Genomic DNA, 56,262 nt, shown 5'->3' with positions numbered 1-56,262 from the left:
TTGCTTTGCAGTGTGCGGATGTCTTCTCCCTTGTAGGGCCCAATGTGGACGGCCTGGCGATTGGCCATCGGGCTGTATTTTGGGTGGACGGCCGCTGCGGCGGCGATCATTTCTTCTGAACGGGTGTCGCGAAATTCGGGATCGAGGTCGGGCACGATCTTCTTGATCGGCACTTCCGTCAGTATCACCTTGCCGGAAGAGTTGGTTGTGAATTCGAAGGCCCGCATCGTGTCGTAGTTGACCACATAGCCGTACAGCTTCTTCTTGCTGCCCTTGAGGACGAAGGTCGAATTTTCCGTCTCCAGCGCGGTGCCGGAAATCGAGAGCGCGTCGCCTTTCTCGAAATAGTCGGTGATCTTAGTGGCTACCAGCTTGCCTGCAATCGAATGCGCGACCATCGAGCGCGCATTGGCATGCTGGGCGGCGAAGCTTTTCTTCACCGATTCTACGGTGCCGATGTCGATACTGTTGGCCGGCTGGATTTCCTGCGCCATGGCGGGCGAGGAGGACAGTGCGGCGAGAAGAATCGTCAGTGTTTTGCGTGTGCTCATATCGCTTTCCATAAAGTTTTCACTTCGGTTAAAGAACGATAGCTACGCGGCCCCGACTTGCATGGAGGGCCCTTCCGGTGTTCTGATTCCGGAAGGGACACGCTAACACGGTGGGAGAAAAAATGGTTTGCCAATCATGCGCGGCGCATCCGGCAAACCAGCTGATTTATGCAAGCGGGCGAGAGCCGGCGCGAGGTGCGGAGAAGTATAGGATCCGGCCTTGCTCATTGGCGATGCGTAGCCGGGCGAAGCGGTTCACGCGCAGCTTGCCGGCCAGCGTTGCAGCAAGAACCTCGCCGAGCATGTAAATGCTGTGGGTGCGCAGTGCGTCTTCATCGACCAGCAAGGTGAACTCTGTTCCGTGCATGTGGAGCCGCCCCATGCGGTGCTCGAGCCAGGCAGTAGAAGGTTTCGCAGCAAGGCTTTTCAGGCTTTGGGTGTAAGGGCAGCCGTGCAGCTGCAGCAGCTTGCGCAGGTCTGCCAGATTCGCATCCTGCGCGTACAAGCTGTCGCATAGATCGCGGGGGGTGGAAGGGTGGCGCGGGCTGGCCGGGCCTTGGATGAAACGTATTGGAAAGCCGCCGGCACTCGCCTCCGTGGTCAACCTGCTGCCTGGCTTCGACGGTTCCTCATTCGTGCATGAGAGCTGTACTGAAATCGTTCCGGTTTCGAGCTTGGCGGGGCGCTGCTCGCGGTCTACGAAAGCAAGGGCGAAGCCTTCCTGCTCGTCCGGTTTCCAAAAGGGTCCGCTCGCCGTGTGCGCGGTGGCGTGGAAAGGCGGCAGCACGCGGTCGCCGTTGCGGCTCATGAGCGAGACCTTGTCTATGCTGTAGATCTTGCATCCTGGCTGGGCCGGTGTGACGGGGTAAGGTTCGCTGCGACCATCCAGGCGGATCGCGGCGGCAGCCTGCGGGAAGAGGTTGATGACCGGTGTGCATGAGAGGTGGAAGTTTGCTGCGCCGGCCTGGCGCAGTTCGGGTTCGCAGCCGGGGAGAACAATGTGCAGCGTAAGCTTCTTGCACTTGGGCGGGCAACTTTCGGCGATGGCTTGCAGGTCGATGTCGATGAAGTCGAACTTCTGCGGCATATGGAAGAACTCCGTCAGGAGCCGCGGGCTTTGCAGGCCGGGTCTGTGAGGCAGGAGGGAGTCTTCGAGGCTGGTGCCGACCGACTTGAATGGTGATCCCGGCAATAAGCGCCAGGTCGATTCGGCTTCGATGCAAACGCATTGGCTGTGCAAGAAGATGGCGTCGAGCAGGCTGGCGCGCAGCCTTGCTTCGCCGCTTACCCACAGCCGGAGCTTGGCCACGGGTGGCCGGTCGAATGTTGCGCTGCTGGATGTGGCTTCGAGGCTGATGCAAAGGGCGGATGTCGCTTCGCTTGGGAGTCGCAGCGTTGCGGGCAGGTCGATTGTGGCTTGGAACATGGCGCTGGCGATAGCGATGGGCGCAATGCAAACATCGTAGGCAGTGGCGAACTTGCTGGAACCGGAACGCAGGATCGTTCCGCTGGGCAGGCGGCTGACCGTACTGATTTCATTGGGGCGGGATGCCGAGGTGTCGACCTGGATGATGCCGCATGCGGGGACCGCGCGAAGGTAATGTGGCTGCAGCGTTTGCAGGAGGGCTTTGTGGAAGTCGCTGCGGCCGTCCTCGATTGATTTCTGCATGCTGGCGTTGAGCAGTGCGACCGATTGCAGCAGCCGTTCCACCTCGGGATCGGTACTGCCGTCCGCCTCCAGTTCAAGCGCGGCGGCGGTAGCGGGATGGGCTTCCGCATACCGGCGGGTGGCTTGGCGCAGGCGAGCCAGTTCTTGCTGGTAGTGGTGCAGGAGGTTGACCATGATCAGCTCCCGCTGTGCAGGTGGACGGCGATCTTCACGCCTGTTTCGCGTTCGAACCGGTGCAGGCGGAAGACCCACAGGTACGCGTGCACCACCATCCGGGAGAATGCGTGCATCGCCATCGGCGTGGTGGCGAGAGCGCAGAGCGCGAGGCTGCCGCTGGCGCGATCGTAGTCGATGTTGGCCGCGAGGATGGGCGCGCCCGCGGCGACGGCGGCGATCATCGACCATCCGTCGATGCGGCTTGGTTCCGTAGCTTGGCGGCCGACATGGTTGAGCAATCCGGTGAGTGAACTGGCGTGGATGGTTCCGCCTCTCAGGCGTTCGGCCAGGCAGGTTTCGAAGCAGTGGCCGGTGTTCTTGTCGGTGGCGGTGCTCCAGAGCCGCAGCAATGCCAGGGCAACGCCGCATGCAATCATGATGGCAATGGTCGTCCGCCACGCATCGGAATGCATCGCGTATGCCGCCAGAACGATCACGGGGGCGGCGAGCATGCAGAGCGGGACGACGTAGATGAAGACCAGCGTGACGATGGCGATGTCGATCAGGCGCTCGGGATTGCCGCGCCTTCCAAGGCGCCACATGTAGAACACGCCCCCGAGGTGTGCGGCTGTCAGGCAGAGTTGCAGGCGCATGCCCAGCGGGTTGACGCTGATGGGCATCGCAAACAGCGACAGCAACAGGAGCGAAGTGCCCCAGACCAGGGCGGAGAAGTGCCAGAGATTCGGGCCGAGCTGCGCGGCGGATTGTGGTTTGGACATGAGGTCACCATTAGTCAGGGGCAGGCCCTGCCAATGGTGGCACTCAAGAGTTCGATAGCGTTTGAGGTGAAGCAAAGATGCAGCGATCTGCATTCCAGAAAAAAATGTCCACTTCGTTCCTGACCCCGGGGGGACAAATTTTTCAGGCGAGCATGTCGCTCCAGATGTTTTGGGCCCAGCTGTTGGCGTAGTGGGCTTCCACCTCGCTGGGGGCGGGGCTGACGCCGCCGCTGCCGGGAACAATCAGCAGTGTTTTCTTTTCGGCGTTGTAGGTGTGCACGCTGGCGACGTGGATCACGTCTTTGTCGCTTACATAGCTGTAGCAGGTGTTGGTGAGGATCGGCGTCTGTTCCGGCGTGCGGCCGCTTAGCAGGTCGACGACTGCGGCGGCGCAGACCTTGGCGTGCTGGTTGGCCATGTGGCCTGATTTTGGCATCAGGGGGGATACCTGGATCGCGTCGCCGATCACGTGGATGTTCTTCGCTTGCGTGGATTCGAAGGTGGTGAAGTCGACTTCGCACCAGCGTTTGTTCATGTTGGCCAGCCCGGTCTGCGCGGCAATTGCGCCGGCGCGGTGGGGCGGCACGACGTTCAGCACGTCGGCCTTGACCTTGTCGCCCAGTTCGGAGATGGCTGTGCGTGCGGCTACGTCCACGTCCACCGTCTTGAAGCTGGGGCGGTATTCGATGATGCCGGCGTAACGGTCTTTCCAGACCTTCTTGAATAGCGGCCCTTTGCTGACCACGTCCTCGTTGGCGTCGAGCAGGAGGATCTTGGATTTGGGCTTGTGCTGGCTGATGTAGCGGGCCACCTGGCATACGCGTTCGTACGGGCCGGGTGGGCAGCGGTAGGGGGCGGGCGGTACGGTCATGACGAACACGCCGCCGTCGTGCATGGCTTCGAGCTGGGCGCGCAGGGCTGTCGTTTGCGGGCCGGCTTTCCAGGCGTGCAGGATCTTGTCTTGTGCGCCTTCTACGCTCATGCCGGGCAGTTCGCTCCACAGGAACTCTATGCCGGGGCTGAGGATCAGGCGGTCGTAGGCGAGCACTTCGCCACTCAGTAGCTTGATGGTGCGCTTTTCGGCGTCGATGCTGGAGACGCTGTCGTGCAGGATCTTTACGCCATGCTTGCGTTGCAGGTCGTCATAGCTGCGGGTCAGGTCTTGCAGCTTGCGCGAGCCGCCCAGCACCAGGTTGGAGAGCGGGCAGCTGACGAAGTTGGCGTTGGGTTCGATCAGGGTGACGTCGATGCTGCCTTGGCTCCACATGCGCACGTATTTGGCGGCGGTGGCGCCGCCGTAGCCACCACCTACCACCACCACATGCGCCTGGGCGCGGCCGATGGTGGCACAGCCGGTGCTTGCCGCCAACACGGCGGCGGCTTGCAGGAAGTCGCGGCGTTTCATTTGCCACCTCCTTTGTTCTGGGCGGCGAAGTAGGCCGCCAGCATTTCCAGCTGGTCGTCAGTGTAGCCTTTGGCGAGCTGGGTCATGATGGTGGCGGGGCGCTTGCCGGTCTTGAAGTCTTTGAGCGCGGCCAGGAGTTGGTCTTGGGGCTGGCCTGCCAGCGGCGGTAGTGCGTTGCCTTGGGTGGCGCCATTGGTGCCGTGGCAGCCGGTACACGTGGCGGCGAGGCGGGCGCCGTTCGGGATGGGTTCCGCTGCAATGGCGGGTGGCACGGCGGATAGTGCGAGCATCAGCGCTGCGATTGTCTTCATGGGCGGACTCCTGGGGTTTCAAGTGGCATGCCTTGGGCGCGCAGGGCTAGAAAGGCTTCGAGGTCTACCAGGTCGGGGGCGCCGTAGGGCGGGACGTCGGCCCGTACGCCGCTCATGCAGTTGCGTAAGCGGCGTTGCAGGCTTCCCACGCCTTGCCATTCGAGGCGGTAGATGGGGTAGGCGTTGGCGTGGCCTTGGGGGATCGGTGCGCCGGCGAGGCGTTTGCCGGCGTTGTTGTCGTGGCATTGGGCGCAACTCAGGTTGAGCTGGCCGATGCGGGTGGTGAAGAGTTTCTGGCCGCGTTCTGCTGCTTGCTTGGTTTCCTTGTCGACGGCTGGCGTTAGCGGGAGGCCGCGGCTTTGCAGGGCGATGTAGGTTTCCAGGGCTAGCAGATCGGGCGATTCGGGTTTCAGCGGCGCGGCTTGCAGGGCGCCGGTGCGGCATTGCTCGATCTGGTCCGACAGCGTGATGACCTTGCCGGCCGCTTTGCTGAAGCGCGGGAACTTCGTGGCTGCGCCGCGCATGCTGGCTTTGGCGTCGGTGTGGCAGGTGGCGCAGGATTTGCCGTTGCCGCCTGTTGGGGCGGTGCGCCAGAGTACTTCGCCGTTGGCGACCCAGAGCATGGCGGGGTTTTGGGTGTCGTCGGCTTGCATGGCTTGGGTGGCGGGGGACATGTAGGCGGCCCCGGATTTGCGGGCTGAAGCCGGTAAACCGGTGCCAGCGGCGGTGGAGCTTATCAGCGCTAGAAGGAGTGCAAGCCTCATGATTGCACCGCTAGCTGCTTTGTTTCGGTTTGGGTGAAGCCGTTGTCGCCGGTCCAGGTGAATTCGAGAGTGCCGCTGGTGCTTGCCTTGATGAAGAAGGCGATGTACGGGTTGGCGCTCATGGCGGGGTGCAGTTCGGCGCTGATGACCACCTTGCCGTTGTAGCGGCATTCGAACTTGCGGAGGATGTCGCGCGGGAGGGGCTTGCCGTCGGGGCCGGGGCGGAAGCCGGTTTCCATCGTATGGGCAATCAGGGCGCGCACTTCGATTACCTCACCGGGCTTCGCGCTTGCGGGCATGTGGATCAGGGCGCTGGCCATGTCAGATGGGCTCCCCTTCTACGCAGGCGGCCAGGGCGACAATCACATCGACTGTCTGTTGCCACCATTGGCCGTCGCTGGTACGGGCTATCGCGGTGAGCGTCTGGCTGGTGGCGAGGCGGATGCGGGTGCTGATTTCGGCCTTGCCGGCCAGGGGCGTCAGCTTGAAGCGGACCACGTCGGGCAGCGGGTTCTTTTCGTTGAAGATTGCAATGTCCGTCACGTGGTCTTGCTCGGTCATCGGGCTGTCGATCCGCACCGTGATCGGGACTGCGTTGCCGTTGTCGATCAGTTGGGCGATCTCGATCTGCACGCGGCCGCGCTGGATGTTGGCGTTATTCGTGTACGCGGCGATGGCGGCTGTCATCTCGGTGGGCGTGGCCTGGGCGGGTCGGATCAGGGCCAGCAGGGGCAACGCGGCGAGGAGTTGGCGGCGGGTGGTCATTTCGTCTCGGCGCGCAGGGTGGTAAGGTAGGCGACGACGTCTTCGACCTGCTGCGCGGTGAAGATTGGCTTGTCGCGGTAGGCGGGGGCTACGCGCGTCAGGCCGGTGGTCTTGGCGTACGAAGGCATGATGGTGCCGGGGTTGATGGCGCTGCTGTCCATGATGCGCTGGCGGAGCTCGGACCTGGTGTAGCGGTCGCCGACGCCTGCCAGGTCGGGGGCCAGGTTGCCTTGGAAGCGTTCCTCGGGGATGGGGGCCTGGTGGCAGAGCAGGCAGAGGCCTTGCTGGCGGTTGGCGACGAGAGTGCGGCCGCGGGCTGGGTCGCCGTCCTGGGCTTGGGCGGTTGTGGCGATCAGCGTGGCCATCAAAAACCGGTAAACCGGTGTCAGACCCTTGGGTCTGGCACCGTCTGCTCGCGGGCCGCGGGCGGGGGACATGCTTACGCTTTCTTCAGGCTGTGGTTCTTCAGCGGGAGGTCGCGGATGCGTTTTCCTGTGGCGGCGAAGATGGCGTTCAGGACTGCGGGGGCGGCTACCGCAATGGTGGGTTCGCCGACGCCGCCCCAGAATCCGCCGCTTGGCATAACCACCGTTTCAACCTTCGGCATCTCGTCCATCTTCAGCACGTTGTAGGTGTCGAAGTTGGTTTGCTCGGCTGCGCCGTCCTTGATGGTGATTTCGCCGTATAGCGCTGCGCTCAGGCCGTAGACGAAGCTGCCTTCCACCTGCGCTTCGATCTGCTGCGGGTTCACGGCGTGGCCGGGATCGGTGGCGGCGACGATGCGATGGATCTTCAGCTTGCCTTCCTTGCTGACCGAGACTTCCGCCACGGCGGCGACGTAGCTGCCGAAGCCCATCGTTTGTGCGATGCCGCGGTAGATGCCTTTTTTCGGCGGCTTGGACCAGCCGGCTTTCTCGGCCGCGGCATTGAGGACTGCCAGGTGTTTCGGGCTGTCCTTCATCAGCTTGCGGCGCAGGGCCAGCGGGTCCTGCTTCGTGGCATGGGCGATTTCGTCGAGGAAGCATTCGATGTAGATCGCGTTCTGGTTCAGGTTCACGCCGCGCCAGAAGCCTGGCGGCACGGCGGGGTTGCGCATGGCGTGGTCGATCAGCAGGTTCGGGACCGTGTAGCCGAACGAGGCTTCAGGGCCGGGCGGGTTCAGGCCCTGGAATACCGCCGGGTCCTTGCCCTCCTTGACGTTCTGCGGGAACAGCGCGGCGAGGATCGATTGGCCGGCGATGCGCATGTGCAGTGCGGTCAGCTCGCCTTTTGCGTCCAGGCCTGCGGTGAGCTTGCATTGGCTGACCGGGTGGTAGCGGCCGTGCTGCATGTCCTCTTCACGCGTCCAGATCAATTTGACCGGCGTGCCGGGCAGCTCCTTGGCGATCTTTACGACCTGGGTCACCCAGTCGTGCGTAGCGCCGCGCCGGCCGAAGCCCCCGCCGAGGTGCAGCTTGGTGACTTCGCATTTCGCAAGCGGCAGGCCGGCCGCTTCGCTGGTAGCGGCCAGGGCGGCTTCGCCGTTTTGCGTCGGGGTCCAGACGTCGCAGCGCTCCGGCGTCCACACGGCGGTGGCGTTCATCACCTCCATCGTGGCGTGGTTCTGGTGCGGGTAGCTGTAGACGGCTTCGATCTTGCGGTGGGCGCCGGCCAGGGCAGCCTTGGCGTCGCCGTTCTTGTTGCCGACTGCAGCTTCGGGTGCATCCAGGCCGTTCTTGATCCAGGCGGCGGTGTCCTTGCTGTTCATGCCGGCGTTGGGGCCTTTGTCCCATTCGATCGGCAGGGCGTCGAGAGCGCTGCGGGCGCGCCACCAGGTGTCGGCCACCACGGCCACGGCGCTGTCGCCTACCTGGATTACTTTCTTCACGCCGGGCTTGCCGACGATGGCGGCCGCGTCAAAGCTCTTCACCTTGCCGCCGAAGACCGGGCAGTCCTTGATGGCTGCGTTCAGCATGCCGGGCAGCTTGAAGTCCATGCCGTAGACCTGCTTGCCGGTAGTCTTGTCGACCGTGTCCAGGCGCGCCAGGCGCTTGCCGGCCAGCTTCCAGTCTTTCGGGTCTTTCAGCTTGATGTCGGCTGCGGCGGGTGCTGGCAGCTTGCCGGCGGCGTCGGCGACCTTGCCGTAGGTGAGCGTGCGGCCGGATGGGGTGTGGGTGATCACGCTCTTGGAGGCCACGCATTCGGCGGCTGGCACGCCCCATTGCGTTGCGGCGGCTTGAACCAGCATGGTGCGGGCGGCGGCGCCGCCCTTGCGGACGTATTCGTGCGATTCGCGCACGCCGCGGCTGCCGCCGGTGGAGAAGCTGCCCCACACGCGGTTGCGTGCGAGCTGGCGGCCGGGCGACGGGTATTCGGTGGTGACCTTGCTCCAGTCGCCGTCCAGTTCCTCGACGACCAGTTGCGCCAGGCCGGTCAGCGTGCCCTGGCCCATTTCGGAGCGGGCGATGCGAACCACGATGGTGTCGTCCGGCTTGACCACGACCCAGGCGTTGATTTCGGGCGCATCAGCAGCAGCAGCGGCAGCAGCAACGGCGGCGGTGGCAGCCTGCTGCGCTTCCGCGAACGGTATATGGAAGCCGAACATCAGGCCTGCGGTGGCGCCCAGCGAGCGGCCGAGGAAACCGCGACGTGTCATGGCGCTCATGCTTTGCTCCCTTCCACGATGTCCAGGCCTGCGGTCTTCACGTCGCCGCCCTTGGCGATCACGTGGATCGCCTTGCGCACGCGGTTATAGGTGCCGCAGCGGCAGATATTGGTCATGGCGGCGTCGATGTCCGCGTCGGTCGGGTTCTTCTTCTGTTTCAGCAGCGCGGCGGCGGCCATGATCATGCCGGACTGGCAGAAGCCGCACTGCGGCACGTCGAGCGCGGCCCAGGCTTTTTGCACCGGATGGTTGCCGTCCAGGCTCAGGCCTTCGATGGTGACGATCTTCTGCTCGGCGGTCACGGTGGAAACAGGGCGCACGCAGCTGCGCGTCGGTTCGCCGTCAATGTGCACGGTGCAGGCGCCGCATTGCGCCACCCCGCAGCCGTATTTGGTGCCGGTGAGTCCAAGCTGTTCGCGGATCACCCACAACAGCGGGGTATCTTCTTCGGCCTCGAACTCGCGTACCTGGCCATTGACGTGCAATTTCATTTCCTGCCTCCGGGGGATAGGGTGGGATGTGAATTCGCGTGATCTTACTCCCGTTTTAGCTAACTTGTGTTCGTTCCGGCAATTTTGACTTAGGTCAAAGATTTTGCTGCGTCGCATCAATAGACTTTCACATACCGAATATCAATGACCAAGCGAAAGAGGCAGTGAAATGAAGAAAGCGATTTTGGCAGTTGTCCTGGGTGGCGTGGCGCTGGGTGCAATGGCACAGGAAACGCCGTGGCAGCTGCGTGCACGCGCCGTCCACATCAACCCGGCAGACAAGTCCGACCCGATTGCCGGCGTAGGCCCGTCCGACCTCATCACCGTCAGCAGCAAGACCATTCCGGAAGTGGATATCTCCTACTTCTTGACGCCGAATATTTCCGCTGAACTGGTGCTGACCTACCCGCAAAAGCATGATGTCTACCTGGATGGCGCGTCCATCGGTACTTTCAAGCACCTGCCGCCGACCCTGCTGGCGCAGTACCACTTCACCCCGTCGTCGCCATTCAGCCCTTACGTGGGCGTGGGTGTGAACTGGACGACCTTCTCCAAGAACAAGATCCTGGGCGGCCAAGGCAGCCTGGAGCACGACAGCCTCGGCCTGGCCCTGCAGGCTGGCGTGGACTACAAGCTGGACAAGAACTGGTCGCTCAACCTGGATATCAAGAAAGTGCAGATCCGCAGCGACGTGATGCTGGCGGGCGTGAAGGTCAGCAAGGTCAAGGTTGATCCTGTGCTGCTGGGCGTGGGTGTGGGCTACCGCTTCTGACAGCTGACATCTAATCGCTGAACAAACCGCCCTGCACTTCCGCGCGCAGCTCCCGGGCCAGCGCGCGGCGGCGCGGGTCGGTGGCGAAGTAGCCGATGTCGACTGCGATGCCTTTCGATTCAAGGTGAATCAGCTCGCCGTAGCGGGCGGGCATTTGCAGCCGCAGGAAGTAGAGTTCGAGCTGCGTCACGCTCATTTTGCCGGCGGAGACCTGTTCCACCAGCAGCTTGCCGTTGGCGAGCACGATGTGTTCATAGTCCGTGGCATGGCGGGCGAAGTAAAGGAAGGCGGCCGCCACGGCTGTCATCTCCAGCACGGTGAAGAAAAGAACCTGCCACATGCCCACCATCACGAAGCCGGTAGCCACCGCAAACGAGAACAGGCACATCAAGGCATAAGCCATCCCCATCTGCTGGGGCGACAATGAGCAATTGCGCCGCAGAAGCCATTCCCTGCGTTCCCTGAGCAAGTCCCGGTTCATGCAACATTCTAGGCACAACTTGCCGGCAAAGGCAAAATCTCCTTGCTTGTTCCCGGTCCCGCGGTGGACATTTCGTCGGCGCGGGGCAACGTGAAGATGAAAGTGGCGCCTTCATTGGGCTTGCTGCGGCAGGTCAGGCTGCCGCCGTGCGATTCGGCGAGCTGGCGCGAGATGTAGAGGCCCAGGCCAAGACCGGCCGGCATGCCTTCCATCTTTCCGCGCTCGAAGGGTTCGAAGATTTTCGGCAGCACTTCTTCGGGAATACCGACGCCCTGGTCGATCACTTCGATGCGGGCGTTCTGGCTGTCGGCGTGCAGGCGCACGTCGACCGGCTTGCCGCCGCCGTAGCGCAGGGCGTTGTTGATCAGGTTGACGATTACCTGCTCCACGCGGAATTCGTCCCAGCATCCGGCCACGGGCTGCAAGATCGACAGGCGCAGTTCACTGTGCATGTCGGCCGCATGGTGCGACAGGTCGCCGACGATGCGCTGCAGGAGCGCTTCCAGGTCGACCCGCGCGGGTCGGATCGACAGCTTGCCGGCGCGGATGCGCGATACATCGAGCATGTCGTCGATCAGGCGCACCATGGCGTGGATCTGGCGCATGTCGCGCGCCACCATGCGCTCCAGCTGCTCCGGCGCGAAGTGGTCCATGTTGCCGCGCTCGAGCTGCAGCTTGCGCATCTGCGCTTCCAGGTAGAGGGTGTTCAGCGGCGTGCGCAATTCGTGCGCCACCATGGACATGAACTGGTCGCGCATTTCCAGCGCGCGCTGCAGCTCCTGCTGCACGGCGTTCAGCTCGCGCACCGTGGCTTCGCGCTGTTCGACGATCTGCCGCACTTCCTGCTTCTGGCGGAACAGGTCGACGAAGACATTGACCTTGCTTTTCACCGCATCCGAATCCAGCGGCTTGTAGAGGAAATCCACCGCGCCCGCTTCGTAGCCTTTGAAGGCGTAATTCAGTTCCTTGCCGGCCGCGCTGACGAATACGATGGGGATATGGCGGGTCTTGCCGGTGCCGCGCATCAGCTCCGCCAGTTCAAAGCCATCCATGCCGGGCATCTGCACGTCCACAATGGCGAGGGCGAATTCGTGTTCCAGCAACAGGGCGAGCGCTTCTTCGCCGTTTCTGGCCTGGTAGATCATGCGATCGTCGGCGCGCACCAGGGCCTTCAAGGCGCGCAGGTTTTCCGGCAGGTCGTCTACCAGCAGGACATTGGTTGGTTCCATCAGTGCTTCTCCAGCATCAGCAGTAGTTGCTTGATTTTTTCCAGCGGCAGCACCAGGTCCGGTTGGCGCAGGCGAATTGCTTCCAACGGCATCACGCCGACATTGGCTTCTTCCGGATCCTGGACCAAGGTCAGCCCGCCGGCCCTGCCGATGGCGGCCAGGCCTTGTGCGCCGTCGTTATTGGCGCCGGTGAGCAGGATGCCTGCCAGGTTGGCGCCAAAAACGTCCGCCGCTGTTTCCATGGTAATGTCGATTGCCGGTCGCGCAAAGTGAACCGGCGCATCGCAGCTCAAGGCAAAACTTCTTTCATCTTCAAGCAACAGGTGGTAACCGGCTGGCGCAAAATACAGGGTACCCGGGATCAGCTCGTCCTTGTCGCCCGCTTCACTCACCGGTATCTGCAGCCTTTGCTGGAACACGTCCACCAGCTGGTTATGCCTACCACTTCTTACATGCAGAACCACCACTATCGGTAAGCGATAGCCGCGCGGCAGTGCCGGCAGCACCTGCATCAACGCATTCACACCGCCGGCTGACGCGCCGATAACGACCGCCTCCGTGGTGCGGCCTTGGATGGCCAGTTCCAGCGAAGGGTCGGTTGGCATTATTTTTTCCTGAACAGGCGATCGCGTTTGGCGAGCACGTCAAACTTCGGGCCGAAGGAGGAGAAGTCGATGCTTTCCTTGCTCCCCAGCCCAAGGAAGCCGCGGTGGCAAAGCGATTCGTGGAACAGCCCGAGCGCTCGCTCCTGCAGCTTCTTGTTGAAGTAGATCATCACGTTGCGACAGCTGATGAATTGCGTTTCGGCGAACACGGAATCGGTTGCCAGGCTATGGTCGGCGAAGGTAACGTTCTCGCACAGCGAGCGGTCGAACAGGGCGGCGTTGTAGGCTGCCGTGTAGTAGTCGGAGAAGGCACGCTTGCCGCCGGCAGCCTGGTAATTGGCGGTGTAGTTGCGCATGTTCTCCAGCGGGAAAACGCCTTTCTTGGCCTTTTCCAGGGATTGCGGGTTGATGTCGGTGGCGTAGATGATGCTGCGTTCCAGCAGGCCTTCTTCCTTCAGCAGGATGGCGAGAGAATACACCTCTTCGCCGGTACTGCAGCCGGCAACCCATATCTTCAGCGAGGGATAGGTGCCCAGCACCGGCATGACGTGCTCGCGCAGCCCGATGTAGTAGGTCGGGTCGCGGAACATCTCGGTCACCGGTATGGTCAGGTATTGCAGCAGCTGACTGAAGGCGCTGGGTTCGTGCAGCACGCGCGACTGCAATTGCGAGATCGTGGTGCAGCCCATCTCGTTCATGGCGTGCAGCACGCGGCGCTTTTGCGACGCGCCCGTATAGTCGCGGAAGTCGTAGCTGTAGCGCAGGAAGATCGCTTCCATCAACATGCGCAGCTCGATTTCGACGCTGCTGATCGGGGCGCCGTCGTTCATCACACCGTGTCCATGGCCGGCATCCACACCCGCAGCAATGAGTACAGGCGGGACAGGTCGATCGGTTTGGCCAGGTAGTCGTTGGCGCCGGCTGCCAGGCATTGCTCCTGGTCGTCCTTCATGGCCTTGGCGGTGATGGCGATCACCGGCAGGCGGGCAAAGCGCGGATCTGCGCGCAGGCGGCGCGTGGCCTCCAGCCCGTCCATGCCGGGCATCATGATGTCCATCAGCACCAGGTCGATGTCGGGCACGGCATCGAGCTTGTCCAGGGCTTCCTGGCCGTTGCGGGCGATCTCCACCAGGGCTCCTTTTTGCTCAATGGCGCTGGTCAGGGCGAAGATGTTGCGCACGTCGTCGTCCACCAGCAGGATGCGGCGGCCTTCGAACACTCGGTCGCGGCTGCGCACTGCCTTCAGCATGGTCTGCCGTTCGCTGGAGAGCTGGGACTCGACCTTGTGCAGGAACAGGGTGACCTCGTCCAGCAGGCGCTCCGGCGAGCGCGCGCCTTTGATGATGATGGAGCGCGAATACTTCGACAGCTCGGCTTCTTCGGCGCGCGTCATGCTACGTCCAGTATAGACAATCACCGGCGGGAAGCTGGCGATCTCCTGCTGCGACATCTGCTGCAGCAGTTCGCTGCCCTGCATGTCGGGCAGCTTCAGGTCCATGATCATGCAGTCGAAGATGGTGGAGCGCAGCTGTTCCAGCGCTTCGGCGCCGCTGGCGACGGGCGTGATGGCGATGTCTTCGTCCTCGATCAGCCTGACCATGCTTTCGCGCTGGCGGGCGTCGTCCTCCACCAGCAGGATGTGCTTGATCTTTTGCGTGAAGCGGCGCTCCAGGCGCTCGAACACCGTCAGCAGCTGGTTGCGCTCGGCAGGCTTGCGCACGTAGCCGATGGCGCCCAGGTGCAGGGCCGCTTCGCCGCTGTCGGCGGCACTGATCACGTGCACCGGGATGTGGCGGGTTTGCGGGTTGTCCTTCAACATCTGCAGCACCGACAGGCCGGAGCGGTCGGGCAGGCGGATGTCGAGCATGACGGCTTGCGGCTGGTGTGCTTCGGCCAGCTGCAGGCCTTCCTCGGCGGTGAAAGCGACCAAGGCGCGGTAATTCGCTTCGTGCGCCAGGTCGTACAGGATGCGGGCGAAGTCGGGATCATCTTCCACGATCAGGACTTTGCGCTCAGGCGGCGGCGGGGCAGCGCGGTCGTCCTCGAAGGGGCGCAGCGTGGCGCCGCTGTCGTTCGCACCGGCGGGCGCCGTCCCGCTGCGGGCTTCCGCTCGCGCCGCCGGCGCCGGCACCGGCGCTGGCGAGGCAACTTGGGCGGCCGTGGCTGCGGACGGGTCGATGGACGGCGCTTCGTCCTGCGGCGCGGCGGCGGCCCATTGCGTCGGCAGCAGCAGGGTAAACGTACTGCCCTGCCCTTCAACGCTGGAGACCTCGACCTCGCCGCCCAGCAAGCGCGCCAGGTCGCGTGAAATCGACAATCCCAGCCCGGTGCCGCCGAAGCGCCGGCTCGGCGTGCCATCGCCCTGCTGGAAGGCATCGAAGATCGCACCCTGCTGCTCCGCCCGGACGCCAACGCCGGTATCGATCACCGCAAAGCGCAGCAAGCCCGCTTCGCCCGGCGACAGGCGCAGGATCACCTTGCCGCGGTCGGTAAACTTGACCGCGTTGGAGAGCAGGTTCTTGAGGATCTGCTCCAGGCGCTGGCGGTCGGTGTAGATCTTTTCCGGCAGTCCGGGCAGCAAGTCAACCACGAACTGGAGCTGCTTCTCCTGCGCCAACGGTGCGAAGATCGCTTGCAGGTTGTCGATCATCGACTGCAGCGCCACGTCTTCCGGCGCCAGTTCCAGCTTGCCCGCCTCCACCTTGGAGATATCCAGAATATCGTTGATCAGCGCCAGCAAGTCGTTGCCGGCGTTGTAGATGGTTTGCGCGAAGCGCACCTGCTCCTCGTCCAGGTTGCCCTGCGCGTTATCCGCCAGCAGCTTGGCCAGGATCAGGGAGCTGTTCAAAGGCGTGCGCAGTTCGTGCGACATATTCGCCAGGAACTGCGACTTGTATTCGCTGGCCCGCTCCAGGTCGCGCGCGCGCGCTTCCACATCGACCCGCGCCGCGGCCAGGGCGGCATTGCGCTGGTCCAGCATTTCCGCCTGCATGGCCAGCTTTTCATTGCTTTGCTCGAGCTCCAGCTTCTGCGTTTCCAGGCTGGCCTGCGAGCGTTCCAGCACGCGCGATTGCTCTTCCAGTTCCTCGTTGGCGGTGCGCAGTTCCTCCTGCTGCACCTGCAACTCCTCATTCAGCGACTGCGTTTCCGCCAGCACCTCGGCCAGGCGCTGGCGCGCCACCGTCGCCTCGATCGCCATGCCGACGTTGCCACCCACCAACTCGAGGAAATCCAGCTCGCGCCGGCCCACCTCGCGCAGGAAGCCCAGTTCCACCACGCCATTCACACGGCCGTCGCTATGCACCGGCAGCAACACGATCTGTTGCGGCACGCCATCGCCCAGCGACGACGACACCTTGATATACCCCGGCGGTACTTGCGCCATATGCATTGCCCGCCGCGTGCGCGCCGCCTGGCCGACCAGGCCTTCACCGGGCATCAGCTGCCGGCCTTTTTCCTCGTCCTCCTGGCTGAAGCCGTACGCCGCCGTGCGCTCCAGCGCGCCATCCGGCTGCACCACGTAGAACGAAGCCACCGCCACGTCCAGGTAGCGCGCCATGAAATCCAGCAGCGTCGACGACAGCAGCGGCAGCGCCATCTGCCCGATCCCCTGCTCGGCCAATTGGCTCTGGCCTTCGCGCAGCCAGGCCTGGTGCTGCAGCTGGTAGGCATGCGTATGCTGCTCCTGCAAGGCATCGCGATAGACGGTCGACAGCCGCAACAGGTCGCGCCGCCCGAGCCACGCCAGCAGGCTGCTCACCGCCAGGCTCACGGCCAGGAAGATCGCCACCGTCCAGAAACCCACCACGCGCACCGCCTCGCCGCGGTTGGCACGCTGCCGCTCCTCATGCGCAATAAAGGCGCGGAATTGCTCGCGCAAGTCTTCCAGCGCCACCTTGCCGGCGCCGGCACGCAACATGCCGAGGTAATCGCGCTGCGCGCGGCGTGCCGCGATCATCTGGTCGGCAGCCTGCAGCCAGGCCTGGTGCTGGGCGCGGATCTGGCGCAGGCGTTCAACCTGGGTGGAGTCATCCTCCACCAGTTCGCGCAGCGAGTCGGAGGAGGCTTCGAAGCGCGGGCGCGCGGCGATGAAAGGGGCCAGGTAGGCGTCATCGCCCGTCAGCAGGAAGCCGCGCATGCCGCTCTCCATGTCGACCGTCAGCTTGCGCAATTCCTGCGCATTGCCGATGGCGCGCTCGGTGGTCTCGACGTCGCTCCAGGTGCTCATCAGGTAGGCGAACAGCACCACGAAAATGGCGGCAGCAACAATCCCGCCAAGCAGCGGGATCTTCACGTTGCGGTTCAGGATTCGGCGAAACCCGTGGTCGTCGATGGTCGAACTTCTTTGCATGGAATTGTCGGACTGTCATCGGGAAGATTCCAGTGTACCCCTACGGCGGAGCTTGCGCGGCAATCGTGCGCGGGGGCTATAATTGCTTTCAAACCAATCACGTCCCATCGCCCATGCGCAAAATCCTGACTGTCGTGCCGCTGTTTTTTCTGGCTGGCTGCGTTGATGATTCCGCAACCTTTTATGCGGACGGCACGCGCGAACACACGCTGACCGTGCGGCGGCAGCAGGAGTTTTTCTGGAAGGATGACGCGCAATACACGCTGATGGCTGCACGCCTGCCGGAATGCCAGCGTGCGATTTTCTTGGGCGAAATGCCGCTGGACGGGTTGGAGTTCGAACTGTTTGCCAGCGGCGATAACGTCTGGAGCCTGCGCGCCGGGAAGTACGTCTGGCAGGTGGAGACCCAGGGCTGCACCCTGGTCGCCGAAGGCGGCGATACCACCGCCACCGGGACCAAGCTGGGCACCTATGTGGCGGAGAGCAAGAAAACGAAGATGACCTTCGATGCGGAGGCCGTCCCCGGGGCGGCGCCGGCTGCCGCCCCGCCCGCGCCCCAGTAGCCCCGGCTCAGGCAATATCCACCACCACTTTCCCGCCACCGAGGGCTGCGTGCGCCTGGTTGGCTTGCGCGAGGGTGAAGCGTTCCCCGTGCAGGTGCACCGACAGCTGGCCCGCATCAACCAGCCGCGCCGCCTCGCGCAGGATCGCCCCATGCGCCGCGCGCCGCTTGCCCGACAGCAGGGGCAGCAGGGTAAACACCCCGGAATAGCTGGCGGCCCGGAACGAGAGCGGCGCCAGGGCATGGGTGCCCCAGCCAAGGGCGCTGACCACATGTCCGCCGTACTCGCGCACCGCGCGGAACGAGGCATCCAACACCGCGCCGCCAACGGTGTCATACACGATGTCGAACTCTTCGCCGTCAAGCTGCTCGATGAAGCGCGCGCCCATCGCCTCGATGGCTTCACGCTGGGCGGCACGTCCCGTGGCCGACACCTGCGCGCCGAGGGCCAGCGCCAGCTGCACGGCCATGCGGCCAACGCCACCGGCGCCGCCCTGCACCAGGACCGACTGGCCGGCCTGCACGTGCGCCCGATCCACCAGTCCTTCCCAAGCGGTGATGATGGCCAGCGGCAGCGCTGCCGCGTGCCGCAGGCTGATGCTGCGCGGTGCGTGCGCCAGCAAGTCGGCGTCGACCGCGGCGTATTCGGCCAGCGAGCCCTGCACGCCGCCTACGCCTCCGGTCATGCCGAACACCGCGTCGCCCGGCACGAAAGCGGTGACGCCAGGGCCGACCGCTTCCACCACGCCTGCCATGTCTATTCCCAGCACGGCAGGCAGCGGCATGCGCGCATGGTCAGCCTTGCCGGCGGCAATCTTGAGGTCGAGCGGATTGACGGCACTGGCGTGGATGCGCACCAGTACCTGCCCGGCTGCCGCTACCGGCTTGGCGATTTCTTCGTGGATCAACGGTTGGCCGGCAGACTTGAGAATCATGGCTTTCATGGCAAGAACTCCTGTTTGGTTGCGATGACTGCCAGTGTAGGCAGCGGCGGGCGCCGGAAAAACAGGGCCGGGCTGCAAACAGAATCCCCGAATTGTGGATAATGGCGTGATGGACAAACTTGATGCATTGCGCGTCTTCTGCGCAGTCGTGGAGACCGGCGGCTTTTCGCGCGCGGCGGAAAAGCTGGGCATATCGACGTCCTCCGTCACCGCGCAAGTCAACGCGCTGGAAGCCCATTTCCAGGTCAGGCTGATGCACCGCACTACGCGCAGCATGTCGCTGACGGGCGAAGGGCGCGAATGCCTTGAGCACGCCCGGCGCCTGCTCACAGGAATGGAAGAGCTGGAGGCGAACCTGCAGCATTCGGTCCGCGAGCCGCGCGGTACTTTGCGCGTCAACATGCCCGGGCTGGTGTCGCGCTACTACATAGCACCCGCCTTGCCGCGTTTCCTGGCACGCTATCCGGGCATCGTGCTGCAGGCCAGCGCCAGCGACCGCATGGTGGACATGGTGGACGAGGGCTACGACGTTGTGTTGCGCCTGGGCGAGATTGGCGATGCGCGCCTGGTGGCACGGCCGCTGCTGCCAACGCGCTTCGTTTGCTGCGCATCCCCGGGCTTCATCGCACAACATGGGGTGCCCGCCACGCCGGATGACTTGGCGGGCTTCGACTGCCTGCATTTCATCCTGCCGCGCGCAGGGCGCCTGCGCGAATGGCAATTCGCTGACGGCGTCGCATTTGCGCCGTCGGCGCGCGCCTCTTTCGACCACGTGGATTCGCTGGTCGAAGCATGCAAGGCCGGTGCCGGGATCGGCCAGTTCCTGTCGCTGTCCGTGCAAGAAGAGCTGCGCAGCGGCGCCCTGGTCGCGCTGCTGGCCGAGTACCAGGCACCCGGCCCGGTGCTGACCGCGCTGTACCAGCAGCGCCACCAGCGTGCGGCCAAAGTGCAGGCCTTTATCGACTTCCTCGGCGAAGTGTTCGCCTAGGCCGCCTTTTCGCTGTCGAGATGCGATAACTGATAGTCGTTGTAGCGGCCGCCGGCTGCGGCGCCTTGCGGCACAATCAGGTCCAGCGCTTCCAACTCCGATTGCAGCAGCACCGCGTCCAATGCGCCCAGCGCTTCCTGCAGGCGGCTGCGGGTGCGGGCACCGACCAGCGGCACGATGTCGGTGCCTTGCGCCATCACCCAGGCAATCGCCAGTTGCGCCACGCTGATGCCCTTGGCCTGCGCCACCGCCCGCATATGCTCCACCAGTTCCAGGTTGTGCTTCAGGTTCTCGCCCTGGAAGCGCGGGCTGTACAGGCCACGGTAATCCTGTTCACCTTCGCGCTGGGCCGTCCAATGGCCGCTGATCAGGCCGCGTGACAGTACGCCATATGCCGTGATGCCGACGCCCAGCTCGCGCGCCGTTTGCAGCAAGCCGTTCTCGATACCGCGCGAGATCATCGAGTACTCGATCTGCACGTCGGCGATCGGATGCACTGCATGGGCGCGGCGCAGCGTGTCGGCGTTCACTTCGGACAGGCCGATGTGGCGCACGTGGCCCTTGCGCACCTGCTCCGCGATGGCGCCGACGGTATCCTCGATCGGCGTCGCCGGATCGAGGCGCGACGGGCGGTAGATATCGATGTAGTCGGTGCCCAGGCGGCGCAGCGAATAGGCCAGGAAGTTGGCCACGGCCTGGGGGCGGGAGTCGTAGCCGATAAAGCCGCCGTCCGGATCGCGCAAGGCGCCGAACTTCACGCTGACCTGCACTTGCTCGCGGTCGCGCCCCCGTAGTGCTTCGCCCAGCAGCATTTCATTGTGGCCCATGCCGTAGAAGTCGCCGGTGTCGAGCAGGGTGACGCCGGCGTCCAGCGCGGCGTGGATAGTGGCCAGGCTTTCGGCGCGGTCGGCCGGGCCGTACAGGTCGGACATGCCCATCAGGCCGAGGCCGAGCTGGGAGGTTTGCGGGCCGGTGCTGCCAAGTTTGCGGGTTTCCATTTGCTGATCTCCAGGTGGGGTTTCGATGGAGACCATTGTGCTATTATCGAATCGAACAATAAATGCGGCATTTACTACATCTTTATTCGGCAATAAATAACAATGGACCAGCTCAAGGCCATGCAGGTCTTCCTGGCGGTGGCCGACAGCAAAAGTTTCACCCAGGCCGCCGAACAGCTCGACCTTCCCCGCCCCACCGTCACCAATGCCGTCCAGGCGATCGAGCAGCAGCTCGGCGTGCGGCTGCTTCAGCGCACCACGCGCAAGGTCAGCCTGACTGTTGAAGGACAGCTTTACGTTGAGCGCTGCCGCGCACTGCTCAATGAGCTGGAGGACATCAATGCCCTGTTCCTGACCAATGGCCGCAAGCCTTCCGGCACGATCCGGGTTGACCTGCCGGAACGCATTGCGCGCCTGAGCGTGATTCCTGCGTTACCGGATTTTTTCACCCGCTATCCGGACATCAAGATCCGCGTTGGGGCGAATGACCGCTTGGTGGACCTGGTGGGAGAAGGCATTGATTGTGCGGTGCGGGCAGGTGTGCTGCGCGATTCGACCCTGGTTGCCAAACCGCTGGGGGCGATGAAGCAGGTGAATGTGGCGTCGCCTTCCTACCTGGCAGCGCATGGAACGCCGCGCACGCTGGAGGATTTGCGCGAGCATTGGGCGGTCAACTACTTCTCCAGCCAGACGGGGCGCGACCTGCCTTGGGAGTATGTGGTGGATGGACAGGTGAAGACAATGTCGGTGCGCAGCAAGGTGTCGGTGGGGAGTTCGGAGGCTTACCTGGGAGCCTGCCTGGCAGGGATCGGGTTGGCGCAGATTCCGCTGCCGGGGATCGAGGCGTTGATTCAGCGCGGGGAGTTGGTGGAGGTGCTGCCGGAGTGGCGGCCGGCGCCGATGCCGGTGTCGATTATCTATTCGCACAACCGGCACCTGTCGCCGAGGGTGAGGGTGTTTGTGGATTGGCTGGGGGAGGTTTTGCGGTTGGACGACGGAAACCGGTCTAACGGTGTCTGACCCGCAGGGTCAGACACCAGGCCCGCGGCGGCCGCATATCTGTGTCAGACTCTGCGCGTCTGACACCGGTTTACCGGTTTTAGATACCAGCCCGCAAAACGTCGCCTAACGCCACCCCCTCCGGCAACTTGGCCAACAACTTCTGCGCCTGCGTCAAATTGCGCTGCTTGAATCCATCCGGTGTATTGGAAAAATCCTGCGCCAACCCTGCCGCCGCAGCTTCGACACGCGCCGTATCACCCGGCGTGGTGTCGATCAATGAAAACAGGTAAGTCACGCCCCACTGGATGCGCGTCGCTGGTCCGACCGCCGAACGCCATGCCTTTTCATACCAATCCAGCATGCCCGGCAGATCGCCGCGGCGCTTGGCCGCGGACGCGAGGCTCAATTTGAAATAGTAAGGCGCATGCGACTCCGTCAGCGTCGACTGCAGCAAAGCTTCCGCCTCCGCATGCAGCCCCGCGTCGTTCAGCGCACTGGCCGCCGTGTTGACCAGCGTATGGCGCCCATACTTGTCTTCCAGCAGTGCCAGCGCCTGCTGGACACGCGTGCGCACCAGCTGCGGCAAGCCTTCCGCCGCATAGCCCATGCGCGACATGCGTACCTGCAAACGCACCGCCGTCAAACGATCCGGCGCCGACAACCACATATCCTCAGCCCACACATGCGCGGCCTGTGCCATGGCAGTCGCCAGTTCAGCATGGCGTGCCGGCGCAGCGCGCACCAGCTGGTGGCCGCTGTTGCCGAAGATATCCATATTGGCACGCGCCACACGCGCATCGCCCAGCACTTTCAGCAGGAACTCAGGCGACGCGGCATCCACCACGCGGCCAGCCTGCGCCACCATCGCGTGCAGGCGCAGGCGGGTGGCCGCATCTTCCACCTGGCGCGCGGCAGCCGGCGCTTCGCCGCTCATCGCGGCCGCAGCCAATTGCGACAGGGTGGTCAAGGTCACGCCCAGGTCGCGGCCTTGCAGCAGCACGCCCTCATCGGTATCCCATGAGTAGTTCGCCAGCAGCGTCCATTCGGACGGCGACAGGCCGCGCGTGCCATCCAGGGCTGCGGCCATCGACTCGCCCGCCGTATGGCCGGCAAAACGCGCCGCCATCAAGGCTTCGCCAAACAGTTCGCCATCGAGTTCGCACGGCAGGCGGGTGATCTCGCTGCCATCCGGGCGGTACATCACCATGGTCGGATAGCTGCGCAGCTTCAGGCGCGCGGCCATCGCCTGCGCGTTCGGGCTGTCGCCATCGAGCTGCATCGCCACCATGCTTTGCAGCTTGGCAGGGAATTCTTCGCGGCCGAAGATCTCGTACTTGACCCGGTTGCACGGCGGGCACCACGCGGCGCCCCAGTACAGGAACAGCGGACGACCGGCAGCGCGGGCTGCCTCCAGTGCGGCATCAAAACCGCCTTCGAACCACTCGATAGCGTCAGCCATGGATCAGGACTCGCGAGCCAGTGCCAGGAATTCGGTGCGCATCGCCAGGTTAGGCTGCAGTTCGCCCAGCATGGCGGAGGTCACGGTTTCTTCACCGGCGGTGCGGATGCCGCGCGATTCCATGCACAGGTGGCGGCACTTGACCACCACGCCCACGGCTTTCGGCTCCAGCACGGTCATCAGCGCTTCGGCGATCTGCATGGTCATGCGTTCCTGCACCTGCAGGCGCTTGGAGAACACGTCCACCAGGCGGGTCAGCTTGGACAAGCCGACAATCTTGCCATTTGGGACATAGCCCACGGTGGCCTTGCCGAAGAACGGCGCCAGGTGGTGCTCGCAATGGCTGTACACCGGGATGTTCTTCACGACGATCAGCTCGTTGTACTGTTCGGCGCCATCCTCGAAGGCCTTCAGCACCTCCGCCGGGTCCTGGCCATAGCCGGATACCCAGTGCTTCCACGCCTTGTGCACGCGGTGCGGAGTTTCGATCAGGCCTGGACGATTCGGGTCTTCGCCCAGGTGCTCCAGCAGGCGGCGCCAATCGTCTTCGGTGAATACTTCTTTAGTCATGATTGCAAGAACCGTGAAATGTGGAATCTAATCCACCAGTATACAGCGTTCAGGGTCGGTTCGCTGCCAGCAGCTCGCTGGCGATGGAAACCGTATGGCTCAGCGTCGGCCACTCGTCTTCCGGGCCGAACCAGCGCGCGTCGCTGATTTCGTTGGGGTCGGTGACGATCTCGCCGTCCAGGTATTCGGCGGTGAAGGCAATCATCAGCGAATGCGGGAAGGGCCAGGACTGGCTGCCGAAGTATTTGAGGTTGTGCACGCGCAGGCCGACTTCCTCGAACACTTCGCGATGCACCGCCTCCTCCACCGACTCGCCGGCCTCCAGGAAGCCCGCCAGGGCGGTGTAGCGCTTGTACGGCGAATTGGCGTGCGCGGCCAGCAGGCGCTGCTTGCCCTTCTTGATCAGTACCATCATGGCCGGCGAAATGCGCGGGTAAGCGAGATGGCTGCAGGAGGTGCAGCGCATGGCGCGCTCGCCGGGCGCCAGCAGCATCGGCGAGCCACAGGCGCCGCAGAAGCGGTGGGTGCGAGCCCATTCGGCGATCTGGAAAGCGCGCCCTGCTACGCCGAGCAAGCCGTCCTCGACTGCGCCGAACAAGGTGCGCAAGCCGAGGTAGGCATGGCCCGGCAAGGGCGAAGTGTCATGCGGCGCTTGTGCCACCTGCCAGTAGCGGCCGCCCCAGGTACCCAGCGGCATGGCGCTGGACAGCTCAAGGCCGGCTGCGATCAATTCCGCATGCGGCGGCAGGGCCAGTCCTTCCTCCCGCAACAGCAAGCGGTCTTTGTGGAAGACCAGGGTCTGGATGTCGGCCGTGGGGGCGGATTGGATCAGGGGCAGGAAACCGGCGGGGGTCTGTAGCATGGCGTTCAATATAGTCCTGGCAACAGGCCGATGATACTTGAACTTCTATTGCGGCGAGCGAATGGCCTCGGTGGCTGGAGATGCCCCCAGTTTCTTCCGTCAATTAAAACTACTTCTTTTGTCGCATATAAAGCCCCCAAGGCAAAGCGACCAACACGGCCAGCCAGGGGAAACGGGCGATGATGTTCGCGAGAGCGAGGATCAGCAAGCTAAGTACAGCGATGGCGACAGCAAGGGCGATGCGGTTGATCCATGTGCTCTTTGCAGGCGGCTGCACCTCGGCGAGCGGCATGGGTGCCACCAATTCCGGTTCGGACTGAAGCGGCGGCGGTTCCTGCATCCGGTGCAACGGTTGCTTTTCCTGTGCAGCGTCACCGACATCGTTCGCGCAGAGCAGGTGCACTTCGGCTATCCAGCTTGTCAGGCACTCGCCCCGATGGTCCACGGCCGCAGCACCAGCCGCATCCAGGTGGTGGTAATAGCTGCTGTCGTTCTTGGGGTGCGTGTCGTTGTCAAACTTGGCCTGTTCCCGATACAGCGTCGACAAGATCTTATGCGCGAGCGGCGGCCCCACGAACAGCGGCATCTTCGCCCATTCTTCGCTAAGCTGGACCTGGACACACAAGGGGGCATCACCTGTCGGGACGACAATCTCCAGGTCGGCTGCGATTGCCGCGGCCAACTGCTGCCAATCGGTACCCGGCACATCGAGCTTCCCTGGGCGCTGTTCCGCGCCCCGATAACAATCAAGATCACCCGCGTAGGCAGCCGCACTTGGAAGCAGGAAGTCCATCCACACAGGCTGCTCTTCGCGTCCGGCCCAAGCCTGGTAGCAACCGGGATAATGGACCACGATCGCATACTTGGCCTGATCCGCCACCTTCAGCCCAAGGTCCGCAGCGCGGTGCAACGACAGACGTGTCGCCCCGGTCATTGCCAAGTTGCCCAGCCACTGCGTGAAGTCATCGGCCAGTAACTGGTTGGTTTGATGATCCCGGAATTGGAATCGCGCGCCAAAGAAAATCCCATGATGGAACCAGTCTTCAAGCTCCAGTTCCTTGCGCAGGAACCTGGTGCCGTAACTTACCAAGGCTACCTGCCGCTGGATCAATTCATCTCCCAATCCCGCTCCTCATCATTCAATGTGCAAAGTTTCAACAACATACGTCGAGCATGTTATGTTTGCCAACTTTTATTTCATTTCGAAAAATAGCGATATGCGTTTGCCACTGCTCATCATCACCGCCACATTCCTGACCGCTTGCGGTGGCGGAGGTTCCTCCACCACCACGGCTCCCACCACCCCACCACCGGCTCCACCGCCAGTCACCTATTCGGTGGGCGGCAGCATTTCCGGCCTGGAAACCAGCGGACTGGCATTGACGAACGGGGAAGATACCATCCGCCCTGCAGTTGGCGACACGCGTTTCTCCTTTGCCCAGAAATTGAACAATGGCGCGGCCTATGCGGTCAAGATCTCTGCACAGCCGGTGCTAGGTTTCCAGGCCTGCTCCCTTAGCGGGACGGCGTCCGGCGCAATCGCCGGCGCGAATGTCACGGACGTGACCGCCAATTGCGGTTCAACGATGGCGCGCGTCAGCACCCTGGCCACCAACAGTTTTACGAATGCGTTGGGCGTTGCCATCGACGCCGCAGGGTCGATCTATGTGGCGGAATACCGCAGCGTGCGCAAGATCAGCGGTGGTGTCGAGACGAGGCTGTCCGACGACGCCCGCTTCGGCTTACTCATCGGAATTGCGGTGGACAAGGATGGCAATGTCTTTGTCGCCGATCACTCCAACCGGAGTATCCACAAGATCACCCCCGATGGAGCCGTCACTACAGTAGCGACCAATTTGTACAGCTTGGCTGGGATCGCGGTGGACAAGTCTGGCAACCTGTTTGTTGCAGGCTATGCTACCAACCAGATCGCCAAGATCACACCGGCAGGCGTGTTGAGCGTCCTTGCCGGTGATAGCACCCTCGGAACAGCAGACGGCCAGGGGCAGGCCGCCACTTTTTCCAATCCCTTTGGCATCTGCATTGACGCAGCTGACAACCTGTATGTCACCGACGCCGTCAGCGACAGGATCCGCAAGGTCACGCCCGATGGTCTCGTGACGACTATCGCAGGCAGCGGCAACGTGGGCGGCAAGGCCGACGGTCCTGCCGCAAGCGCAAGCTTCGACCAGCCGCTTGGCATTGCCATTGACAAGGCTGGCTACCTTTATGTGGCAGACGCGCGTAACAACCTGGTGCGCAAGATCAGTCCAGGAGGAATGGTCACTACCCTGGCCGGCAGCGTTTCCGGTTCCGCGGACGGTATTGGCGGCACGGCCAGCTTCTCCATGGCGAGAGGTATCGCGGCCGACAACCGCGGCAACCTGATCATGGTTGACGCCGATTTGCTGCGTCAGTTGACGCCACAGGTCGGCCCGTAAAGCAAAAACCTGTCTTCCGGAGTCTGCAGGAGGCGCGCTACGTCAGTCACCCCAATTGCTCAATCCCACCGCCCCAGTGCTTCAGACAGCTCTGGGGACTTAGCAACGCGTCGCCATTAACACGACCTACTTTTCACCTGCGACCTCGAGAATATGTGTCAGTGCGTCCTCGTACCGTTCAATGCTCGCCTTACGGTCCGTCGCCGCAGCCGCAACTTGTGCCCTCACGTAACTGCGCACCCTATCCCCCGCCGTTCGCTGGACATCCGGGCAAGCTGAATCTTTGACCTGCCCGAGTACACGCTGCGCATCGCTACTGTAAACATGCATCCCTGTCAGCAACCCTTGAATACCGTTTTCCACTTGTTCAAGAGTCTTAAAGCTTGCCTTAGCAGGATCCGATTCATCCGCTAACGCTTTGGAAAGCCTATCGCGCGCCGAAACCAGATATTTTGCATCCAATGGAGCAAGCAAGGCCTTGGTGTCTGCCACAGGACATTTATCCTCAGGCCAATCGGGCACCTGAGCTATCTCGGCTGCAACTTTCCCTGGCAGGTCGTTGGCCTGGGCAAGCAAGGAATTCGCTTGCGCGTCCGTGTCACGCCTGTATCGATCGGCGTAGCGGTCACGTACTTTCAAGAGGGATTGACCACCTGCCTTATTGGTACTTGCAAGTTCCTGCTGGAGTTCGGCGCGCCGTTGCGAACTAAGGTTCTTGTCTTCATCTAGCTGCCGCTGCACATCAAAGCGTCGCAGCAAGTTCATATTTACGGCCTTCCCGCTATTGAAAAGGGCGAGGCTTGTGGCCGACTTGATGATCGCCTCGGGATCGGAGCCGTAGGCTTTCACATACCAGTTACCCACGTCGTCCTTGGCCAACACGTAGTTGGTAGAACCGCCGCCGCTGACAGTGACTTTATTGACGTTCTGCCAGTGGATTTTCTCCAGCTCGCGGCGGGCATTCGATCCATCTTTCTCGAACGGATTCAAATAATGCTTGAACCACTCGGCCAGCATATTCCGGTACTGATCTTCGGTACCTTCCTGCAGCTCATTTGCAGAATAGACACTACGAAGGTAGTCGCTAGCTGGACGCAGGTAGATCATTGCAGTCCGCTGGTCGTACGCAGCATTGATCGCATTCAAAAGATTCGCTGCACTGACAGCATCACCCACTGCGATCGCCTGCACGCGCTGCGCTCGAAGCCGAGCAATCAGGTTGTCAACAACTTCCACGGTATTTTTCGACCTACAGGTACGCAACTCCCTGTCACCTTGGCAGATGGCTCCAAAGACCCTGAATTTCTCAACAGTCGACAGCGTAACTTTTACATCTGCCGCAGTAAATTTGTTTTTGCCAGTATTCTTACCAAGCTCTTCCAGCTTCTGCAGCAATAAGTCCCGAATGACACGTGGATCACGCGTCTTGATTTTCTCTGCTGATGTGAGCACGTCCCTCGACACCACCTCAACGATTGCGACCGTCTTTGCTCGCAGTTCGTCATCGCGAACGGTATCCTGCGTCTCCTCCTCATCTGGATCTCCGCTCCCGAATCTGTGATGGCGAAGGCGGTTTTTTATTTCCACCAGAATTACCGCAGGCTCAGAATCGAATGCCTGTTGCACGGCATTGCCTTCACTTGCCGCATGACTTTCGATCTCTGCTTTACGATTTTTCTGACGCTGCAAATCATTTGCGTGCACGAGGATGGTATTGCCCAACGATTGCAGCACCGCGACCATCGGATCTTTATCCTTTTCAGCTGGCGAGCCAAACAGGAGTTCGTTATTCGTCATGTAAAGCACTTTCTGCGAAAAGAAAACCAGGGCTTCAGTCAACGCCTCGACAGCTTCATTGATCGCCTTTTTATTCCCGGTTTCCCTTGCCTTGGTCACGGCAGCTGTGAGGCTATCCAATCCCAGGCCCGGCTTTCGGCTTTGCGACCGTCGGGTATAACTTTTGACAGGTTGACTGGAATTTCCCCCCTCCAATCCTGGCTTGTCCTCATATAAATAGAGCACCTCGCAGAGAAACCTCTGCTTGTATTCAGGGATTTGATCGCACGTTAAACGCAATTTCTCAGCACAGGACTGCTCTGTCGTCTCGCCTGCTGATTTGCAATACAGGTTCACTATCAATGGCTTGGCGGAGGTTGCCATCGTCGCGAACTGTTGGACCTGAATCTCTTTCTCATTCGCCAGAGGCCCTTTATAAACATCGACGTCAATCTGAAGTGAGGCGCAACCCGTGACTAACACGAGCGGTAACGACCAAAGGACCAGCGAACGAACGAATGAAATTTGATTCATCTCTCACTCCCTTCCGGTGAGATCCAGCATAGTCTGCATCGCTCGCCGCTCCTCGCGCATACGAGCGGCATCGGTCCAAAGTTCACGCGACACGTCCGGCTCGCCGCCCGCAGCTTGAGTTGCACCCGCGACTACCCCCAAAGCGCGGTCAACTGAACTAAAGAAGCTCTCAGGATTCGATCCCATCACCACAACCAACCTGTGATTCCTTGGCGCTTCACGAAAACCCTCTGGCCCGAACATGATCAACCGCCGGTTCAAAGCTCCTCTGTCGCCTTCCGGCGCAATGCGATTGGCAACCTCTTCTGTCGTCCGCACCTGATTCTTGTCCAAAAAGATTTGCCCCGACAACGAGTCCACCAAATCGGCGCGCAGCCAACCGGATGCGAAAGCAGTCGTTGACAGGGCACTGGCCTGTCCTTGCACGCGAATGCGATAAATCGTCGGTGGCAACTGCTCACGCGGGTCGAACATTCCCAAGTAGTAGGTTTGCCCGATATTGGTAGTTGGTGTATGACCCAATGCCACTGTTCCACCGACTCCAAGGCTGTAGTTGGCAGTTGAATTAGCACACCCGTTTAGGGTTGCCGCAAACAAGAGGCACACCAGCCCATACCGACCGCGTCGAGTCATGTGAAACTCCTGAGAGGAACACTGATTATTTAATGGCGAGAGCTTTTTTTGCGGCCAACGCCGCGCAAGCTTCAGTTGCGTCGCTATTGGCAAAACAGGCGTCAATCGAATCCACAGAAAGCTGAACACCGTCCTTGCCATCGAAGCTTCGAGCTTTGGCTTCGATCTCTACCTGAAGCTTTCCAGAGCGGGGAATGGGCAATTGGAATCGCATGAAATTCGGACTCCCATCGCGCAGTTGGCCACGTGGATAGTACGCCCTGTAAGTTGTGCTGCCGACCGTTACCTTTAGGTCAAGCTCACTCGCTGGGAACTTGTGCTCCGCCCCACGAAAATCCAGCTGCAGCACCGGGGGATCGGCTGGAGAACGGGATATCACTAAATCGAACTTACAGCGTGCCTTGACGTTAATCTTGCTGTCTTTTGGAGTCTGAAGAAAATAGCCATCCTTCCGAAGAATCGCTATCGAGCTTTTGTCAGGCGAGAACGAAACGGACACTTTGTCGCTAGGGCAGGCATCCTCTTTGACAGGGATAAATATTGGGTTTTGGAATCCAGAGTCGGCTGACGCAATTCCAGCCGCGACCAAAATTGCCCCAACCATTGCAGCTTTAAGAGTTTCCATCTCGCAAGCTCCCCTGTATTGATAAATGTCAATATAACAAAAGAAACTTGCCAGAAATGCGCGCTTTGTCACGAGATTCGCTTGACATTTGCCAAAAGAAAAACCCTGTAAGTCAGGGACTTACAGGGTTCCGTGAACTACCAGCGCTTTGCTAATTCTTAGAACGGAATATCGTCATCCATGTCGGAGAAGTTCGGCGCTGGGCGTGGTGCCGGGCGTGGTGCCGGTGCCGGCGCTGCCTGTGGACGTGGGGCCTGGCGTGGCGCAGGTGCGTCGTAGCCCATGTCGTCGCCACCGCCCATGCCGCCACCCATGCTCGCGCCGCCGCCGTCACGGCCGCCCAGCATCTGCATGTTTTCAGCGATGATGTCGGTTGCGTATTTTTCGATGCCGTCTTTGTCGGTGTACTTACGGGTCTGCAGGCGGCCTTCCACGTAGACGGAAGAACCTTTTTTCAGGTATTGGCCGACGATTTCAGCCAGGCGGCCGAAGAAGGAAATACGGTGCCACTCGGTCAGCTCTTTCTGTTCGCCGGTGTTGCGGTCTTTCGAACGATACGAGGTAGCTACGGCGATGTTGGCAATCGCGTCACCGCTAGGCATGTAGCGGATTTCCGGATCGCGACCCAGATTGCCGACGATGATCACTTTGTTGACTGATGCCATTTATGAAACTCCTGAAGGGTGTAGGGGCAGTTCCGACGGCCCCAAAACCACGGAGTTTACCCTAAATTAATAGCCTATCAAATATCGCATAAGCTGATGCAGCTCAATTGAAATGGCCGCCATCGCGGCATCGGTCACCAGCGCCGCCATGGCTTACCTGACGTACCGCCCAAATACTGGTAATATGTACAGTATTTGACGCTGGGCTTGGTGTATCGAGGGCGCGGCGCAAGAATTCATTCGACGCTATAGTATCGGGCTGACCCCGAAAGGTACCCACGCATGGAAGAGATCCGCATCCGCGGTGCGCGCACGCACAACCTGAAAAACATCAACCTCGACCTGCCACGCAACAAGCTGATCGTGATCACCGGCTTGTCCGGCTCCGGCAAGTCGTCGCTGGCGTTCGACACCCTGTACGCAGAAGGCCAGCGCCGCTACGTCGAGTCGCTGTCGGCCTACGCGCGCCAGTTCCTGCAGCTGATGGAAAAGCCGGACGTGGACATGATCGAGGGCTTGTCGCCGGCGATCTCCATCGAACAGAAGGCCACCTCGCACAACCCGCGTTCGACCGTGGGCACCGTGACCGAGATCCACGACTACCTGCGTTTGCTGTATGCGCGTGTCGGCACCCCTTACTGCATCAACCACCCGGACCACGCGCTGGCAGCGCAATCGGTATCGCAGATGGTGGATGCCGTGCTGGCCATGCCCGAAGGCACCAAGCTGATGATCATGGCGCCGGTGGTGGCCAACCGCAAAGGCGAACACGCCGATTTGTTCGAAGCCATGCAGGCCCAGGGCTTCGTGCGCTTCCGCGTGCAGAGCGGCACCCACGACGCCAAGATCTACGAAGTGGACGACCTGCCGAAGCTGAAGAAAACCGAGAAGCACACCATCGACGTGGTGATCGACCGTGTGAAGGTGAACCCGGAGATCAAGCAGCGCCTGGCCGAATCCTTCGAAACCGCACTGCGCCTGGCCGACGGCCGCGCAGTCGCCTACGAAATGGACAGCGGCGCCGAGCACATTTACTCGAACAAGTTCGCCTGCACCACCTGCGGCTACTCGCTGCAGGAATTGGAGCCGCGCCTGTTCTCCTTCAACAACCCGATGGGCGCCTGCCCCGAGTGCGATGGCCTGGGCCATATCGAGTTCTTCGACCCGCGCCGCATCGTCGCCTTCCCGAACCTGTCGCTGGCGTCCGGCGCGGTGAAGGGTTGGGACCGCCGCAACCAGTTCTATTACTCGATGCTGGCAGCGCTGGCCGCGTACTACGATTTCGAACTCGATACGCCGTTCGAGCAACTGCCCGCAAAAGCGCAGGATGTGGTGCTGCACGGTTCCGGCAAGACCGCCATTCCATTCACCTACATGAATGAGCGCGGCAAGGCGGTGGTCAAGGAACACACCTTCGAAGGCATCGTCAACAACCTGCAGCGCCGCTACCGCGAGACCGATTCGATGGCGGTGAAGGAAGAACTGGCGAAGTTCATCAACGAGAAGAAGTGCCCAAGCTGCGAAGGCGCGCGCCTGCGCGTGGAAGCGCGCCATGTCAAGATCGGCACCGGCAAGCAGGAACGCGCGATTTACCAGATCGCCGAGAAGCCGCTGCGCGACACGCTGTCCTTCTTCGAGCAGTTGAAATTGAAGGGTGCGAAGAAAGACATCGCCGACCGCGTGATCAAGGAAATCGTTTCGCGCCTGACCTTCCTGAACAACGTCGGCCTGGACTACCTGTCGCTGGACCGCAGCGCCGACACCCTGTCGGGCGGCGAAGCCCAGCGTATCCGCCTCGCTTCCCAGATCGGTTCCGGCCTGACGGGCGTGATGTACGTGCTGGACGAACCATCCATCGGCCTGCACCAGCGCGACAACGACCGCCTGATCGATACCCTGAAGCACCTGCGCGATATCGGCAACTCGGTGCTGGTGGTGGAGCACGATGAAGACGCGATCCGCACCGCCGACTACGTGGTCGACATGGGCAAGGGCGCCGGCGTGCATGGCGGCGACGTGATCGCCTCCGGCTCGCTGAAGGACATCCTGAAGTCGAAGGAGTCGCTGACCGCGCAATACCTGAGCGGCAAGCTGAAAATCGAAGTGCCGAAGAAGCGCCACAAGTCCGATCCGCAGCGCCAGCTGACCATTACCGGCGCCACCGGCAACAACCTGAAGAAAGTTTCGCTCAGCTTGCCGGTCGGCCTGATGACTTGCGTGACCGGCGTTTCCGGTTCCGGCAAGTCGACCCTGGTCAACGATACCCTGTACCCGGCCCTGTCGCGCCACCTGTTCGGCTCCCAGACCGAACCGGCACCGCACGAATCGATCAGCGGCCTGGAACACTTCGACAAGGTGATCTCGGTCGACCAGGCGCCGATCGGCCGCACCCCGCGTTCGAATCCGGCCACCTACACCGGCCTGTTCACGCCGATCCGCGACCTGTTCGCCACCGTGCCGGTCGCGAAAGAGCGCGGCTACTCGGCCGGCCGCTTCTCCTTCAACGTCAAGGGCGGCCGCTGCGAAGCCTGCCAGGGCGACGGCGTAATCAAGGTCGAAATGCACTTCCTGCCTGACGTCTACGTGCCTTGCGACGTCTGCCACGGCAAGCGCTATAACCGCGAGACGCTGGAAGTCCACTACAAGGGCAAGAGCATCACCGAAGTGCTGGACATGACGGTGGAAGACGCGCACGAATTCTTCAAGGCCGTGCCGGTCATCGCGCGCAAGCTGCAAACCCTGCTCGACGTTGGCCTGGGCTACATCAAGCTGGGACAGAGCGCCACCACGCTGTCCGGCGGCGAAGCGCAGCGCGTCAAGCTGTCGCTGGAACTGTCCAAGCGCGATACGGGCCGCACGCTGTATATCCTGGACGAGCCGACCACCGGCCTGCACTTCCACGACATCGACCTGCTGCTGAAGGTGATCCACCGCCTGCGCGACCACGGCAACACCCTGGTCATCATCGAGCACAACCTCGACGTGATCAAGACTGCCGACTGGATCGTCGACCTCGGTCCTGAGGGCGGCGCCGGCGGCGGCCAGATCATCGCCAGCGGCACGCCGGAAGAAGTGGCGGCCAACCCGGCCAGCGTGACCGGCAAATACCTCGGTCCTCTGCTGAAGAAAAAATAATGAGCCTGCATTCCGTCAAACACTTCCTGGCGCAGCACGCGCCGGACCTGGAAGTCATCGAACTGGCGGAAAGCACGGCCACCGTCGCCCTGGCGGCGGCGGCCCACGGCGTCGAGCCGGGGCAGATCGCCAAGACGCTGTCGCTGCGCATGAAGGAAGGCATCGTGCTGGTGGTGACGCGCGGCGATGCGCGGCTGGACAACAAGAAGTTCAAGGCCCATTTCGGCGCCACAGCGCGCATGCTGGGAGCGCATGAAGTGGAAGAACTGACCGGCCACCCGGTCGGCGGGGTCTGCCCCTTCGGCCTGCCGGGGCCGATACCTGTCTATTGCGATGTTTCACTGCGCGTGTTCAGCGAAGTGCTTCCTGCCGGCGGCGCGATCAATGCTGCGGTGCGCATCTGCCCCGAACGCATGGCGCAGTTGACTGGCGCGCAGTGGATTGACGTGGCATTGCCACCTGCATAACCCCGCTCGTTCGATCCGGCGCAGTGCTGCGCCTGGGCTGAAGTCGCCCACCATGCCGCTGCGCGCTCGCTTGCTTCCTTCCATATAGAAAGTTAATCGATTGCAATATTCCGATAGATTTCTCATAAGAAGACCATGCTAAGCTGACAACTCTCCTCAACCACCAGAAAGTATTTCATGCGTCATCTGAAATTGAAAACCGCAGTACTCCTGGCAATTCCAATGCTGTACGCCGAGGCCCACGCGCAAACGCGAGCCACGCTGTTCACTCCCGCTGCAGCAGTTTCGAAAAGTGGCGCACTGGCCGGCGCACTCAAAGACGCGATCAAGCGCGAGAAGTCAGTCAACATCAATTTCCAGCACATTGCCCCGGACGGCGCCGCTGCAAAGGAAATCGACCTTGAGCTGTTTGACGGCCAGCGCGTAACCTTGACGATGGTTCGCGTAGAACGTCGTAGCGCAACAAACTACACTTGGTACGGCCATGTGAAATCGGTTCCATCGAACAATGTGACGCTGACCGTCGTCGACAAGCAAGTCGTCGGTTCCCTCTACATCGGCCAAACCGCAAACGGCCCGATGAAACACTATGAGCTGCAGTCCGACAAGGGAGGTGCATACACCTTGCGCGAAATCGATGACAGCCGCATGCCGGACGACAGCAAATTGCACAATGCTGCGCCGAAGGTTTTCCTGCTGGCCCAGCCTCGCGCCTTGCTGGCTGCCGGCGCCCCATCGATCAGTACTGCCGAAAAGAAGATCGATGTTCTGGTGGCCTACACCAACCAGGTTGCCACCGCCACTGGCGGCAATCCTGGCGCAGCGATCCAGAGTGCAATCGACAGCGCCAACCTGACCTTCAGCAACACCCAGCTTGCCAATACCCGAGTGCGCCTGGTCGGCACCATGCAGGTGAACTATAACGAAACCGGCATGACCAGCACCGACATCCAGGCAATTGCGGGCAACGCCGCACTGAATTCGCAGCGCAACAGCGTTGGCGCCGACGTCGTCATGGTGCTGGCCGAAACCATGAAGAACGACAGCAACCAGGCCATTTGCGGCCAGGCCGGCGCCATTGGCGCACAAGCCAATTCCGCGCTCGCCATGGTTGCCCGTACCTGTGCCACGACCAGCCTGTCGTTTGTCCACGAGATGGGGCACCTGTTCGGTGCCCGGCATGATGTGGCCCAGGATCCGACGAACGCGCCATATCCATACGGCCATGGCTTCGTCGATTTGACCTTCAAGCAGTACTCCGTGATGGCCTATGGCACCACCTGCACGAATGCCGGAGTTACCGGTTGCATCCGCTATAACGTGTTTTCGTCGCCATTACTGGCCCTGAATGGCCATGTGTTCGGCGATGCCAATAGCGCCGACAATCGCCGCGTCCTGGTGGAAAATGCCCAGCGTCTGGCCGGCTTCTATGCCTCGAATTCTCTGCAGGAGCGCGGTGTCTATACGGCCCCCCTGAGCAGCTATGCGATCAACCAGGTCGGAACAAGCACCAGCTTTACCGTCACTTCCAGCACCGGTAGCGAACCCGCTGTGACGTATGACAACTTGTCCGCCAACCGCCTGCAGTTTGCCGATGCGACAGTTGCCCTTGACATCAACGGCCCAGCAGGCAAGGTCTTCCGACTGTACCAGGCTGCGTTCAACCGCAAGCCGGACCTGAGCGGTCTCGGGTTCTGGATCGCACAAGCTGACCGCGGCACGGCGATGAAGGATATCGCAGCATCCTTCATCGCGAGCGCAGAATTCATCAATCTGTATGGCGCCAATCCAAGCAACGAGAGCTTTGTCACTTCGCTGTACAACAACGTGCTTCATCGCGCCCCGGATCCCAGCGGCTATGCCTACTGGGTCAACGTACTAAACACCAACGCCGCTACCCGCGCCGAAGTCCTGGCCTCCATGAGCGAAAGCGCGGAAAATATCAGCGGTGTTGCGCCGTCCCTCACCCACGGCATCCAGTACACGCGCTATAACATGTAAGCGCCGGGTATAGGACCGCCTGAACAAGGCGCGCATATTGCGCGCCTTGCTGCTTTCAGGCTGCCCGCCTGGCGGCGGACAGCCAGCGCTCCAGGTGCGGGAAGCGGTCGTAGCCCCAGAACGGTTCTCCGTCCGCCAGCACAAAGGGTACGCCGAACACACCCTGTGCCAGCGCTTCCTCATTGCCTAGCTTGAACTGCGCCTTGATCGCCGCGTCCTCCAGGCTGGCCAGGAAGGCCGAGCCATCGATGCCTTGGCTCTCAGCAATCCCCAGCAGCACCGCCTTGTCCGCAATGTCCACGCCATCGGCGTAATAAGCCTGGAAGCAGGTACGCGCAAACGACACCGCAGCATCCTCGCCATGGTTGGCGCGCACCCATAGCATGGCGCGTCCAGGCGCGATCAGCATCTGCGGGAAGGCGCCGGCGGGATTGAAGGGAATCGCTTCCTCCTGCGCCGTGCGCTGCATATCGCGCGTCACGTACTTCCATTTGACCGGTACCACCGGCGACGGCAGCACCCCGGTCACCTGGGTCAGCGCCGGCAGCAGCACCGGATGCCAGCGCACCGTGGCGCCGTTGGCAGCCGCCAGCCATTCGATGCGGCGCGCGGCGAAGTAGGAATAGCCCGACGCGAAATCAAAGTAGAAGTCGAGGACCATGGCCGCTCCTTAGTAGTTTTCGCCGAAATCGCTATTGTTCTTCGGCAGTCCGCGCAGGATGCCCCACAGACTGCTATGGCTCATGAAGTAGATGCCGACGGGCACCAGTAAAAGTAGGAATCGCATTTTCATCTCCAATTTCGCACACCCGTGCGAAGCTTGCTTAAAAAAAGGCCGCAGGCGAACCCGCGGCAACCCAAAATCACAAATCGTTGAAGCTCTTGTACGTCGAAATCAGGCGGTTGAACGCACGCTGCGCATGGCGCGGCGACTGCTCGTCACGCAGGAAGCGGGCATCGTGCAGCAGGCCCACCACCAGGCTGTAAATCTCGAACACCAGTTGCTCGGGCTCGGTGTCCGGCCTAAGCTGGCCGGCTTCCATCGCCTGCAGGATGGTCTTGCGCAGCGAAGCGCGCCATGCCAGTGCGCCTTGCGCCAGGCGGTCGCGTACCGCGCTGCCTTGGTAATCGTCAAACTCGAAAGCGCCCGCCGTGTACAGGCAGGAAGTGCGCAGCGCCTCGTCGGCCGCGCGCTGGAACCAGGCCGCTACCTGGGCCTGCAGCCGCGGCAAGCCGCGCGGCAGCGACAGCGAAGGCATGAAGACTTCCGCCGCAAAGCGGCGGTCGTATTCATCCAGCACCGCGCATTGCAATTGCTCCAGCGAGCCGACGCGCGAAAACACCCCGCTCTTGCTGATGCCGGTGCGCTTGGCGATCTCGCCCAGCGACAGCTTGCCGATGCCTTCCGCCGCCGCCATTTCCATGGCGGAGTCGAGGATGGCGGCAAAGGTCGCTTCGCTTTTTGCGGTCAGGGTGTCCATGGGCGGAACTTTAGCACACCTGTGCGAAATAACAAGCGATATCTGCTTGGTATTTTGAGTTGACTATTTTGCAAACATGATTACAGTTGCGGTCTGGAAATATCATCTACTGGAGAAATCATGCAACAGTTCCGCCTGCGCCATATTGCCGCAGCCTCGCTTTTGGCTTGCGCCGGCATGGGTGTCCAAGCCCAGGTCACGACCGGCGCCATGACTACCCCGCGCATGTTCCATCAGGCCAGCACCCTGGCCGATGGTCGCATCCTGGTCACCGGCGGAACAAGCAGCCCGTCCGCAGCGGCGCTGGCAAGTACCGAGGTCTATGACCCGTCCACCGGCAGCTTCATGCCGATGGCACCGATGCTGGTCGCCAAACGCGAACACGCTGCGGTCGCCCTCAAGGATGGGCGCGTCCTGGCGGCGGGCGGCATGACCTCCAGCAGCACCGGCTCCAGTTTCGCGGAGATCTTCGATCCCGCCACCGGAAAGTGGACGGCCACCGCGCAGATGAACACCGCTTACTCCCGCACCATGGCGCGCCTGCTGCCCGACGGCCGCGTCATGGTCGCCGCCCGCGATACGACCGGACACCATGCCGAGATTTTCGATCCAGTCAAAGGCAGCTTCAGCAAGTCGGGCAATATGGTCGAGACGACCAGCGGTCACGGCATGGTGGTGCTGGCGGACGGCCGCGTACTGAAAATGGGCGGTTATACCTGGGAGGGAAAGTTCAGCCGCAATGCGGAAATCTGGGACCCGGCCACCAACGAATGGAGCGCCACGGGACAGATGGCGGCAGAACGCCAGGATATCCAGCCGGTGCTGCTGCCCGACGGTAAAGTGCTGGTGGCAGGCGGCCGCAATTCGATGCAGCTCGACACCTCTGAAATCTTCGATCCCGCCACCGGCGAATTCAGCCCTGGCAACGTCATGCCGGTCGCCTTCTCGCCGGACAGCAGTACCGTGCTGGGCAACGGCAATATCGTGTTCACCGACCCGATTGCACGCCATCTGCTGCAATACCAGCCCGCCAGCGCCAGCTGGAGCCTCGCCGGCCCAAAACGTGGCCCTGCGCGCGAAAGCATTGCCACCCGCCTGCCCGACGGCAGCCTGCTGCTGGCAGGGGGCGCCGAACAGAACGACGCTACCAGCTATGCGGCGGTGCTTGACCAGGCTTGCGCCGGCCAGGACTTGACGCTGGATGTCACTTCCAGAAAAGTCTATGCGGATGGCGGCTCGGCCGGCATTGTTGTGAGCGGCCCCGCCGGTTGCCGTTTTGAAGCGGCCAACCTGCCAGCCTGGCTGGCGTCCGATCCGGCCAACACACTTTCCATCACAGACAAAGGGACATCCGCCGTCGGTCTTACGGCCGGCGCCAATATGAGCGGCGCCGAGCGTACCGCTGTCTTTTACCTGGCCAACTGGCGCGTGGAGCTGACGCAAGAGGCTTCGACCAGCTGCCCGAGCATGCCCTACGTTTCGCCCTACAGCATCAAGGTCGGCTATCTGGGCGGCACCGGCACCGCTTATGTGACGGCGCCGGCCACCTGCTCCTGGAGCATCGGCGGCCTGCCAAGCTTCGCAACCGTCACCTCGGGGGCCGGCGGCAAGGGCAATGGCAGCTTTACCTGGTCCGTCCCGACCAATAGCCCGAACAGTACCTCGCGCAGCGGCTCCGGCCAGGTCACTGCCCTCGGCCAATCCAGCAGCTTCACCATTACCCAGGATGGCCCCGCACAGTGTCCGACCACGCCGAAGGTCAGCTTGAGCAGCAGCGCGTTCCCGGCTGCCGGCGGCACCATCACTGCCACGGTCAACGCCGCCCCAAGTTGCCCTTGGAACGTCGGCACGCTGCCACCGTTTGCCAGGCTCACCGCCGGCGGTGCAGGTACCGGCAACGGCGTGTTTTCGATCACCGCCAGCGCCAATCCCGCTGCCTTCCGCAGCGGCAACGGCCAGCTTACCGGACCAGGCTTCACATCGAGCTTCTACCTGAGCCAATCGGCAAATCCTTGCGTGAACTGGAGCGTCAACCCCGCAGTCGTCAACACGCCCGTGGGCGGCGCGACCGGAAGCTTGACCATCACGGCCCCGGCCAGCTGCAGCTGGCGCCTTGCGGGCCTGCCAAGCTGGCTCAACCTCACCAGTGCCGGCAGCGGCAGCGGCAACGGCTCCATCAGCTATTCGATCGCGGCAAATTCCGGCTATGCGCGCAACGCCATGCTCTCCATGACCGGCTCGGGGCCGACCCAGTCGATCAGGCTGAACCAGGAAGGCGTGCCGCCCCCTGCCGGCTGCGAAACACCGATCGACAGCGGCGTACCGGCCAACGGCTTCCTGCAAGCGTCAGGCTGTCCGGCAGGCGCGCGCGGCGCAAGCTACTACACCGATCGCTATAGCTTTACCGGCGTTGCAGGCAAGCTTGCCACCATCACGATGAGCTCGGCTACCTTCAATGCCTACCTCTATCTGCGCGATGCCGGCGGTAACGTGCTGCGGTCGGACGATGACGGCGCCGGCGGCACCAATTCGCGCATCAGCTACACGCTACCGACTTCGGGGACCTACACCATCGAGGCGACCAGTACCGCTGCCTACCGGAGCGGTGCCTACGTGCTGTCTGTCTCCCACTAAGAATACTGAATCTTTCGTTATTCTTTTTAATTGACTCTTTTATAAACTTATATACAGTTGTGCACCAGAAATATTCTGAGGAGAAAAGTTTTGTACCCAACACCAATGCGTCACCTTGCCGCCGCCACCCTGCTGGCTTGCGCCACCCTGTCCGCACAAGCGCAGACTTCCACTGGCGCCATGACCGCGCCGCGCATGCTGCACAAGGCGAACGCACTGCCTGACGGCCGTTTACTGCTGTCCGGCGGCACATCCAGGCCAGGCAATCCGATCCACGCCAGCACCGAGATCTACGATCCGGCCACCGGCCAATTCACACCGGCGGCCCCGATGCTGACCGCACGCCGGCAGCACGCGGCAGTCACGCTGCAGGATGGCCGTATCCTGGTCGCGGGCGGCATGACGCCGGCCAGCACCTTTACCAATACCGCCGAAATTTACGACCCGGCGTCCGGCCAGTGGACTGCTACCGGCAATATGAACGTATCCCGTTACGACACGGTGGGAATCCTGCTGTCGGACGGCCGCGTCATGATCACGGACAAGTCAAACGCCAGCGCCTACCAGGCGGACATCTACGATCCAGCTACCGGACTGTTTACCAAGACGGGCAATATGCTGGAGCGTCCGAACGGCTCCGGGCTGGTCCTGCTGCCTGACGGCCGGGTGCTGAAGATGGGCGGTTTCGCGAACAGCACCTACAGCCGCAACGCCGAGCTGTGGGATCCCGCCACGAACCTGTGGACCGCCACCGGACAGATGAACGAGCAGCGCCAGACCATCCAGCCCGTAGTGCTGGCGGACGGCAAGGTCCTTGTTGCGGGCGGCCGCCGCGAATGGTCGCACAACAGTACCGAGCTGTACGATCCGGCCACGGGCGTGTTTACGCCTGCAGCCAACATGCCGACGGCATTCGAGCCAACCAACGCCAGCGTGCTGCCAAGCGGCGATATCATCTTCACCGCGGACTACAACCGCCAGTTGATGCGCTACCAGGCTGCCACCGGCACCTGGAACATGAGCGGCCCGCAACGCACCACCGCGCGTGACAGCACCCTGACGCGTTTACCTGACGGCAATGTCCTGATCGCCGGCGGCGCCGCCCAGAATGACGCGACGTCCTATGCGGCAATCTGGGAGCAGGCTTGCGCCGGCCAGGTCACCACCGTGCCGGTCCGCACGCAGACTGCTGGCGGCGATGCCGGTACGGTCAGCTTTACAGTCAATGCGGCACCCGGCTGCCGCTTCGAGGCGGCCAACCTGCCGGATTGGTTGACCATTGCCGGCACCAACCCGCAGCAAATGCCGGCCGGCGGCTCGGTCGCGGTGGTCTTCAACACCACCACCAACCTGACCGGCGCGTCGCGCAGCGCGTCGTTCCTGTTGGGGAATGAATCCATCACCGTCACGCAGGTGGCTTCCGCCAACTGCCCATCGGCGCCGGTGGTATCGCCGACCACCACGACGGTCAGCGGCTCCGGCGGCAGCGGTTCGCTCAGCGTTTTCGCAGCCGCCAGCTGCCCATGGAACGTCGCCTCGATGCCAAGCTTCATCACCGCCACCGGCGCGACCAGCGGCAGCGGCAACGGCAGCATTCCTTACTCGGTTGCCGCCAACCCGGACACCACTGCTTCGCGCAGCGGCTCCGGCCAGGTCACTTCGATGGGCTACGCCACCACGTTCACCTTTACCCAGGATGCCCGCAAGCTTTGCCCGAGCGCTCCCGTCATCAGCTTGAGCAGCGCATCGTTCACTGCTGCGGGCGGCAGCACGACCGGCACCATTACCGCTGCGCCAAGCTGCAAGTGGGCGCTGGCGGTGCCTGTCACCTGGGTCAGCGTCACCTCCGGTGCATCAGGCACCGGCAACGGTAGTTTCAGCCTCAACATCGCGCCCAATACCGGCGCCGATCGCAGCGACTACATGTTGGCGTCCAACCCCGACGCGGTCGGCATGGCAAAACTGAGCCAGACTGGTTCCGCATGCGCCACCTGGAGCGTGACGCCATCCAGCAGCAATTTCCCGGCTGCCGGCACCAGCGGCAACTTCACGGTGCTGGCGCCGGCGAGCTGCAACTGGAGCCTGGCCGGCGTGCCAAGCTGGATGAGCATCACGAGCGCCACCAGCGGCACCGGCAACGGCAGCATCACCTACTCGGTCAGCGCCAATTCCGGCACCGCCCGCAATGCCACCGCCACTCTCAGCGGCAGCGGCCTGGCCTTGCCGTTGAGCCTGAACCAGCAGGGCACCACCCAGCCCACCGTCTGCAGCAAGCCGATCACCAGCGGGGAAGCGGTAAGCGGCAACCTGCAGTCGTCGACCTGCCCGGTGGGCGCGCGCGGCACCGGTTATTACACCGACCGCTACACCTTCGCTGTGCTGCCTGGCCGCGTCGTGACCATCACCCTGGCTTCGTCGAGCTTTGATGCCTATCTCTACCTGCGCGACGGTTCCGGCAATGTGATCAGCTCGAACGACGATGGCGGTGGCGGCACCAACTCGCGCATCAGCTATACGCTGCCGGCGGGTGCATGGGGCAATTACACCATCGAAGCGACCAGCTACTACTCGGGCCGCTCCGGCGCCTACACCCTGACCTTTACTCAGTAAGGATCGGGACTCCAGACGGCGTACATCTCGCCGTCTTCCTCTACGCCCGCCTCAGTGAAGCTGCAGGCGGCGTAGAGCTCCTTCGCCACGGCGTTGTCGGGACGGTAGCTGGTCCAGATGCGCTGCACATCCCCGTGCTTCTGGATCTCGGCCAGCGCCAGGTCGACTGCGCGGCGGCCATGGCCCCTGCCCTGGAAGCGGCGGTCCACCATCAGGTGGTAGATCGCGTAATCGCCCGCTTCATCCTCGGCGCCGGGAGCGGCGTACATCAGGAAGCCCACCACGCCGTCCTTGTCGGCTATCGCGCGGCAATGGTAGTTCGGGTGGAAGCTGGCTTCTGCTATCGCATACATGGTGTCCGCCGCATGGTCCTGCTGGTGATCATGCAGTTCCAGTTCGGCGATGTTGGCGAAATTCTCCTTGGTGACCACGTGCAGGTTGGTGGTGATCCATTTCCTCAGGAAGCGTTGGTATGGTCTCATTCATGACTCCTTCTTCTTCGTTACAGCTCTAGTACTGCATTCATCTCGCCATCCTCGTCGATGTCCGTCTCGACGAAACCCATGCTGGCGTATAGTTCCTTGGCCCTGTTGTTGTCCGGCTGGTAGCTGATCCAGATCTTGCGCACACCGCCGCGCGCCCGGATTTCGGCCAGCGCCATGTGCAGCGCCTGGCGGCCGTAACCTTTGCCCTGGTGCGGGAGGTCCACCATCAGGCGCCAGACCCCGAATTCGCCGGGCTGGCCCTCCAGGTTCAGGTCGACATACATCAGGAAGCCAACCAGCTCGCCGCCGGCGTAGATGGCACGCGCTTGCATCTCAGGGTAAAAGCTGGCTTGCGCGATCGAGTAGGCGTTGCTGGCGACGTAATCGCGTTGGTGGTCCAGCAGCCGCAAGTCGGTGATGTCGTCGAAGTTCTGCCGGGTGACAGCTTTGAGTTGGATCTCCATGATTCCTTTCCTTCTTGCGCCGGGGACCAAAAAACAAAAACCCCGGCAAGTATCCTTACCGGGGTTTTGTCGTAGGACGTCCGGCTCGGGGGGTGGCAATTTGCCAGAGGCCCCGAGCGCACGCGCATCAGGGCTATCTGGTGTGCTTAATGCAGTTGATAGCGAAATTGCGCATGGCTGTCCTTTCTTAATCTGGGTTATAAAACTAACGAGCGCTGATTCTGCGCTCTACGCGAATGTAGTGTCAAGAAAAACTTTGTATAAATATTCACTCGGCATTCTTGTACAGGACATCGATGCGCTGGATGATCTTTTCGCTGAGCTTGGCCGCGCTGGCATAGCGCTCATACAGCTGCGGAACAGCGAAGAAGCGATTCGAATTGATCATGGTCCAGGCAGGTTCGAACTTTTCCCCGTCCGGGCTTGCTTTGGGATCGAGTTCGGCCAGGTAGCGGAAATCGGTGTCGGATTCACGGTAGGCTGCCGGAAGCCAGTGCAGTTGCTTGGTGTCCCGCGCCAGGTCTGCCTTCAAGCCCAGCAGGAAAGCACGCCATGCTTTGGAACCAGATGCTGATGCCGACTCACGCGTGCTCCACTGTTCGCGCAGGTTTGCTACCGTCAGTCCATGATGAACGTCTACAAGCTTGCACTACCGCTGCTGCTGGCCTGGCATGGGCTGGCCGGCGCGGCTGAGCCTAGCCGCATCAGCGTGCAGACGCTGGCGGCCGGCAAGGAAGTTGCGCGCATCATGCTGCCGGTCGGCCAGCAGCACACCGTGCAGGTCGAGGCAAACCAGGTCGAGCAGGAGAGCCGCGGCACCACCCATGCACGCGGCAATGTGCGGGTCACCATCCGCAGCGGTGGCACTGGCGGCGCTGCCACCACCATCGTCGGCGAGGAAATCGTCATCAAGCGCAAGGTGCTCGATGCCCGCGAGCTGGCCGCGATCCGTGCGCTGGAAAGCATGGGTGCTCCTGGCAAGCGCGATGCGGCGCGCGACCGCAAGGAGCTGGCGCGGCTGAAGACCATTGTCGCGTCCCATGGCTGGCCGGGCGCCCGCTTCGCCGGACCCGAGCTGTCGCAGAATGCTTTCACTGTCCTGATGCGCACTCCCGAGAAAGAGCTGGAGGCCCTCCTGCCGGCCCTGCGCGAGGCACAGGTGCAGAACGACGTGCCAGGTTCGCAATTGGCGCAGGCCGAAGACCGGCTGCGCGTCGCCAAGGGCCTGCCGCAGCGCTACGGCACCCAGCTCGCCGGCAGCAAGCCGGCCGTGATCGAGGACGAAAACGCACTCAATATCCGTCGCAAGATGATGGGGTTGCCGCCGATGCCGGTCAGCTCCGGTCAATAGCTAGTCCGTAATATAGAAGACTTCTCCGCGCGGGGTAAACGGCAGGCGGCGTCCATCGGCCAGCAGGTAGGCGTGGTCCATGCGGGTGTCCAGCTTGTCTTCGCACCAGCCGTCCGTCACGACCAGCACCGGGCCATGTGCCGGCATTTCGCCTTGCTGCGCCAAATCGCGCAGATGGTCGAAACCAGGCTGCAGGACGGTTCCGCCGCGGCCGCGCAAGGTGAAGCGCTCCAGCAGGTTTTCCGGTTCGACCCAGCCGCAGTCATACGCCATGGCATCGCAGCACACCAGCCGCACGGCGATCACGTCGCGTGCCATGGCATAACTGGCGATGGCGCCAAGCGCCTTGCCCAGCATGGCCGGCTCCATCGATCCCGAAGTGTCAAGCAGCACGCCGAACACGCGGCTCTTGCGCTCCTCCTCAGGAGGCTTGCACAGCATCGGCCGGGGGATATGCGGCGTCGCCCCCTGCCTGCGCGAAGGCCGCGCATAGCTGCGCCGCATGTCAAGCGGGGGAAAGCGTTCATCGAACCAGTGCGCCAGACGCGCATCCCAGGGAATGGGCGGCTGCGCCAGGCTGCGGATTTCTTCCAGCAGTCCGGCAGGCACGGTGCCCCGGCGGCCATCGTGCTCCCAGCGGTCCATGCCTTGTGCCAGCGCGCGACGGCAATACTCCTCTGCGTCGGTGAACTGCGTGCCGCTATCTTCGCCCAGCAAGTCGGGCTGGCCGGCGCCTCGCAGCGTCGCCAATTTGCGTGCACGGCGCATATCGCGCGCCAGCCCGTCGTAGATTTCATCGGCGGATTGCCCGGCCAGGCCGGGGTCGTACAGCATGCCGATGGCGGGCGGCGATCCTACCTGCATCTCGAGCAGCCAGCTATTGATGGCGAAATCGCAGGCGACATTCCACAGCACAGGGTCGCGCCCGCGCCGGCGCGACGCGTGATTCAGGCCTGCGTGCAGCAATTCGTGGGCCAGGACAAACAGGGTTTCATCGTCGTTCAGGCCCGCCGCCGGATTGATCCAGATGCGGCGGGCGCCGACATCAATGGCGGCGACACGGATATCGTACTGCTGGCAGATGCGGATATCGTTCTCCAGGTCGAAGCTGGCTGCCAACGCGCCCAGCAAGGGATAACGATCCATCATGCGCCGCCGTGCGCGGTGCTCGCGGCTATGCGGCTTGGCTGCCTGCTCCGCAGCTGCGCCGCCGGCAATGGCCAACGCCCTGCCAACGCCGCGTGCAATGCCGTCGGCCAGCATTTCGTGCCAGGGCGTTGGCGTCTGGCGCCGCCATGCCACCGGCTTCTCGTCGAGCGCCACGAACAGCGATTCGCCGCCGGCGATATCCGCATGCCAGGCCAGCAGCGGCGCGGGACAGCCGTCGCTGCAAAAGCGCTGCAGCAAGGTTTCCACGCTGGCGTCAGGGCATTCCGGCAGACGCCACTCTTCCGGCAATTCGCCGAGCTTGAGTTCTGCGCAAAAGCGCGATGCCGTCACCAGCGCCGCTACTTCCCACAAGCCCACCGGTTCACGGCGCCGCACCAGTCCAAGCCCAAGACAGGAAAGAACAATGCCAACGACGCGCGCCCATTGCTCCGGCCGCGCGCGCCGTTTCGGATGCAGCCATACCGTGCCGCCCGGCGACAAGGCGAGCCAGCCCTTGGCGGGGACCATCTGATGCGCCGGATCGGCGCGAAACTCGACCCGCCCTGCGACAGCGCCCAGCACAGGATGCGCCAGCACCTGGGCAATCCCGGCCTGCCGCGCCGCCGCCGCAGGGTCGGGCTTCCTGTCCCTGCTCATGCAGTTTCCTTCTGGCTGCGGCCGGCCAGCCGCGGCAAATCGCGCGCCACTTCGACCAGGAACCACGCAGGCAGGCGGCGTCCTTGTGCATCTTCGCCGAGCAGCGATTGCGCAATCTCGACGCTGATGCGCGCCAGGTCGCGCAGCATATCCTTGGCGCGCATCGACAAGGCATGGTGCGCGCCGCGTACGGACGACTCTTCCTCCGGCAACTCCTTCAGCAGGTGGGCGCGGAACGATTGCGCGAGGAAGTACAGCACGTCACGGTCCGCCGGCGCATCCGGCCAGTGCTGTTCGCCCTTGATGATGGCATGCAGGCCGTGCTTGTGGCGCAGCTGTTTGAGGAAGCCCTTGAAGTTGCCTGCATGGGTTGGCGACAGCAGGCCGTAGGCCAATGCATCCACCATATCGTCGCCGGTATCTTCGCCGAACGAATGCAGGGCATCGGACAGCATATGCCAGCTGCGCGGCGTCGAGAACGGCTCCTCGTGCTTGGGCGGCTCGCTCCACAGGTGGTCGGGACGCAGCTGGACATATTCCAGCACCCATGGGTGGATGCCGCCCTCGCCCTTTGCCCACTCCAGCCATTGGCGATGGTCGGAGCGCAGGTGGATGTGCACCATGCGGTTCACCAGTGCGGAGGGCATCGGCTTGACGATGGCGGCATCCTTGGCGCGGTTGCCCGCGCCGATCACGATGGTCCCTTTCGGCAGGCTGTATTCGCCGATGCGCTGGTCCAGGATCAGCGAATAGAACGCCTTCTGGATTTCATGCGACGATGCGTTCAGTTCGTCCAGGAACAGCACGAAAGGCTCGTCGCGCACGATGTTCGCAGGCGGGAAGAAGCGCGAGCACTTGCCGTCGATCTGCGGGATGCCCAGCAGGTCTTCCGGCGCGAGCTGGCTGCCCAGCAGGGAGACGCACTCCATGCCAACAGCCTCAGCAAAGCGGCGCACCAAGGCACTCTTGCCGATGCCCGGCGGGCCCCACATGAACACCGGACGGGTAATCGCGACGTGCAGCAGGAAGTCGATCGCCTGCTGCTGGTTCAACATGATTGCTGATTGCATCGGCTCACTCCTCCCGTGCCAGCTGGCGGCGCAGTTGCTGCTTCAGCGCGCGCCGCGATTGTTCGACACGCTGGTGGCCGCCGGCCTTGCGCTGGCGTGCCAGCACGGCCAGCGGGTTGCGCGGCTTCGGTAGTTTGATGGTTACCTTCATTGTCTTATCCTTTCACGCACACGACTTGCTTCAGCGTGTGCACGATGTCGACCAGGTCGGACTGGTGTGCCATGACCTGGTCAATGTCTTTGTAGGCGGCGGGGATTTCATCCACCACGCCACCATCCTTGCGGCATTCGATGCCCTGCGTCTGTTCGGCCAGGTCGAAACGGTTGAACTTGCGCTTCGCCTCGCTGCGGCTCATGCGCCGCCCGGCGCCATGCGAGCAGGAGCAGAACGATTCCTCGCTGCCCTTGCCGCGCACGATGTAGCTGCGGGCACCCATGCTGCCGGGGATGATCCCCAGCTCGCCTTCGCGCGCCGAGATGGCGCCCTTGCGGGTGACGTACAGCTTGTGGCCGAAGTGCGATTCGTGCGCCACATAGTTGTGGTGGCAGTTGATCGCTTCGCCATCGAGCTTGAACGGCGGGACATGCGGCTCCAGTGCCGCCACCACGCGGCGCATCATTTCGCGCCGGTTCAGCATGGCGTAATCCTGGGCCCAGTCCACCGCCTCCACATAGTCGTCGAACAGTTCCGAACCCTCGCTGAAATAGGACAGGTCGCGGTCCGGCAGGTTCACCTTGTGCCGCATCATCTCCTTGCGTGCAGCGGAGATGAAGTAGCGCCCGATGACATTGCCGATGCCGCGCGAGCCCGAATGCAGCATGATCCACACGCGTTGCTCTTCATCGATACACAGTTCGATGAAGTGGTTGCCGCCGCCCAGGGTGCCAAGCTGGCAGATCCAGGTCTGCGCGAACTTATGCTGCATCTTCATGATGCCCTTGTGGCGCGCCACGATACGGTCCAGGCGGTCGTTCAGCGGACGCCCGACGCGGGCGTGGGCGGAACCGCGCACCTTGTCGAAGGCGTGCTGTTCGAAACCGACCGGCACCAGCGTTTCGATCGCACTGCGCACGCGCGCCAGGTTGTCGGGCAACTGGCTGGCAGTCAGCGTGGTGCGCACGGCATTCATGCCGCAGCCGATGTCGACGCCGACTGCGGCAGGGATGATTGCGCCGCGTGTCGGGATCACGCTGCCGACGGTGGCGCCGATGCCGGCGTGCACGTCGGGCATGGCTGCCACGTGCGGATGCACGATGGACAGGTTCGAAATATTCAGCAGTTGCTGGATGGCCGAATGATCAATGTCATCCGTATAGATGTGCACAGGCACCAAGCCTTTGTGCAGGCTTTTATGAATTGGCATAACGTCTTTCGTTATGCCGGGGCTGTAGAAACAAAAACCCCGGCGAGTTTCCTGGCCGGGGTTCGTGTTGGAAGAACGACCGGCTCGGGTGGCTTGATTGCCTGCCCCGAGCGCGCGCGCTGCGGGGCTATCTCATTTGCAGATTGTTGATAGCCGTACGTGGCATGGTCGTCCTTTCGAAAAATTCGGGTTGGTAAAAAATCAGTGGACGCGATTCTGCGCCCAAGACAAATCGCGTGTCAAGAAAAATCTTTAGCAAACCCGGTCAAGACTGATTTCTCTCTTGCGACGATTGAGAATGGTGCGTAGCCATCCTGCTCGATGAACTCACCTTGAAGCCCGCGAGGTTTCAGTTTTCCAGAGAAGGTCAGAATTCTCTTTGCATCCCGGCCCTCAGGAGGGAGGCCTTTGCGATGTTCGATGCCCCGGGAGTAGTCTGCCTTGAATGAGATCTTCCCATCTTTCTCGTTCAGGGTAATGTCATACACCTTTGCCTGTGCCGGCTCCGCGGAGCCAATGGCGATACCGATATTCCCGAAAAGAGTGCCGTCTTGCTTGTACAGGCTGACGAAGTAACCGGATAATGCATGTGGATCGTCGCCATCGCTCCATACCTGGTTCGAATAATGACCAACCAACGTTGCTACTGTTGTTTCGGCATTGGCAGGTGCAAGTGCTCCAAACAGGAGTGCTCCGGCAAGTTCCAAACAAGCGCTCAATCGTCGAGCTGTGATCATCACCGGGTGACCTGTGCGCCGTTTATTCAACGGTGTCGGTGAACTGACTGGGAATCAGGGTAGCACCGCAGGAAGTCTTCATCCCGGCCAGTGCCACGCCCTTGCCGTAGAAGGTGGTGGCCATCGCCCCTTCGACAATCGGGTAATCGCCTTTGCACTTCGGACAATGGACCTTGTGCCCGACATAGGCGATCGGCTTGCCGTGGCAGATGTCCTGCATCGAGCCTTCCAGCACCGTACCGTTATGGCTTGTGGTATCGCCCAGACGGATAATTTCTCCTGCCATATGATTTCACCGCACTCTCATCATTATTGCGATAATACTAACTGATTGAGAAAATTGCCCGCGCACAATATGTGGCCGGAGAATGGGGAGGCAGGAGATGCCGTATCACCGCTTTGCGTTCGCCATTGCGCTTGTCGCCGGGTGTTCCACCGCCTGCGCGGGAAGCTTGGCCAAGGCTTATGCCGACAAGGCAAACAACGTCCATGTCGTGACTGCGTCCGGCAAGGACATCAAGTTGACGACGCACCGGCGGGCCGATGACGTCCGGCTCTCGCCCGATGGCGAGTCCGCGGCCTGGCTGGTGCTTTCGTATTTCGCTGCCGATGGCAGGAAGTGGCCCACCGAGCTGCATGTCTATCACGCCGGCCGCACGCGCTCCAGCAAGTGTGGGCTGATTATTCGCGAATACTGGTTCTGGAAGGACGGCTCGCACGTCGCCACCGATTGCGGCGGCCTGCATTTCTCCGGAATGGAAACGCTGTATGAGGTGCGCACCATGAAAGAGGTCGACAGCTTCGACCAGGCCGAAGTGCCGGTCGAGAAGCGTCCGGATTGGTCGACAGCGAGCAGGGAATAAAAAAAACGCGCCCCGTGGGACGCGTTTTTTCCGAAGCGATAAAGCTTAGCCGTTCAGGCGCTGCTCCAGCTTGACCATATTGTCCTTCAGCTCTTGCGGCAGGTGGTAGGCCAGCTTTTCGAACAGTTCAGCGTGCAGTTTCAGTTCGGCGCGCCATGCGTCCTTGTCGATCGAAGTGATGGTTTCGAACTCTTCGGCGGTGAATGGCAGGCCGTCCCAGGAGATGTCACCGTAGCGCGGGGTGGTGCCGAAGATGTTTTCGATGCCGCCGCCGTTGCCTTCAACGCGTTCCAGCATCCACTTCAGCACGCGCATATTGTCGCCGAAGCCAGGCCATACGAAGTGGCCGTTTTCGTCGGTGCGGAACCAGTTGACGCAGAAGATCTTGGGCAGGGTGGCGCCCTTGCCTTCCAAGCGCTTGCCCATGTCCAGCCAGTGCTGGAAGTAGTCGCTCATGTTGTAGCCCATGAACGGCAGCATGGCGAACGGGTCACGGCGCACCACGCCCTGCTGGCCGGCGGCTGCAGCGGTGGTTTCGGAGCCCATGGTCGCAGCCATGTACACGCCTTCGATCCAGTTGCGCGCTTCCGTCACCAGCGGCACCGTGGTGGAACGGCGGCCGCCGAAGATGAAGGCCGAGATCGGCACGCCGGCCGGATCGTTCCATGCCGGGTCGATCACCGGGTTCTGCTCGGCGGACACGGTGAAGCGTGCGTTCGGGTGCGAAGCCTTGGTGCCGGACGCCGGGGTCCAGTCCTTGCCCTGCCAGTCGACCAGGTGCGCAGGCGCTTCCTTGGTCAGGCCTTCCCACCATACATCGCCGTCGTCGGTCAGCGCGACGTTGGTGAAAATGGTGTTCTCGTTCAGGCAGGACATGCAGTTCGAGTTGGTCTTGGTGTTGGTGCCCGGAGCCACGCCGAAGTAACCGGCTTCAGGGTTGATCGCGTACAGGCGGCCATCCTTGCCCGGCTTGATCCAGGCGATGTCGTCGCCGATGGTGGTGACTTTCCAGCCGTCGAAGGTCTTCGGCGGGATCAGCATGGCGAAGTTGGTCTTGCCGCAAGCCGATGGGAAGGCGGCAGCCACGTAGTGCTTCTTGCCTTCCGGGGATTCGACGCCCAGGATCAGCATGTGTTCCGCCAGCCAGCCCTCGCCGCCATTCTTGGCGTCGTTGTAGCCCATGGTGGAAGCGATACGCAGCGCGAAGCACTTCTTGCCCAGCAGCGCGTTGCCGCCGTAACCGGAACCGTAGGACCAGATTTCGCGGGTCTCCGGGAAGTGCACGATGTACTTGGTGGCGTTGCATGGCCATGGCACATCTTTTTCGCCGGCAGCCAGCGGCTTGCCGACGGTGTGGATCGCCGGCACGAACTCGCCATCGGTACCCAGCACGTCGTACACGGCCTTGCCCATGCGGGTCATGGTGCGCATGTTGACGGCGACGTATGGGGAGTCGGACAGTTCCACGCCGATGTGGGCGATCGGCGAACCCAGCGGGCCCATCGAAAACGGCACCACGTACATGGTACGGCCGGCCATGCAGCCGTCGAACAGGCCGTTCAGGGTGCCGCGCATTTCCTGCGGGTCCATCCAGTTGTTGGTCGGGCCGGCCGCTTCCTGGGTCTGCGAGCAGATGAAGGTGCGATCTTCAACGCGGGCGACGTCGGTCGGGTCGGAGCAAGCCAGGTAGGAGTTTGGACGCTTTTCAGCGTTCAGCTTTTTCATGGTGCCGGCGGCAACCATTTCAGCGCACAGGCGGTCGTATTCTTCCACCGAGCCGTCGCACCAGTAGATGCGGGCAGGCTTGGTCAATGCGGCGACTTCCGCCACCCAATTGATCAGTTTTTGCTGTTTGATGTAAGCTGGTGCGTTCATAGTTGCAACGCCTCCCATAACGGGCTGATTCATAAGTACCTCCAATGCCAATAAAGAATTCTGTCTTGTCCCGGCACGGCAGGAATCGTCGTCAGCTTTTAGCTTGCGCGGAAGATCTAATGCTTCGGCGAAATACGGCGGTTCTGTCGATGCGCCCGATTACTCGAGGGCGCTAGCGTCTGGCGGGGGTGTGCTCAGGCGCTGGAACATATGCTGCTGGAGCCTGGTCGGGCTCCTTGAATTGGGCCGATTGTACACCTGCGTCCCGGCGCTTCCGACAAAAATGTAGGAATATTGCCCGACTAAAGTAGTAGGCTATTCGAGATATTCACAAACCTGTTATTTCCCTACCATTTTCATCACAAAATCTGCTAACTGACATGAAAATTGCGATTCTCGATGATTACCAGGATGCAACTCGTGGCCTGGAATGCTTCAAGCTTCTGGATGGCCACGAGGTCAAGGTTTTCAACAATTCCGTGCGCGGCATGGGGCAGCTGGTGGCCCGCCTGGCCCCCTTTGAAGCCCTGGTGCTGATCCGCGAACGCACGGCGTTCAACCGCGCCTTGCTATCCAGGCTGCCTAATTTGAAATTGATTTCGCAGACCGGCAAGGTGAGCGGCCATGTCGATATGGACGCGTGCCGCGAGCTTGGCATCACCGTGCTGGAAGGCATGGGTTCGCCGACCGCGCCGGCCGAGCTGACCTGGGCCCTGGTGATGGCCGCCCGGCGCAAGCTGTTCCAGTACGCGGGCAAGCTGCGCGACGGGCAGTGGCAACAGGTGTCGATCAGCCACCAGCACAACACGCTGGGCCTGGTGCTGGCGGGAAGCACGATGGCGATCTGGGGCTATGGCAAGATCGGCAAGCTGGTCGCCGGTTACGCGAAGGCGTTTGGCATGCGCGTGATCGTGTGGGGTAGCGAGCCGAGCCGCGCAGCTGCGGTGGCCGATGGCTACGAGGCAGCCGCTTCACGCGCAGCCTTCTTTGCGGAAGCGGATGTGCTGTCGCTGCACCTGCGCCTGGCCGACGGCACGCGCGGCATCGTCACCGCCGAAGACCTGGCGCGCATGAAGCGCGATGCGCTGTTCGTCAACGTCAGCCGCGCCGAGCTGCTTGCAGCCGGCGCATTGGAAGCAGCGCTGAAGTCCGGCCATCCCGGCTACGCAGCGCTGGACGTCTTCGAAACCGAACCGCTGCCGGAAAATTCACCGCTGCTGCGCATGCCGAACGTACTGTGCACCCCGCACCTCGGCTACGTCGAGAAGGCCAGTTACGAGCTCTACTTCCGCCACGCCTTCCTGAACCTGGTCAAGCACATCAACGGCTGAGCCCGTGTCCCACCATGGGGTCACACCCGATTCGGGACACGAGCTGAAGCGCTACACGGCTGGGTCCGTGTCCCATTTAGGGTGTGACCCCATGGTGGGACACAGGCTGGGCTGTGGGGGCATGGCGTGGACTTTGCTCCAGAGGCCGGCCCAGCCCGGGGGCCAGCTGATTGGCTCGCCGCCGTAAGGCGGGAGGTTGGCGCGCACGGGCATCACCGGCACGGCGGGCATGTCGGTTAACGGGGCGCCGCTGGGGCGCTGCATGTCGAGGCTGTACATGTAGCCGGGGAGCAGGGCGTCGCACACGCGGGCGAACCATTCGGTGTGGTCTTCGTCGCGGCCGAGCGCTTGCGCTAAGCCTTGCGGGTCGAATCTGGCCAGCGCGTGCACCAGTTCTTCCGTCGTGGCGCCGGGCTGGTCGCCCCAGCCCATCACGGGATTGAAAATATAGTCGGCGCCGGAGCCGTACCAGCCTTCGCGCCAGGAGCGCTGCATCCAGTCGCGCGGTCCGGTGAACAGGTGCCAGCGCCAATGCAGTCCGGATGCCTTGGGCCAGGAGTACAGGTATAACTTCTGGTAGCCGGCCTGGTGCAACTCGCGCACCACGGCCATCAGCCGTGCGTGCGGCATGCGGTCGGGCGGGGCGCGGCGGAACAGGATCGCTTCGCCGTCGGCAAACTGCACTTCGTCGGTGGAGAGGTTCAGGTCGAGCGTGCGCGATTCATTGCCAAACCGGGCGGAAATCCAGCCTGTCAGCAAATTCACAGCCGTGATGACGCCATACCCGCGGTAGCGGTGGAAAATCACGGTTCCTGGTGCGAGCGCTTTCATGGTCTTGCCGGGCAAAAAACCCAGTGTAGTCAACTGTTCGGCGGAATGCCAGCCGGGAGCGGCAAACTTTTTCGGCTATCATGCACGCCATTCATCGATTTCATTTTAATTCATCATGACCCTGCGCATCATCGCCACCGGCGGCACTTTCGACAAGCACTATAACGAACTGAATGGCACCCTGGCTTTCGCCGAAAGTCACCTGCCCGCCGCGATCAAGCGCGCCCGCATCACTACGCCTTGCGAGCTGGAAGTCGTGTCGCTGCTCGATTCGCTGGACATGGTCGATGCCGATCGCCAGCGCGTGCTGGCCGCTTGCCAGGCTGCGTCCGAAAAAGCCATCGTGATCGTGCACGGCACCGATACCATGCCGCAAACCGCGGCCGTCCTGGGCCCGGCGATCAAGGACAAGACCATCGTCTTCACCGGCGCCATGATCCCTTACGAGATCGATAACTCGGACGCCTTCTTCAACATGGGTTTTGCCTGCGGCGTGGCGCAAGTGCTGCCGCCCGGCGTGTACGTGGCGATGAACGGCCAGATCTTCGGGTGGGATAACGTGCAGAAGAACAAAGCGGCTGGCGTGTTCCAGCCGCTCTGAATTATCTGAATTTCGCCAGCGTTTGCTGGAAGCGCGCGGTGTCCTGGTAGCCGATCACGCGCGCGCGCTCCTTGCCCTCGCCATCGAACAGGATGATGGCGGGCGGTCCAAACAGGCCATGGCG

At 62.3% G+C, this 56,262-nt stretch carries 54 protein-coding genes (2 of these 54 cut by a window edge); 14 read left to right on the top strand and 40 right to left on the bottom strand.

Annotated elements, in window-relative coordinates; all coding sequences use genetic code 11:
* The 11 genes from BM269_RS05010 to BM269_RS04960 all read right to left on the bottom strand — a co-directional run.
* Nucleotides 1-551 carry the 5' portion of a hypothetical protein gene (locus BM269_RS05010; protein ID WP_090435922.1) on the bottom strand. The gene continues 976 nt to the left of window position 1, outside the view, so the window shows 551 of its 1,527 coding nt (coding positions 1-551); it begins with the start codon at nt 549-551; its stop codon lies beyond the left edge, outside the window.
* 166 nt (nt 552-717) lie between these two features.
* Entirely contained in the window at nt 718-2,394 is a 1,677-nt protein-coding gene (gene tssF / locus BM269_RS05005) for a type VI secretion system baseplate subunit TssF (protein ID WP_170860281.1), read from the bottom strand.
* 2 nt (nt 2,395-2,396) lie between these two features.
* Entirely contained in the window at nt 2,397-3,155 is a 759-nt protein-coding gene (locus BM269_RS29375; protein WP_170860280.1) for a hypothetical protein, read from the bottom strand.
* A 142-nt stretch (nt 3,156-3,297) separates the two neighbouring features.
* Nucleotides 3,298-4,560 (bottom strand): NAD(P)/FAD-dependent oxidoreductase, encoded by a 1,263-nt coding sequence (locus BM269_RS04995; protein ID WP_090435919.1) that lies wholly within the window; start codon nt 4,558-4,560, stop codon nt 3,298-3,300.
* A complete protein-coding gene (locus BM269_RS04990; protein WP_090435918.1) occupies nt 4,557-4,871 on the bottom strand; it encodes a c-type cytochrome in 315 nt (104 codons plus the stop codon). The genes BM269_RS04995 and BM269_RS04990 overlap by 4 nt, the downstream gene beginning before the upstream one ends.
* Nucleotides 4,868-5,545 carry a sulfur oxidation c-type cytochrome SoxA gene (soxA, locus tag BM269_RS04985; protein ID WP_229204504.1) on the bottom strand — a complete coding sequence of 226 codons (678 nt, stop codon included), beginning with the start codon at nt 5,543-5,545 and terminating at the stop codon, nt 4,868-4,870. Before soxA ends, BM269_RS04990 begins: the two co-directional genes overlap by 4 nt.
* An 86-nt stretch (nt 5,546-5,631) precedes the next feature.
* The gene (gene soxZ / locus BM269_RS04980; protein ID WP_090435916.1) at nt 5,632-5,955 is read right to left on the bottom strand and encodes a thiosulfate oxidation carrier complex protein SoxZ; all 324 of its coding nucleotides are present in this window, start codon (nt 5,953-5,955) and stop codon (nt 5,632-5,634) included.
* 1 nt (nt 5,956) lies between these two features.
* Nucleotides 5,957-6,400 (bottom strand): SoxY-related AACIE arm protein, encoded by a 444-nt coding sequence (locus BM269_RS04975; RefSeq protein WP_090435915.1) that lies wholly within the window; start codon nt 6,398-6,400, stop codon nt 5,957-5,959.
* The gene (soxX, locus tag BM269_RS04970) at nt 6,397-6,765 is read right to left on the bottom strand and encodes a sulfur oxidation c-type cytochrome SoxX (protein WP_229204507.1); all 369 of its coding nucleotides are present in this window, start codon (nt 6,763-6,765) and stop codon (nt 6,397-6,399) included. Before soxX ends, BM269_RS04975 begins: the two co-directional genes overlap by 4 nt.
* Before the next feature lie 74 nt (nt 6,766-6,839).
* Nucleotides 6,840-9,044: a xanthine dehydrogenase family protein molybdopterin-binding subunit gene (locus BM269_RS04965; protein WP_090435913.1), complete on the bottom strand. Its 2,205-nt coding sequence runs from the start codon at nt 9,042-9,044 to the stop codon at nt 6,840-6,842.
* Nucleotides 9,041-9,535 (bottom strand): (2Fe-2S)-binding protein, encoded by a 495-nt coding sequence (locus tag BM269_RS04960; protein ID WP_090435912.1) that lies wholly within the window; start codon nt 9,533-9,535, stop codon nt 9,041-9,043. Before BM269_RS04960 ends, BM269_RS04965 begins: the two co-directional genes overlap by 4 nt.
* Nucleotides 9,536-9,704: 169 nt before the next feature.
* Here BM269_RS04960 and BM269_RS04955 point away from each other — a divergent pair, with 169 nt between their 5' ends.
* Nucleotides 9,705-10,307 carry an OmpW/AlkL family protein gene (locus tag BM269_RS04955; protein ID WP_090435911.1) on the top strand — a complete coding sequence of 201 codons (603 nt, stop codon included), beginning with the start codon at nt 9,705-9,707 and terminating at the stop codon, nt 10,305-10,307.
* A 10-nt stretch (nt 10,308-10,317) separates the two neighbouring features.
* Here the strand turns inward: BM269_RS04955 and BM269_RS04950 are convergent, their stop codons facing one another.
* The 5 genes from BM269_RS04950 to BM269_RS04930 are packed head-to-tail and all read right to left on the bottom strand — an operon-like array spanning nt 10,318 to nt 16,973.
* Nucleotides 10,318-10,788, bottom strand: a complete 471-nt coding sequence (locus BM269_RS04950; protein WP_090435910.1) for a DUF2244 domain-containing protein — start codon at nt 10,786-10,788, stop codon at nt 10,318-10,320.
* Nucleotides 10,789-10,796: 8 nt separating this feature from the next.
* Nucleotides 10,797-12,017, bottom strand: coding sequence for a hybrid sensor histidine kinase/response regulator (locus tag BM269_RS04945; RefSeq protein WP_090435909.1), 1,221 nt, complete (start codon nt 12,015-12,017; stop codon nt 10,797-10,799).
* Nucleotides 12,017-12,622: a chemotaxis protein CheB gene (locus tag BM269_RS04940; protein ID WP_090435908.1), complete on the bottom strand. Its 606-nt coding sequence runs from the start codon at nt 12,620-12,622 to the stop codon at nt 12,017-12,019. The genes BM269_RS04945 and BM269_RS04940 overlap by 1 nt, the downstream gene beginning before the upstream one ends.
* Nucleotides 12,622-13,452 (bottom strand): CheR family methyltransferase, encoded by an 831-nt coding sequence (locus BM269_RS04935; protein WP_090435907.1) that lies wholly within the window; start codon nt 13,450-13,452, stop codon nt 12,622-12,624. The genes BM269_RS04940 and BM269_RS04935 overlap by 1 nt, the downstream gene beginning before the upstream one ends.
* A complete protein-coding gene (locus tag BM269_RS04930) occupies nt 13,452-16,973 on the bottom strand; it encodes a response regulator (RefSeq protein ID WP_090435906.1) in 3,522 nt (1,173 codons plus the stop codon). The genes BM269_RS04935 and BM269_RS04930 overlap by 1 nt, the downstream gene beginning before the upstream one ends.
* A gap of 113 nt (nt 16,974-17,086) precedes the next feature.
* Here BM269_RS04930 and BM269_RS04925 point away from each other — a divergent pair, with 113 nt between their 5' ends.
* Nucleotides 17,087-17,536: a hypothetical protein gene (locus tag BM269_RS04925; RefSeq protein WP_090435905.1), complete on the top strand. Its 450-nt coding sequence runs from the start codon at nt 17,087-17,089 to the stop codon at nt 17,534-17,536.
* 7 nt (nt 17,537-17,543) lie between these two features.
* Here the strand turns inward: BM269_RS04925 and BM269_RS04920 are convergent, their stop codons facing one another.
* Nucleotides 17,544-18,479, bottom strand: coding sequence for a zinc-dependent alcohol dehydrogenase family protein (locus BM269_RS04920; protein ID WP_090435904.1), 936 nt, complete (start codon nt 18,477-18,479; stop codon nt 17,544-17,546).
* Between the two features lie 109 nt (nt 18,480-18,588).
* Between BM269_RS04920 and BM269_RS04915 the strand changes: the two genes are divergently transcribed.
* Nucleotides 18,589-19,467: a LysR family transcriptional regulator gene (locus BM269_RS04915; protein WP_090435903.1), complete on the top strand. Its 879-nt coding sequence runs from the start codon at nt 18,589-18,591 to the stop codon at nt 19,465-19,467.
* On the opposite strand, the gene BM269_RS04910 is transcribed toward BM269_RS04915, so the two are convergent.
* A complete protein-coding gene (locus tag BM269_RS04910; protein WP_090435902.1) occupies nt 19,464-20,465 on the bottom strand; it encodes an aldo/keto reductase in 1,002 nt (333 codons plus the stop codon). The two genes, BM269_RS04915 and BM269_RS04910, sit on opposite strands and share 4 nt — an antisense overlap.
* A gap of 102 nt (nt 20,466-20,567) precedes the next feature.
* Between BM269_RS04910 and BM269_RS04905 the strand changes: the two genes are divergently transcribed.
* Nucleotides 20,568-21,485, top strand: coding sequence for a LysR family transcriptional regulator (locus tag BM269_RS04905; RefSeq protein ID WP_090435901.1), 918 nt, complete (start codon nt 20,568-20,570; stop codon nt 21,483-21,485).
* A 79-nt stretch (nt 21,486-21,564) separates the two neighbouring features.
* Here the strand turns inward: BM269_RS04905 and BM269_RS04900 are convergent, their stop codons facing one another.
* From BM269_RS04900 to BM269_RS04885, 4 genes are all read right to left on the bottom strand, one after another.
* Nucleotides 21,565-22,926 (bottom strand): thioredoxin family protein, encoded by a 1,362-nt coding sequence (locus BM269_RS04900; protein WP_090435900.1) that lies wholly within the window; start codon nt 22,924-22,926, stop codon nt 21,565-21,567.
* A 3-nt stretch (nt 22,927-22,929) separates the two neighbouring features.
* Nucleotides 22,930-23,496, bottom strand: coding sequence for a GTP cyclohydrolase I FolE (gene folE / locus BM269_RS04895; protein ID WP_028102807.1), 567 nt, complete (start codon nt 23,494-23,496; stop codon nt 22,930-22,932).
* Between the two features lie 49 nt (nt 23,497-23,545).
* Nucleotides 23,546-24,358, bottom strand: coding sequence for an NAD(+) diphosphatase (nudC, locus tag BM269_RS04890; protein ID WP_090435899.1), 813 nt, complete (start codon nt 24,356-24,358; stop codon nt 23,546-23,548).
* Nucleotides 24,359-24,467: 109 nt separating this feature from the next.
* Complete coding sequence (locus BM269_RS04885) at nt 24,468-25,481, bottom strand: hypothetical protein (RefSeq protein ID WP_090435898.1); 1,014 nt, start codon at nt 25,479-25,481, stop codon at nt 24,468-24,470.
* Nucleotides 25,482-25,536: 55 nt separating this feature from the next.
* On the opposite strand from BM269_RS04885, the gene BM269_RS04880 reads away from it, so the two are divergent.
* On the top strand, nt 25,537-26,799 hold the full coding sequence (locus tag BM269_RS04880) for an NHL repeat-containing protein (protein WP_090435897.1): 1,263 nt from the start codon (nt 25,537-25,539) through the stop codon (nt 26,797-26,799).
* Nucleotides 26,800-26,925: 126 nt separating this feature from the next.
* On the opposite strand, the gene BM269_RS04875 is transcribed toward BM269_RS04880, so the two are convergent.
* From BM269_RS04875 to ssb, 4 genes are all read right to left on the bottom strand, one after another.
* Entirely contained in the window at nt 26,926-29,109 is a 2,184-nt protein-coding gene (locus tag BM269_RS04875) for a hypothetical protein (protein ID WP_090435896.1), read from the bottom strand.
* 3 nt (nt 29,110-29,112) lie between these two features.
* On the bottom strand, nt 29,113-29,742 hold the full coding sequence (locus tag BM269_RS04870; protein WP_139232665.1) for a hypothetical protein: 630 nt from the start codon (nt 29,740-29,742) through the stop codon (nt 29,113-29,115).
* 25 nt (nt 29,743-29,767) lie between these two features.
* Nucleotides 29,768-30,367: a hypothetical protein gene (locus BM269_RS04865; RefSeq protein ID WP_139232664.1), complete on the bottom strand. Its 600-nt coding sequence runs from the start codon at nt 30,365-30,367 to the stop codon at nt 29,768-29,770.
* Between the two features lie 158 nt (nt 30,368-30,525).
* Nucleotides 30,526-31,032, bottom strand: coding sequence for a single-stranded DNA-binding protein (gene ssb / locus BM269_RS04860; protein WP_090435893.1), 507 nt, complete (start codon nt 31,030-31,032; stop codon nt 30,526-30,528).
* Nucleotides 31,033-31,314: 282 nt separating this feature from the next.
* Between ssb and uvrA the strand changes: the two genes are divergently transcribed.
* From uvrA to BM269_RS04845, 3 genes are all read left to right on the top strand, one after another.
* Nucleotides 31,315-34,167 (top strand): excinuclease ABC subunit UvrA, encoded by a 2,853-nt coding sequence (gene uvrA / locus BM269_RS04855; protein ID WP_090435892.1) that lies wholly within the window; start codon nt 31,315-31,317, stop codon nt 34,165-34,167.
* Entirely contained in the window at nt 34,167-34,634 is a 468-nt protein-coding gene (locus BM269_RS04850) for a YbaK/EbsC family protein (RefSeq protein ID WP_090435891.1), read from the top strand. The genes uvrA and BM269_RS04850 overlap by 1 nt, the downstream gene beginning before the upstream one ends.
* Nucleotides 34,635-34,811: 177 nt before the next feature.
* Nucleotides 34,812-36,635: a DUF4214 domain-containing protein gene (locus BM269_RS04845; RefSeq protein ID WP_090435890.1), complete on the top strand. Its 1,824-nt coding sequence runs from the start codon at nt 34,812-34,814 to the stop codon at nt 36,633-36,635.
* 55 nt (nt 36,636-36,690) lie between these two features.
* Here BM269_RS04845 and BM269_RS04840 read toward each other — a convergent pair whose 3' ends face one another.
* Both BM269_RS04840 and BM269_RS04835 read right to left on the bottom strand, forming a co-directional pair.
* Nucleotides 36,691-37,296, bottom strand: a complete 606-nt coding sequence (locus BM269_RS04840; protein WP_090435889.1) for a 2-hydroxychromene-2-carboxylate isomerase — start codon at nt 37,294-37,296, stop codon at nt 36,691-36,693.
* A gap of 202 nt (nt 37,297-37,498) precedes the next feature.
* Nucleotides 37,499-38,116 (bottom strand): TetR/AcrR family transcriptional regulator, encoded by a 618-nt coding sequence (locus tag BM269_RS04835; RefSeq protein ID WP_090435888.1) that lies wholly within the window; start codon nt 38,114-38,116, stop codon nt 37,499-37,501.
* 120 nt (nt 38,117-38,236) lie between these two features.
* Here BM269_RS04835 and BM269_RS04830 point away from each other — a divergent pair, with 120 nt between their 5' ends.
* Nucleotides 38,237-40,750 carry a pre-peptidase C-terminal domain-containing protein gene (locus BM269_RS04830; protein WP_090435887.1) on the top strand — a complete coding sequence of 838 codons (2,514 nt, stop codon included), beginning with the start codon at nt 38,237-38,239 and terminating at the stop codon, nt 40,748-40,750.
* Nucleotides 40,751-40,840: 90 nt separating this feature from the next.
* Complete coding sequence (locus BM269_RS04825) at nt 40,841-43,360, top strand: pre-peptidase C-terminal domain-containing protein (protein ID WP_139232663.1); 2,520 nt, start codon at nt 40,841-40,843, stop codon at nt 43,358-43,360.
* Here BM269_RS04825 and BM269_RS04820 read toward each other — a convergent pair.
* The 3 genes from BM269_RS04820 to BM269_RS04810 all read right to left on the bottom strand — a co-directional run bounded on the left by BM269_RS04820 (nt 43,354) and on the right by BM269_RS04810 (nt 44,841).
* Nucleotides 43,354-43,842: a GNAT family N-acetyltransferase gene (locus BM269_RS04820; RefSeq protein WP_090435885.1), complete on the bottom strand. Its 489-nt coding sequence runs from the start codon at nt 43,840-43,842 to the stop codon at nt 43,354-43,356. The genes BM269_RS04825 and BM269_RS04820 overlap by 7 nt on opposite strands.
* A 20-nt stretch (nt 43,843-43,862) precedes the next feature.
* Nucleotides 43,863-44,309 carry a GNAT family N-acetyltransferase gene (locus BM269_RS04815; protein ID WP_090435884.1) on the bottom strand — a complete coding sequence of 149 codons (447 nt, stop codon included), beginning with the start codon at nt 44,307-44,309 and terminating at the stop codon, nt 43,863-43,865.
* A gap of 268 nt (nt 44,310-44,577) precedes the next feature.
* Entirely contained in the window at nt 44,578-44,841 is a 264-nt protein-coding gene (locus BM269_RS04810) for a hypothetical protein (protein WP_090435883.1), read from the bottom strand.
* A gap of 93 nt (nt 44,842-44,934) precedes the next feature.
* On the opposite strand from BM269_RS04810, the gene BM269_RS04805 reads away from it, so the two are divergent.
* Nucleotides 44,935-45,660 carry a DUF6624 domain-containing protein gene (locus tag BM269_RS04805; protein WP_090435882.1) on the top strand — a complete coding sequence of 242 codons (726 nt, stop codon included), beginning with the start codon at nt 44,935-44,937 and terminating at the stop codon, nt 45,658-45,660.
* On the opposite strand, the gene BM269_RS04800 is transcribed toward BM269_RS04805, so the two are convergent.
* The 6 genes from BM269_RS04800 to BM269_RS04780 all read right to left on the bottom strand — a co-directional run bounded on the left by BM269_RS04800 (nt 45,661) and on the right by BM269_RS04780 (nt 50,923).
* Nucleotides 45,661-47,466, bottom strand: a complete 1,806-nt coding sequence (locus BM269_RS04800; protein WP_090435881.1) for a vWA domain-containing protein — start codon at nt 47,464-47,466, stop codon at nt 45,661-45,663.
* A complete protein-coding gene (locus BM269_RS04795) occupies nt 47,463-48,536 on the bottom strand; it encodes an AAA family ATPase (RefSeq protein WP_090435880.1) in 1,074 nt (357 codons plus the stop codon). The genes BM269_RS04800 and BM269_RS04795 overlap by 4 nt, the downstream gene beginning before the upstream one ends.
* A gap of 4 nt (nt 48,537-48,540) precedes the next feature.
* Nucleotides 48,541-48,687, bottom strand: a complete 147-nt coding sequence (locus tag BM269_RS29370; RefSeq protein WP_170860278.1) for a hypothetical protein — start codon at nt 48,685-48,687, stop codon at nt 48,541-48,543.
* A 4-nt stretch (nt 48,688-48,691) separates the two neighbouring features.
* A complete protein-coding gene (locus BM269_RS04790) occupies nt 48,692-49,900 on the bottom strand; it encodes an RtcB family protein (protein ID WP_090435879.1) in 1,209 nt (402 codons plus the stop codon).
* 239 nt (nt 49,901-50,139) lie between these two features.
* Nucleotides 50,140-50,607 carry a hypothetical protein gene (locus BM269_RS04785; RefSeq protein ID WP_139232662.1) on the bottom strand — a complete coding sequence of 156 codons (468 nt, stop codon included), beginning with the start codon at nt 50,605-50,607 and terminating at the stop codon, nt 50,140-50,142.
* Between the two features lie 52 nt (nt 50,608-50,659).
* On the bottom strand, nt 50,660-50,923 hold the full coding sequence (locus BM269_RS04780; protein ID WP_090435877.1) for a PAAR domain-containing protein: 264 nt from the start codon (nt 50,921-50,923) through the stop codon (nt 50,660-50,662).
* 97 nt (nt 50,924-51,020) lie between these two features.
* On the opposite strand from BM269_RS04780, the gene BM269_RS04775 reads away from it, so the two are divergent.
* The gene (locus tag BM269_RS04775) at nt 51,021-51,500 is read left to right on the top strand and encodes a hypothetical protein (RefSeq protein WP_090435876.1); all 480 of its coding nucleotides are present in this window, start codon (nt 51,021-51,023) and stop codon (nt 51,498-51,500) included.
* A gap of 45 nt (nt 51,501-51,545) precedes the next feature.
* Here BM269_RS04775 and BM269_RS04770 read toward each other — a convergent pair whose 3' ends face one another.
* Nucleotides 51,546-53,408, bottom strand: coding sequence for a phosphoenolpyruvate carboxykinase (GTP) (locus BM269_RS04770; RefSeq protein WP_090435875.1), 1,863 nt, complete (start codon nt 53,406-53,408; stop codon nt 51,546-51,548).
* 347 nt (nt 53,409-53,755) lie between these two features.
* Between BM269_RS04770 and BM269_RS04765 the strand changes: the two genes are divergently transcribed.
* A complete protein-coding gene (locus BM269_RS04765) occupies nt 53,756-54,706 on the top strand; it encodes a D-2-hydroxyacid dehydrogenase family protein (protein WP_090435874.1) in 951 nt (316 codons plus the stop codon).
* Nucleotides 54,707-54,757: 51 nt separating this feature from the next.
* On the opposite strand, the gene BM269_RS04760 is transcribed toward BM269_RS04765, so the two are convergent.
* Nucleotides 54,758-55,537: an L-asparaginase gene (locus tag BM269_RS04760; protein WP_090435873.1), complete on the bottom strand. Its 780-nt coding sequence runs from the start codon at nt 55,535-55,537 to the stop codon at nt 54,758-54,760.
* Nucleotides 55,538-55,652: 115 nt separating this feature from the next.
* Between BM269_RS04760 and BM269_RS04755 the strand changes: the two genes are divergently transcribed.
* Nucleotides 55,653-56,138, top strand: a complete 486-nt coding sequence (locus tag BM269_RS04755) for an asparaginase domain-containing protein (RefSeq protein WP_090435872.1) — start codon at nt 55,653-55,655, stop codon at nt 56,136-56,138.
* 1 nt (nt 56,139) lies between these two features.
* On the opposite strand, the gene dsbD is transcribed toward BM269_RS04755, so the two are convergent.
* Nucleotides 56,140-56,262: the final stretch of a protein-disulfide reductase DsbD gene (gene dsbD / locus BM269_RS04750; RefSeq protein WP_090435871.1), read on the bottom strand. Its footprint extends 1,338 nt past the window's final position; only the last 123 of its 1,461 coding nucleotides appear in the window; its start codon lies off the right edge, out of view — the gene reads right to left on this strand; it ends in the stop codon at nt 56,140-56,142.

Source organism: Duganella sp. CF458 (genome assembly GCF_900113115.1).
GTDB lineage: Bacteria > Pseudomonadota > Gammaproteobacteria > Burkholderiales > Burkholderiaceae_D > Rugamonas.
This window is presented reverse-complemented; position numbering and strand designations above follow the sequence as displayed.

Bases quoted from the DNA above. Each gene is read 5' to 3' on its own strand.
- tssF (WP_170860281.1), bottom strand. From the start codon at position 2,394: ATGGTCAACCTCCTGCACCACTACCAGCAAGAACTGGCTCGCCTGCGC.
- BM269_RS29375 (WP_170860280.1), bottom strand. From the start codon at position 3,155: ATGTCCAAACCACAATCCGCCGCGCAGCTCGGCCCGAATCTCTGGCAC.
- BM269_RS04995 (WP_090435919.1), bottom strand. From the start codon at position 4,560: ATGAAACGCCGCGACTTCCTGCAAGCCGCCGCCGTGTTGGCGGCAAGC.
- BM269_RS04990 (WP_090435918.1), bottom strand. From the start codon at position 4,871: ATGAAGACAATCGCAGCGCTGATGCTCGCACTATCCGCCGTGCCACCC.
- soxA (WP_229204504.1), bottom strand. From the start codon at position 5,545: ATGTCCCCCGCCACCCAAGCCATGCAAGCCGACGACACCCAAAACCCC.
- soxZ (WP_090435916.1), bottom strand. From the start codon at position 5,955: ATGGCCAGCGCCCTGATCCACATGCCCGCAAGCGCGAAGCCCGGTGAG.
- BM269_RS04975 (WP_090435915.1), bottom strand. From the start codon at position 6,400: ATGACCACCCGCCGCCAACTCCTCGCCGCGTTGCCCCTGCTGGCCCTG.
- soxX (WP_229204507.1), bottom strand. From the start codon at position 6,765: ATGGCCACGCTGATCGCCACAACCGCCCAAGCCCAGGACGGCGACCCA.
- BM269_RS04965 (WP_090435913.1), bottom strand. From the start codon at position 9,044: ATGAGCGCCATGACACGTCGCGGTTTCCTCGGCCGCTCGCTGGGCGCC.
- BM269_RS04960 (WP_090435912.1), bottom strand. From the start codon at position 9,535: ATGAAATTGCACGTCAATGGCCAGGTACGCGAGTTCGAGGCCGAAGAA.
- BM269_RS04955 (WP_090435911.1), top strand. From the start codon at position 9,705: ATGAAGAAAGCGATTTTGGCAGTTGTCCTGGGTGGCGTGGCGCTGGGT.
- BM269_RS04950 (WP_090435910.1), bottom strand. From the start codon at position 10,788: ATGAACCGGGACTTGCTCAGGGAACGCAGGGAATGGCTTCTGCGGCGC.
- BM269_RS04945 (WP_090435909.1), bottom strand. From the start codon at position 12,017: ATGGAACCAACCAATGTCCTGCTGGTAGACGACCTGCCGGAAAACCTG.
- BM269_RS04940 (WP_090435908.1), bottom strand. From the start codon at position 12,622: ATGCCAACCGACCCTTCGCTGGAACTGGCCATCCAAGGCCGCACCACG.
- BM269_RS04935 (WP_090435907.1), bottom strand. From the start codon at position 13,452: ATGAACGACGGCGCCCCGATCAGCAGCGTCGAAATCGAGCTGCGCATG.
- BM269_RS04930 (WP_090435906.1), bottom strand. From the start codon at position 16,973: ATGCAAAGAAGTTCGACCATCGACGACCACGGGTTTCGCCGAATCCTG.
- BM269_RS04925 (WP_090435905.1), top strand. From the start codon at position 17,087: ATGCGCAAAATCCTGACTGTCGTGCCGCTGTTTTTTCTGGCTGGCTGC.
- BM269_RS04920 (WP_090435904.1), bottom strand. From the start codon at position 18,479: ATGAAAGCCATGATTCTCAAGTCTGCCGGCCAACCGTTGATCCACGAA.
- BM269_RS04915 (WP_090435903.1), top strand. From the start codon at position 18,589: ATGGACAAACTTGATGCATTGCGCGTCTTCTGCGCAGTCGTGGAGACC.
- BM269_RS04910 (WP_090435902.1), bottom strand. From the start codon at position 20,465: ATGGAAACCCGCAAACTTGGCAGCACCGGCCCGCAAACCTCCCAGCTC.
- BM269_RS04905 (WP_090435901.1), top strand. From the start codon at position 20,568: ATGGACCAGCTCAAGGCCATGCAGGTCTTCCTGGCGGTGGCCGACAGC.
- BM269_RS04900 (WP_090435900.1), bottom strand. From the start codon at position 22,926: ATGGCTGACGCTATCGAGTGGTTCGAAGGCGGTTTTGATGCCGCACTG.
- folE (WP_028102807.1), bottom strand. From the start codon at position 23,496: ATGACTAAAGAAGTATTCACCGAAGACGATTGGCGCCGCCTGCTGGAG.
- nudC (WP_090435899.1), bottom strand. From the start codon at position 24,358: ATGCTACAGACCCCCGCCGGTTTCCTGCCCCTGATCCAATCCGCCCCC.
- BM269_RS04880 (WP_090435897.1), top strand. From the start codon at position 25,537: ATGTTTGCCAACTTTTATTTCATTTCGAAAAATAGCGATATGCGTTTG.
- BM269_RS04875 (WP_090435896.1), bottom strand. From the start codon at position 29,109: ATGAATCAAATTTCATTCGTTCGTTCGCTGGTCCTTTGGTCGTTACCG.
- BM269_RS04870 (WP_139232665.1), bottom strand. From the start codon at position 29,742: ATGACTCGACGCGGTCGGTATGGGCTGGTGTGCCTCTTGTTTGCGGCA.
- BM269_RS04865 (WP_139232664.1), bottom strand. From the start codon at position 30,367: ATGGAAACTCTTAAAGCTGCAATGGTTGGGGCAATTTTGGTCGCGGCT.
- ssb (WP_090435893.1), bottom strand. From the start codon at position 31,032: ATGGCATCAGTCAACAAAGTGATCATCGTCGGCAATCTGGGTCGCGAT.
- uvrA (WP_090435892.1), top strand. From the start codon at position 31,315: ATGGAAGAGATCCGCATCCGCGGTGCGCGCACGCACAACCTGAAAAAC.
- BM269_RS04850 (WP_090435891.1), top strand. From the start codon at position 34,167: ATGAGCCTGCATTCCGTCAAACACTTCCTGGCGCAGCACGCGCCGGAC.
- BM269_RS04845 (WP_090435890.1), top strand. From the start codon at position 34,812: ATGCGTCATCTGAAATTGAAAACCGCAGTACTCCTGGCAATTCCAATG.
- BM269_RS04840 (WP_090435889.1), bottom strand. From the start codon at position 37,296: ATGGTCCTCGACTTCTACTTTGATTTCGCGTCGGGCTATTCCTACTTC.
- BM269_RS04835 (WP_090435888.1), bottom strand. From the start codon at position 38,116: ATGGACACCCTGACCGCAAAAAGCGAAGCGACCTTTGCCGCCATCCTC.
- BM269_RS04830 (WP_090435887.1), top strand. From the start codon at position 38,237: ATGCAACAGTTCCGCCTGCGCCATATTGCCGCAGCCTCGCTTTTGGCT.
- BM269_RS04820 (WP_090435885.1), bottom strand. From the start codon at position 43,842: ATGAGACCATACCAACGCTTCCTGAGGAAATGGATCACCACCAACCTG.
- BM269_RS04815 (WP_090435884.1), bottom strand. From the start codon at position 44,309: ATGGAGATCCAACTCAAAGCTGTCACCCGGCAGAACTTCGACGACATC.
- BM269_RS04805 (WP_090435882.1), top strand. From the start codon at position 44,935: ATGATGAACGTCTACAAGCTTGCACTACCGCTGCTGCTGGCCTGGCAT.
- BM269_RS04800 (WP_090435881.1), bottom strand. From the start codon at position 47,466: ATGAGCAGGGACAGGAAGCCCGACCCTGCGGCGGCGGCGCGGCAGGCC.
- BM269_RS04795 (WP_090435880.1), bottom strand. From the start codon at position 48,536: ATGCAATCAGCAATCATGTTGAACCAGCAGCAGGCGATCGACTTCCTG.
- BM269_RS29370 (WP_170860278.1), bottom strand. From the start codon at position 48,687: ATGAAGGTAACCATCAAACTACCGAAGCCGCGCAACCCGCTGGCCGTG.
- BM269_RS04790 (WP_090435879.1), bottom strand. From the start codon at position 49,900: ATGCCAATTCATAAAAGCCTGCACAAAGGCTTGGTGCCTGTGCACATC.
- BM269_RS04780 (WP_090435877.1), bottom strand. From the start codon at position 50,923: ATGGCAGGAGAAATTATCCGTCTGGGCGATACCACAAGCCATAACGGT.
- BM269_RS04775 (WP_090435876.1), top strand. From the start codon at position 51,021: ATGCCGTATCACCGCTTTGCGTTCGCCATTGCGCTTGTCGCCGGGTGT.
- BM269_RS04770 (WP_090435875.1), bottom strand. From the start codon at position 53,408: ATGAATCAGCCCGTTATGGGAGGCGTTGCAACTATGAACGCACCAGCT.
- BM269_RS04765 (WP_090435874.1), top strand. From the start codon at position 53,756: ATGAAAATTGCGATTCTCGATGATTACCAGGATGCAACTCGTGGCCTG.
- BM269_RS04760 (WP_090435873.1), bottom strand. From the start codon at position 55,537: ATGAAAGCGCTCGCACCAGGAACCGTGATTTTCCACCGCTACCGCGGG.
- BM269_RS04755 (WP_090435872.1), top strand. From the start codon at position 55,653: ATGACCCTGCGCATCATCGCCACCGGCGGCACTTTCGACAAGCACTAT.